Source organism: Roseateles paludis (genome assembly GCF_039872745.1).
GTDB classification, from domain to species: domain Bacteria; phylum Pseudomonadota; class Gammaproteobacteria; order Burkholderiales; family Burkholderiaceae_C; genus Pelomonas; species Pelomonas paludis.
Genome location: NZ_JBDPZD010000001.1, coordinates 992978 through 1047655, shown reverse-complemented (window position 1 = coordinate 1047655; position 54678 = coordinate 992978). Strand labels below are relative to the sequence as shown.

The window sequence follows — 54678 nt, the reverse complement described above, 5'->3', positions numbered from 1 at the left end:
CTATGTGGTCGCCATCAACCGCTACCGCCTGTCGAGCGACATCAACTCGCCCGAGAAGTTCTTCGACGCCCTCTTCAAGGCCATGTCCGACCAGAAGGCCGCCATCCGTTACTTCATCAAGGACGCTGCGGGGCCCAACCGTTTCAAGATCGATGTGGACAACATCTTCATCGGCGGGCACTCGGCCGGGTCCATCACCTCGATGTTCACCGGCTACCTGGATGCCCGCAACACCGTGCCCGCGCCCGGCGTGGCCGCCTTGAAAAGCAATGGTGGCCTGGACGGCAACAGCGGCAACGAGACGCTCAAGTACAAGCTGCGCGGCGTGATCAACCTCTCGGGCCTGGTGCCCAACCTTGACATGCTCGACGCCGGCGAGCCCGCACTGCTCAGCATCCATGGCGACAAGGACGACGTGGTGGCCCTGGGCTCATCGCCCGCCGGACTGCATGGCTCGCAGCCCATCCACGAGCGAGCCAAGTCGGTCGGTCTCAGCAGCCAGCTGCAGATCGTCGTGGGCGGTGACCACATCGACCCCGCCGACCCCAAGCGCTGCCCCGAGTGCCTGCCGCTCATGAAGCGCTTCATGTTCACCACGATGCAGCAGCCGGCCAAGTAAGCTCAGGCCCTCAGCGCGGCGGCAGTCCGCCGTGAAAGGAATCCCGTGAGCAAGTTCGTCCTCTGGCTCAAGGCCCATCGGCTGGCTTGCTTCGGGCTGATGGCGCTCAGCTTCCTGGTCTTTGCGCTGCTCACCTACGACTTCGTGCGCGTGCTCCACGCCAACGCCGGCTATTTGTCGACCTACGGGCTCATGGCCCTGCTGGATGGCGGGCTGGTGCAGCTGCTTGGCCTGCTGCTCACCGGACTTGGGGCCATGCTGGCCTGGCTGGTCTACAAGGTCTGCGAGACGCTGCTGGTGGGCGCCTTTGTGTCCAAGTAGCCGCTGGCAGCTGCTCGCAATTCAACGCCCATAGCGCGCCAGCACCTGCAGCAACGCGGGCAGGGTGATGGGCTTGGTCACGTGGGCGTCGCAGCCGGCGTCCAGGGCGGCGCGCAGGTCGGCATCCAGTGCATTGGCCGTCAGGGCCACGATGGGCGTGCGCTCACGCGCCTCGCGCTGCTCGATCTCGCGCCAGCGGCGTGTGGCGGCCACGCCGTCGAGCTCGGGCATCTGCATGTCCATCAGCACCAGGTCGAACTGCGCTGACGCCAGGCAGGCCAGGCCTTCGATGCCGTTGTGCGCCACCACCTCGTGGCCCAGCGGGCCGAGCATGGCCTCGACGACCAGCACATTGACCTCGTTGTCCTCGCACAGCAGCAGGCGCAGGCAGCGCGTGGGCGACGCCTGGCTCTCGCTCACCAGCGCCACCGCCACGTTGACCGCGTCGGCATCGGCCGCCAGCGCCGGCAGGTCCAGCGTGACGGTGAAGCAGCTGCCGACGCCGGGCTCGCTGCTCACGCTCACGTCGCCGCCCATCAGCCGCGCCAGGTTGCGCGTGATGGACAGGCCCAGCCCCGTGCCCCCAAAGCGCGCCGCCACGCCGGCATGGGCCTGGGCAAAGGGCTCAAAGATGCGCTCCAGCTGCGCGGGGTCGATGCCAACGCCGGTGTCGCGCACCTCGATGCAGACCAGGCCATCGTCCTGCCGCGTCAGCTGCACGCTGACGCCGCCGGTGGCCGTGAACTTGAGCGCATTGCCCACCAGGTTGCTGACGATCTGGGCCACGCGCTGGGCGTCCCCCATCACGTGGCCAGCCACCGCGCGCTGCGCAAACGCGCGCAGCCACAGCTGCTTGTCCTGGGCACGCGGGCGCAGCAGCTCCAGTTGCAGGTCGACCAGGTCCACCAGGTCGAAGGGCGCGGGGTTCAGGCTCATGCGGCCAGACTGGATGCGTGCGTTGTCCAGCAGGTCATTGATCAGCGCAAAGGCCTGCTGCGCGGCGGCACGCAGCACCTCCACGTAGTGGGCCTGGTCGGGCTTGAGGGGAGAGCGGGCCAGGATGTCGGCCATGCCGATGACGGCATTCATCGGCGTGCGCATCTCGTGGCTGACCTGAGACAGCAGCTCGGTCTTGGCACGGCTCTCGGCCTCGGCCACCGCGGCCTCGCGCTCCAGCTCGCGCTCGCGCTGGCGTTGCGACATCCAGCGCGCCGCCGCGCCCAGCAGTAGCCCGAGCAGCAGCACCTCCAGCGCCAGGCCCGGCGCCAGCAGCACACCCACGGCCGTGAGGCCATAGGCCACCACACTCGCTGCCAGGGCCAGGCTCAGCAGGGCCAGCGCCGCCGGCGACACCAACCAGCGCCGCCAGCGTGCCGCCCCGGCGCGCGGGCCCAGCACACCACGCGCCCCCACCGGCAGCAGCGCCAGCCCCAGCAGCAAGGCCTGGCCCAGCCACCACACCCAGCCGTCTTGCGCCAGCAGGGCCTGGGCCTCCAGCGCGTCGAACACGGCGGCATTGAGCTGGGTGCCGGTCATGCGGCCCACCGGCGTCATCACCTCGTCGGCAAAGAAGGCGTTGGAGCCGATGAACACCACCTTGCCCGCGAGGTGCGTGCGCAGGGCTGCGTCGTCGGCCACGCCCAGCGCCGCCTGCATCAGCCGTTGCCAGCGCAACAAGGCCGGCTGGGCATGGTCCGCCGCCGAGGGCGCCGGCAGGCGCAGCACCGCGCGGCCCAGGGCATCCACCGGCCACTGGCGGCCACCGGCCTGCAAGCGCCCGGTGCTGCTGCGCGTGCCAGGCTCCAGCGTCCAGCGGGTTTGGTCGCTGGCCCGCAGCCAGGCCGCCAAGCCCAGTGAGGGCAACTGCTGCCCAGCCACCTGGTGCAGCAGCGGCACGCGGCGCAGCACGCCATCGGCGTCGAGCGGGGTGGAGATCAGCCCGAGGCTGCCGGGGCCCTGCAGCGGCGTCAGCAGGCCGTCGGACGGCGGTGTCCAGGCGGCCCAAGGGGTGCCGCCCTCGGCGGGTAGACCGAGGCGTTGCAGGGCGTCGCGCTCGGCCTCGCTCACCCGCTCGGGCTCCACGCCCGCCGGGCGCGCCGTGAGCCCCGCCGCCGCCAGCACGGCTGGGGGGCCGGCCCGCAGCGCGGCGGCAAAGCCGGCCTCGCCCTCGCGCGCACCGGCAAACACGATGTCGAACACCACCAGGCGCACGCCGCAGTCACGCAAATAGTCCATCAGCAGCGCGTAGACGTGGCGGTCATAGGGCCACTCGCCCAGCGGTTCACGAAGCAGGCGCAGCGAGGCGTCGTCGATGTCCACACGCAGCACGCTGCTGGGCACAGCGGCCGGGGCGGTGGCCTCCAGCGCGGTGTCGCTCAGCAGCTGGTCCAGGCGCTCCTGCCAGCCCAGCGCGCCCAGCAGGGCCCACAGCAGCACGCCGGCCGGCAAGGCCAGCCAGGGCAGGCGCCGCCAGGCGCGCTGCGCGTCAAGGACCGAAGCCAGGTTCAAAGCAGCACGTGCAGGACCACCGGCACCAGGATCAGCCAGGGCCAGCGCAGGGGCTCCTCGGGCTGGTCGATCAGCTGGGTCTGGCCCCAGGGGCTGGCGATGCCGTCGGCATTGCGGCTGCGGGCGCGCAGGTAGTAGCGGCCGGGCGCGGGTTTGGGCAGGCTGAGTTCGGGCTTGTCGGTGCGGTGGCTTTGCGCGCCTTCAAAGGCGGCGTTGTTGGCCCACTCCAGCTCGTAGCTGGTCACGCCAGCCACAGCCGGCCAGCGCAGGTCGAGCTGGTTGCCATTGATGGCGGGAGTCGCCGGGGGCGGGGCGGGCGGGGGCTCGCGCAGCTCAAAGCGCTGGGCGTCGCCAAAGGGCCCAGCGCGTTCACCCGAGCCAGCGGCTGTGACGGATGCAATGCGCCAGTGGTAGGTACCGGGCGGCAGGCTCACGGTCTGGCTGGCGCCGGCGATGGGCGGGGGCTGCTGGACCAGGTCCTTGAAGGCGGCGTCCCGCGCAATCTGCAAGCGCACGCGCGGGGCCTCGGCATTGAGCGTCCAGCCCAGCTCCAGGCCGCTGCCGTAGACCACGGCATCCGGCGCCGGCAGGCGGATGAAGGGCGGCTCGGGCCGCGCCTGCAGGCTGAAGTCCACGTCGGCGGCCGCGCCTTCCAGACCCGAGGCATCGATGGCGCGCAGGCGCAGCGTGTAGTCGCCATCAGGCAGGGCCTGGTCACGCGGCCAGACGACCTCGGCTTGCTTGACGCGCGCATCCAGCAGCAGGCGGTTGAAGTCCTGCCGCGCAAAGATCTGGGCGCGCCAGGCGCTGTGGGTGCCAGGCGCCCAGGTGAGGCGCAGCGGCAGGCGCTCGACGACGCGCGGCACAGCCGCCACGTCGGGCGCGGGCAGCAGGCGGGCGCGTTGCAGCGCGCCCTGGGCTGCCACCAAGCCCTCGCCGGGCGCCAGGTCGACCGCCTCGCCGGCGGCGCGCACGCGGCCGGCGTCTACGGCCACCCACTGGCGGTCACCGTCCACCTGGACGCGGAACTCGGTGCCGCGCACGCCCAGGTTGAGCTTGGGGGTCCGCACCTCGTACTTGGGCGGGCGCTGCGGGTTGGGCACGACCTGGTTCTCGGCCCCGCCCTGCTGCACGCGCAGCACCACGGCCGGCAGGGCCGCGCGGCCCAGCACCAGCAAGGACTCCAGCTGCACCTCGCTCTTGGGGGGCACCAGCAGGCGCGAGCCATCGGCAAAGCGCACGCTGACCGAGGCCTGCTCGCCGGTGCGCAGCACATCGCTGCTGCGCAGTTGCACGCCAACGGCCAGCGGCTGCTCGGGCTCAGCCCCGCGCCGCAGCGTGACGGTGCCCTTGACGAACATCACATCGGCCACCGCCGCCTCGCGCTTGAGCCAGGCCACAGGCATGCGCAGCTTGCCGCCCGGGGGCAGGCGCAGCGGGTCGGCCACGCGGTTGAGACGCTGCAGGTCCTGCCAGGTGCGGGGGGCCTCCAGCCAGGCCAGGGCCAGGTCGTAGAGCGTGTCGCGGCGCTGGATGGTGTAGAGCCAATCCGCGTCTTGCGCGGTAGCCTTTGCGTCGGCGGCCTTGGGCGCCGCACCAGCAGGCATCCCGCCCGCCGCTAGGGCCCATGCCAGCGCAAGTTGCCCAGCCCAACGGGGCACGCCCCCGGCTTTTGTTCCGCACGACAACAACATCCCAACCACCTCGCCTGCTCTAGATCTCAACATCGCTCGGCCGATTCTGGCTCTAACTTCGAGCCCCAGATCCAGGCATCATCCCGACCGGCCCCACCTTTGTTTGACGCCACCTTTGACGGACAGCGCGCATGCCCCAGCTCCTGAGCCAGCTCCAGCCCCAGTCCGCCGCCTTCAAGGCCAACGCCGCCGCCATGCAGCGCCTGCTGGACGACCTGCAAGCACGCCTGGCCACCGTGGCCCTGGGCGGCGGCGAGGCCGCCCGCGCCAAGCACCTGGCGCGCGGCAAGCTGCTGCCGCGCGAGCGCGTGGAGCGCCTGCTGGACCCGGGCACGCCCTTCCTCGAAATCGCCCCCCTGGCTGGCCTCGGCCTTTATGACGATGCCGCCCCCGGCGGCGGCGTGATCGCCGGCATCGGCCGCATTGCGGGCGTGGAGTGCGTGATCGTCTGCAACGACGCCACCGTCAAGGGCGGCACCTACTACCCCATCACCGTCAAGAAGCACCTGCGCGCCCAGGAGATCGCGGCGCAGAACCAGCTGCCCTGCCTCTACCTCGTGGACAGCGGCGGCGCCAACCTGCCCAACCAGGACGAGGTCTTCCCTGACCGCGACCACTTCGGCCGCATCTTCTACAACCAGGCCACCCTGAGCGCGGCCGGCATCCCGCAGATCGCCGTGGTGATGGGCTCCTGTACGGCCGGCGGCGCCTACGTGCCCGCGATGAGCGACGAGACCATCATCGTCAAGAACCAAGGCACCATCTTCCTGGCCGGCCCGCCGCTGGTGAAGGCGGCCACGGGCGAAGTGGTGAGCGCCGAGGACCTGGGCGGCGGCGACGTGCACACCCGGCTCTCGGGCGTGGCCGACCACCTGGCCAACGACGACGCCCACGCGCTGGCCATCGCGCGGCAGAGCGTCTCCAAACTCAACCGCATCAAGCCCCAGCCGCTGGCCCTGCAGCCCGCGCGTGCGCCAGCCTATGACGCGGCCGAGCTGCGCGGCATCGTGCCGCTCGATGAACACGGCGCCACCGCGCGCCAGCCGTTTGACGTGCGCGAGGTCATCGCCCGGCTGGTGGACGGCAGCGAGTTCGACGAGTTCAAGGCCCGCTATGGCGCCACCCTCGTCTGCGGCTTTGCGCACCTGGAGGGCATGCCCGTCGGCTTCGTGGCCAACAACGGCATCCTGTTCGCCGAGAGCGCCGAGAAGGGCGCGCACTTCATCGAGCTCTGCTGCCAGCGCAAGATCCCGCTGGTCTTCCTGCAGAACATCACGGGCTTCATGGTGGGCCAGCGCTACGAGAACGAGGGCATCGCCCGCGCTGGCGCCAAGATGGTCACGGCCGTGGCCTGCGCGGCGGTGCCGAAGCTCACCGTCGTCATCGGCGGCAGCTTTGGCGCCGGCAACTACGGCATGTGCGGCCGCGCCTACTCGCCGCGCTTCTTGTGGATGTGGCCCAACGCCCGCATCAGCGTGATGGGCGGCGAGCAAGCTGCCAGCGTGCTGGCCACCGTCAAGCGCGATGGCATCGAGGCCATGGGCGGCAGCTGGAGCGCTGAAGACGAGGTCGCCTTCAAGGCCCCCATCCGCGCGCAGTACGAGCAGCAAGGCCACGCCTACTACGCCACCGCCCGCCTCTGGGACGACGGCCTCATCGACCCCGCCGACACACGCCGCGTGCTGGCGCTGGGGCTGAGCGCGGCGCTGAATGCGCCCATCCCCGAGACCAAGTTCGGCGTGTTCCGCATGTAGGCCATGCCCCTCGTCCGCCCTCATATCCGCACACTGAACCCCACCGACAGCCTTGAGGCGCTCACGCAGCTGCTGCATGCGGCCTATGCCAGCCTGGCCGCGCAGGGCTGGAACTTCACGGCCGTGGACCAGTCGGTCGAGGTCACGCGCAGCCGGCTGGCGGGCGCCCAGGCCTTTGTCGCCGAGTCTGGTGGCCGCTTGGTCGGCACCGTCGCCGTGCGTGGCCCCAAGCCGGCCGGCGAGACCTACATCGCCGACCCGCCCCCGCCGCTTTACACGACCCCAGGTACCGCCATCCTCTCGCAGCTGGCGGTCCACCCTGATTGCCGCAACCAAGGCGTCGGCGAGCGCTTGCTGGACGCCGCCGAGGCCTGGGCCCGCAGCCAGGGCCATGCCCGCATCGCCCTCGACACCGCCAAGCCCGCCCTGGCACTGCAGCAGCGCTATGCGCGCCGCGGCTATGCGCCCGTGGGCGAGGTGCAATGGCACGGCAAGACCTACGCCAGCGTGTTGATGCTCAAGTCGCTGTCTGCCGAGGCGGCGCCGTGACGCCACGCCGCGTGCGACATCGCTGCCGCTCACTGCTTGCCGCGCTGGCCTGCCTCGTCGCCCTGCCCTGCACCGCCGACCCCGAGTGGCTGCAACTGCCCGCCACCGCACGCCGGCCCGCGCTCTCGCTCTACTGGGTGCCAGCCGACAGCGCCCGGCGGCCCGCCATCGTGGCCTTGCACGGCTGCGGGGGCCTGTTCCGCAAGGACGGCCACAGCTTTGACCCCCGCTTCGGCAACTATGCCGAGCGGCTGAACCAGTTGGGCCTGCACGTGCTGCTGCCCGACAGCTTTGGCTCGCGGGGCCTGGGGTCGCTGTGCGAGGAGCTCAACGCCTCGCGCAGCGTGTATGTCGCCGACCGGCGTCTCGACGTGCTCGAAGCCCTGGCCTGGCTGCGCGCCCGGCCCGACGTGGACCCTGAGCGCATCGGGCTGCTGGGCTGGAGCAATGGCGCCAGCACGGCCTTGATGGTCATCGACTCGCGCTGGCCGCCCGCCCCGCCGCCGCTCGCAGCCGTCGCCCTGTTCTACCCCGGCTGCAGCCCCTCGCGCGGCGGGCAACCCACCCACACCGGCGCCCTGCTGATGCTGCTGGGCGGCGCCGACGACTTGACGCCGCCCGAGCCCTGCGAACAGCTGGCGGCCCGCTGGCAGCGCAAGGGATTGCCGGTGGAGGTCGAGGTCTACCCAGGCGCCATCCACGGCTTTGATGGCAACGGGCCGGTGCCGCGCGGCTCGGGCAAGGCCGGCGACCCTGCCTCGATCTTGCGGCTGGAGGCTTTCCTGAAGGCGCACCTGCTGCCCGCCACCCCAGCGCCCTGACCGCGCGCTGCCCCACCGGCGCGGGCGCGCGCCGACAATGCCGTCCCATGCCCACCTGCCTGACCCTCGACACCCAAGGCCCGGTTGCCCGCATCACCCTGGCACGCCCCGAGGTGCGCAATGCCTTCAACGAGGTGCTGATCGCCGAGCTGACGGCAGCCTTCGCGCAGATCGCCGCCGCGCCGGGCTTGCGCGCCGTGGTGCTGGCTGCCGACGGCCCGGCCTTCTGCGCCGGGGCGGACCTGCGCTGGATGCAAGCCATGGCCGCCTTCTCGTGGGACGAGAACCATGCCGACGCCAGCCGCCTGGCCGAGATGTTCTGGGTCATCGACCGCTGCCCGGTGCCCGTCATCGCGCGCATCCAGGGCGACGCCTATGCGGGCGGCGTGGGCCTGGTGGCCTGCGCGGACATCGCCGTGGCGGCAGACACCGCCGGCTTTTGCCTGAGCGAGGCCAAGCTTGGTCTGCTGCCCGGCACCATCGCGCCCTATGTGGTGCGTGCGATGGGCGAGCGCGCGGCGCGGCGCTACTTCACCACGGCCGAGCGCTTCAGTGCCGCCGAGGCTCACCGGCTGGGCCTGGTGCATGAAGTGGTGACAGCAGACCAGCTCGATGCCCGCGTCGATGAACTCGCTGCGCTGCTCTGCGCCAACGGCCCCGCCGCCGTGCGCGCCTGCAAGCGCCTGGTGCAGGACGTGGCCGGCCAAGAGATCACGCCGCTGCTGCGCGACGACACCGCACGCCGCATCGCCGACATCCGCGCCTCCGACGAAGGCCGCGCCGGTGTGGCGAGCTTCCTGAACAAGACCCCGCCGCCCTGGCGCTGACGCAACCCCGATGACCTCCAACGCAGACCTGGCCGCGCGCAGCCGCGCGGCGATCTGGCACCCCTGTACGCAGATGGCGCGGCTCGACGCCGTGCCGCCCCTGCCCATCGTGCGCGGCGAGGGGCCCTGGCTGATCGACGCCGAGGGCCAGCGCTACTTCGACGCCACCAGCTCCTGGTGGGTCAACCTCTTCGGCCACAGCGACGTCGGCCTGCAACGCGCCATTGCCCAGCAGGCCGCCACGCTGCCGCATGTGATGCTGGCCGGCTGCACCCACCCACCGGCTGTCGAGCTGGCCGAAGGGCTCTCGGCCCTGACCGGCGGCCACCTGGGCCACGCCTTCTTTGGCAGCGACGGCGCCAGCGCCACCGAGATCGCGCTCAAGATGAGCGCCCACCATTGGCGCAACCTCGGCCAGCCCGAGAAGTGCGAATTCATCGCGCTGCGCGGCGGCTACCACGGTGAGACCCTGGGCGCGCTGTCAGTGACCGACGTGCCCGTCTTCCGCGACGCCTATGCGCCCCTGCTGCGCGCCACGCACCTGGCGCCCGCGCTGCACGAGGCCGGCAGCATCGAGGCCATCGAAGCACTGCTGCGTACGCTTGGCGGGCGCTGCGCGGCCGTGATCGTCGAGCCCTTGATCCAAGGCGCCAGCGGCATGCGCATGCACGCGCCCGCCCAGCTCTCGGCGCTGCGGCGGCTGTGCACCGAGTACAAGGCCCACCTCATCGCCGACGAAATCGCGGTCGGCTGTGGCCGCACCGGCCGCTTCTTTGCCTGGGAGCATGTGCAGCCCGCGCTGCCGCTGACCGGGCCGCTCTGGCCCGACTTCATCCTGCTGTCCAAGGGCATCACCGGCGGCACGCTACCGCTCTCGGTCGTGCTCACCACCAACGCCGTTTTCAAGGCCTTCCTGAGTGATGAAGTGGCGCGCGGCTTCCTGCACTCGCACTCCTACACCGGCAACCCGATTGCCTGCGCCGCCGCCTGCGAGGTGCTGCGCCGCTTCCGCGACACCGACCTGCTGCAGGATCTGGCCCGCCAGTCCACCCTGCTGCGCGCCGCCTTCGCCCCGCTGGCCGATGACCCGCGCGTGCAGGCCCTGCGCCAGGTGGGCACGGTGCTGGCCTTTGATGTGCCAAGCGGCGGCGAGCGTTTCAGCGAGCGCTTCCACCTCGCGGCGCGCGAGCGTCAGCTCTTGATCCGCCCCATCGGAACCACCGTCTACCTGATGCCGCCCTATTTGATCGACGAGGTCACCGCCACCTGGCTGGCTGCTGCGGTGCGTGACACGCTGACGGACACCCTGCGTTCTTCCCCCGATGCTTGACCACCTCGCCCGCCAGCTCGCCGCACGCGACGCCGCCCACCTGACCCGCCGCCGCCGCGAGGCTGCCACCCCCACCGCCCCACGCCAGACCGTCGATGGCGTGCCGCGCCTGCTCTTTTGCAGCAACGACTACCTGGGCCTGGCCGACCACCCCGCCGTCATCGCCGCGCTGCAAGAAGGTGCCGCCCGCTACGGCGCCGGCTCCGGTGGCTCGGCTCTGATCAGCGGCCACTCCACGCCCCACCGCGAGCTCGAAGACCGCTTCGCCGCCTGGGCCGCGCCGCACATTCCTGGCGCGCGCTCTTTAAGCTTTGGCACCGGCTACATGGCCAACCTCGCCATGGTGTCTGCCCTCGGCATCGAGGGCGCCGAGATCTTTTCGGAGCGCCTCAACCACGCCAGCCTGATCGACGGCGTGCGCCTCTCGCGCGCCAGCAAGCAGCTCTACGGCAGCCTCGATGAGCTGCGCGCCCAGCTAGCGGCCAGCACCGCGCCGCACAAGCTCATCGTCACCGACGCCGTCTTCAGCATGGACGGCCACCTCGCCCCGCTGCCCGCCCTGCTGCAGCTCGCCGAGCAGCACAAGGCCCTGCTGCTGGTGGACGACGCCCACGGCTTTGGCGTGCTGGGCCCGCGCGGCCATGGCTCGCTGGCGCACTTTGGTTTGCGCAGCGAGCGCCTGGTCTGGATGGCCACGCTCGGCAAGGCCGCCGGCGTGGCAGGCGCCCTGGTAGCCGCGCACCCCACCGTCATCGAATGGCTGATCCAGATGGCCCGGCCCTTCATCTTCACCACGGCCGCGCCCCCCGCGCTGTCGCACGCCCTGCTCACCGCCTTCGACCTCATCGAAGGCCCCGAGGGCGACGCGCGCCGTGCCCAGCTCCAGGCCCTGCAGCAGCAGTTGCGCACTGGCCTCGCGCCGCTCTGCGCCACGCGCGGCTGGACCCTGCCGGCCAGCGACACCCCCATCCAACCCGTCGTCATCGGCGCCAACGACGCTGCGATGCAGGTGGCAGCCGGGTTAGAGGCCGCCGGCCTGCGCGTCCCCGCCATCCGCCCGCCCACCGTGGCCGCCGGCACCGCGCGGCTGCGCATCACGCTGTGCGCGGACCACACGGCCGAAGACGTCGACCAACTCCTGAGCGCCCTGGCTGCATGAGCCGCCACCACTTCTTCCTCACCGGCACGGACACCGAGATCGGCAAGACCACGGTCTCGGCGGCGCTCGTGCACGCTGCCGTTCAGCAAGGCCTCACCGCCGCCGCGCTCAAGCCGATTGCGGCCGGGCAGGAGCTGCGCGAGGGGCGCTGGGTCAACGAAGACGTGGCCCAGCTGCATGCGGTGCAGAACGCTGGGTTGCTGGAGTCCGAGGTCGGGCCGCTGCAATTGCGCACACCCTGCGCGCCGCATCTGGCCGCACGGCTGGAGGGCGTGACGCTTACGCGCGAGGCCGTGCTCGCGCCGCTGCGCGCCGTGCTGCCGCGCCTGCAGTTCGGCCTCGTCGAAGGCGTGGGCGGCTTCCGCGTCCCCATCTGCGACGGCTGGGACACGGCTGACTTAGCCACTGACCTCGCCCTGCCCGTGATCCTCGTCGTCGGCCTGCGCCTGGGCTGCATCAACCATGCGCTGCTCACGGCGGAGGCTGTTGCCGCACGCGGCTTACGCCTTGCTGGCTGGGTGGCCAACACGGTGGATGGCCAGATGCTGCAACACAGCGAAAATCTCGCCACGCTCGACGCGCTGCTGCCCGCCCCCCGGCTGGCGGCCGTGCCCCGGCTTGAGAGCCCTTCCCCCGCTGCGGTGGCCGCCCACCTGGACGCCGCCGCGCTGCAACGATTGATGACTTCGCCATGAACGCTCCCGTCCAGACTGTCCATCTGCACCGCCCGATGAAGACCCACGAGGGCCAGTGGAGCGTCGCCGAGATCGAGGGCCTCTTCGACCTGCCCTTCATGGACCTGCTGCACCGCGCCGCCACCGTGCACCGCGAGCACCACGACGCCAACCGCGTGCAGCTCTCGACCCTGCTGTCCATCAAGACCGGCGGCTGCGAGGAAGACTGCAAGTACTGCTCGCAGTCCAGCCACTACGAGACTGGCCTGCAGGCCGACAAGCTGATGGCCCTGCGCGACGTGATCGACGCCGCCAAGGCCGCCAAGGACAGCGGCGCCACGCGCTTTTGCATGGGTGCCGCCTGGCGCTCGCCCAAGGACCGCCACATGGAGCAGCTGAGCGACATGGTGCGCGAGGTCAAGGCGCTGGGCATGGAGACCTGCGTCACCGCCGGCATGCTGACGGGCGAGCAAGCCGGCCAGCTGCGCGAGGCCGGGCTCGACTACTACAACCACAACCTCGACACCTCGCCCGAGTTCTACGGCGAGATCATCACCACCCGCACCTACCAGGACCGCCTCGACACCCTGGACCGTGTGCGCGACGCCGGCATGAAGGTCTGCAGCGGCGGCATCATCGGCCTGGGCGAGAACCGCACCCAACGCGCCGGCCTGATCGCCCAGCTCGCCAACCTCAACCCCGCGCCCGACTCGGTGCCCATCAACAACCTGATCGCCATCGAGGGCACGCCGCTCGGCCAGGTCGAGAAGCTCGACCCCTTCGAGTTCGTCCGCACCATCGCCGTGGCGCGCATCACCATGCCCAAGTCGCAAGTACGGCTCTCCGCCGGCCGTGAGGCCATGGACGAGGCGCTGCAGGCGATGTGCTTCTATGCCGGTGCCAACAGCATCTTCTATGGCGACCGCTTGCTCACCACCGGCAACCCGCAGGCCGACGCTGACCGGGCGCTGCTTGCACGTCTGGGCATGACCGCAGAAGCGGTTCAAAAGGCCTAAGACGCTCGCCGTTGCCAAAGGCACGGAGTGGGGCGACCCAGCCCGGGCGTTCGGCCCGCTGAAATCCACTTGAAACCGCTGCCAGGGCGTTCCGGGGCACACTCGCGGCCCCGCCCTTGCGCGCCAGCCTTCACGCACTTTGCGCTGCCCAGACCATGAGCACACTGCCCGACGTTGACCGCCCCCACTGGCAAGCCGACCCCGCCCGCTTCACCCGCCAGCGCTACCCGCACAGCGGCCGCAGCGGCCTCAAGCTCGGCAATATCGCCCTGGGCCTGTGGCACAACTTTGGCGGTGGTGACGACGAAGCCATGGCCCGCCGCGTGCTGCGCCGCGCCATCGATCAAGGCATCATCCACCTCGACCTGGCCAACAACTACGGCCCCCCGCCCGGGTCCGCCGAGACCCTGCTCGGCAAGGTCTTGAAGCAGGACCTCGCGGGCCTGCGCGATGAACTCATCATCAGCACCAAGGCCGGCTACCAGATGGGCCCCGAGCCGCACGGCGACGGCGGCAGCCGCAAGTATTTGTTCACCAGCCTCGACCAGAGCCTCAAGCGCCTGCAGCTCGACCGCGTGGACATCTTCTATCACCACCGCCCCGACCCCAGCACCCCGCTCGAAGAGACCATGGGCGCGCTCGACGCCATCGTGCGCAGCGGCCGCGCGCTGTATGTGGGCCTGTCCAACTACCCCGCCCCGCTGCTGCGCCACGCAGCCAGCCTGCTGCGCCAGCTCGGCACGCCCTGCGTCATCCACCAGCCGCGCTACAACCTCTTCGACCGTGGCCCCGAGAACGGTTTGCTCGACGCCCTCGTCGATGAAGGCATCGGCTGCATCCCCTTCTCGCCCCTGGCCCAGGGCATGCTCACCGACCGCTACCTCGACGGCAAGATCCCCGAAGGCTCCCGCGCCTCCAAGGCCGGCACCTTCCTCAAGCCCGAGATGATCACTGACACCGTGCTCCAGCGCGTCCGCGCCCTGCAGCTCATCGCCCAAGAGCGCGGCCAGCCCCTGGCCGGCATGGCGGTGCGCTGGCTGATGCAACGCCCTGCGGTCTGCTCCGTGCTCATCGGCGCCAGCCGGCCTTCGCAAGTTGACGAGGCGATTGCGGCGGCGCGGGCGCCGGCGCTGAGTGAGGCGGAGTTGGGGGCGATTGAGGCTGCGTGCGCGTTGTGAGTTGAGGGCGAGCAACCGTTGGCTGCCTTGAGGCTGGGCAGCAGTGCGTCGCAACGCGATATAGCGCTGGCGACGGCGCCGATGGACCCAAGCTCAGTGGGTGGCGCTCAATGTCGAGTCTGGGCCGAGTGGCGGCCTGCTGGCCCGAGTCGGCTCGATCGACTGATTAGGCATGCTTCCGCCAATGTGCGATCCAGCCTTCGAAGCGTCGAAGCTCCGTCTCTAGATTCATCAGTGCCTGGGTCTCCTTCTCAAGCATCTCCTCAAGAAGTTCTTCTTCATCAATCTCCCGCTCACCTTTCGACGGTCTGAGTCTTGACTTCTCCCGCACCAATCCGAGGTCAACCCCAATGGTTGGAAGGTGTGTGAAATTCGAATGAACAAGTTCATTGCGGCGCTCGGCGGCCTTCTGAAGCGCAACGATGTATTCATCGAATTCCTGTCGCAGCAAGTCCGGAAAGCGCGGGTTTTGCGTGACAAACCAACCCATGAGCGTGCTTGCAGTTTTGAGTCGCTGCGCAAAGCTCAGTTCGTTGAACATGATTCGTGCGGCTTCATCTGGCGCGCATGAAAGTGAGACCAAGATCGCATTCAGCGACGATTCCAGCCGCTGAAACGTGACAACGAACCGGCCGAGAAAATGAAATGGCGTCTGACGCATGGGCGGTATTTCTGAATGCCTCACTTGTTGTCTGTCGATTGTTAACGACCGCCCAAACAAGTCACCGCCTTCATACGCTGCTGTGACTTGCGCCCAGGGCGCTCTGCCTATCAAGGCGTCAACGCGGCAGGCGCCGGCGCAACATCCCCCTCCAACCGATCCGCCTCTCTCTGCTCGCCTTCCGTCAACGGCGTGTAGAAGCGCCCATAGCCCCAGCCATAGGCCCAGCGGAAGGAGGTCGGCCAGTAGGCCGAGCCGCCGATGCGCACGCCCGCATACATGACGCGGGCCAGGCCGGTGTCGCCGGTGGTCTGGGCGACGCAGGCGCGCAGTTCTTCGTCGGCCTTGAGGCGCAGCACCGACGGTCCACCGCGCCAGTAGCGGTGGTCATGCGTGACGCAGCAGGCGCGCCAGTCTTTGCTGCCGTCCGCCGAGCGGTCTGGGAAGAGGCTGCAGCCGTCGGTGGTGAAGGGGCGCAGCTCCGTCGTGCTCTGCCCGGGCGTGGCGCAGGCACCCAGCAGCAGGGGCAGCGCAAGGGTGAGCAGCAGTGACTGGCGTGAAGGGCGCATGGCGGGCGAAGCTTAGGGGAAGCTCAGCGCACCGCCTGCGCCAGATTTCGCCGCGCGGCTGTCTCCAGCCGCTCCCGAAAGTGGGCCGTGCCATAGATCGGGTCACGCGCCAGGAACTGCCGCAGTACCGCACGCCGCTTGCGCCGGAAGATCCAGCCCGGCACCCAGGCGTACTCCTCGCGGATCTGCCGCTCGTACTCGGCAAAGCGCTCTGGCGCCGCACCGAGGATGGCGAGGTCCACGTCCACCAGCAACTGCGCGTCGCCCGAGGGTGGCAACGCCGCATGCCGTGTCGCCATCACCAGCGCCACCACGCGTTCACACACGTCGGGCGCCAGCCCTGCCGCCGCCAACGAACGCGCTGCCCACTGCGCGCTCTGCGCTTCGTTGTCCTGCGCCTTCAGCTCATAGATCGCATCGTGGAACCACAGCGCAATCTCGACCTCGCCCGGGTGCTCTGCCAAGTGCAGTGCGGGCGCCAGATGCGCCAGACATTCGTGCAAATGCTGCTGCGAGTGATAGCGCCGATGCGGCTCGGCATAGCGGGCGAGCAGTTGCTCCATCAGGCCTGCAGGCACTGAAGCACCGAGGGCCTGCCAGGCGTGCGACCAGGCGGACTGAAAGTCAAACGCGTTGCCACCCATGCCGCTACTGCCCCCGCAAGGCCTTGCCCGATGAGGCGGCCGGGTTGCTGCTCAGACGTAACCTGGCTTCGGCGGTGATGACGCGCATGGTGGACTCTTTCAGCGGAGCGTCACTGTAGCCAACCAACGGGCCGGAGATCACACGTTGCGCTTAGACGTCCGGAGGCGGTATGGCGCGAACAGGGCGGCGTCGGGGCACGTCGAGGTCGGCCTGCATCGCCGTCGAGGCATCAGGCACACTGACCCCAAGGAGGCCCAAGTGCTCAGGATGATCGTGCCCATGCTCGTCTGCCAGGACGCGGCGCAAGAAATCGAGTTTTGCAAGACGGTGTTCGGTGCCACCGAGCAAAGCCGCCGCAGCGCGCCGGACGGGCACGTGATCCACGCGACGCTGTTGATCCATCAGTCGCTGTTCATGGTGCATGACGACTCGCCCCATCTCGGCAGCCGCCCGCCACTGCCGGACGGGAGCTCGCCGGTCGTCAACTACCTGTACTGCGACGACGTGGACGCGACCATCGCCCGGGCCCTGGCGAGCGGCGCCACCCTGCTGATGCCCGCCGCCGACCAGTTCTGGGGCGACCGTGTCGGCCGCATCATGGACCCCGCCCACCATGTGTGGAACATCGCTTCGCGCGTTGCAGCGGCGGGCCAGGGCTGACAAGGGCTGAGCGGCCATGCAGTTCACCCAGCGGCTGCGCGAGGGCGTCAAGCGCGGCGACATCACCACCAGCATCCGCATCTGGCAGGCACCGCGCGTCAAGGCCGGAGGCCGCTACTGGATGGGCGAGGGCTGGGTCGTCGTCACCGCCATCCGCGAGATCGGCTGGGACGACATCTCTGACTCTCTCGCCCGGGACTCCGGCTTCCGCAGCCTGGCCGACCTGCTGCAGACGGCGCGACACGGCAGCGGGCGCAAGGTCTACTTCATCCGCTTCAGCTACGAACCCGTTGCTGCGGCGCTTTGACGCCCACCACGGCGCCCCACGTGGACCCGCTCCGACTGCCAGCCTTACCCCGCCATCGCCCGCCCCTTGGGCAACCGCCCAAACGCGACCGCCGCCAAAAAGGCTCCCAGCCCCAGCGCAAACGCGGCCACAAAGAGCCCGACGTAGCTGCTGAAGCTGTCGTAGATCAGGCCGCCGGCCACGGGCCCGAGGGCCATGCCGAGGCTGCTGGCGGTGGCGGTGCCGCCGATGACGGTGCCCATCAGGTGCAGCGGAAAGTTCTCGCGCGCGATGACGGCGAAGAGCGGCATCACGCCCGCGTAGGTGAAGCCGAAGAGCGCGGCCACGGCGTAAAAGCTGCCCAGCTCGCGCGCGGCCGCGTAGCCGAGGGCGACGACGGCCTGGGCCAGCAGCGCGAGCGTGAGGACGCGGGCGGCGCCGAAGCGGTCGCCCAGCAGGCCGAACACGAGGCGACCCACCATGCCTGACACGCCTTCGAGGCTGTAGATGGACACGGCCACCATCAGCGGGATGCCGCAGGTGACGGCATAGCTGACCGTGTGAAAGATCGGGCCCGAGTGCGTGGCGCAGCTCAAGAAGCTCATCAAGGTGAGGATGAGAAAGGGCGGCGAGCGCAGCACCTGGCCCGCCGATGCGGGCGCGGCCGCCGCAGCATCGGCCGAGGCCGTTTGCTGCAGCTGAGGCGGCCGTCGAATAAGCAGCGCGGCCGGCACCATCAGCGCCGCCACGACGGCGGCCACGATCTGCAGCGTGCTACGCCAGTCGTGCCCTTGCACCAACCAGGCCACCAGGGGCGACATGGTCATGGGCGCCATGCCCATGCCGGCCGAGACGAGCGATACCGCCAGGCTGCGGTGGGTGTCGAACCAGCCGGTGACGCAGGCCATCAAGGGCGCAAAGATGGCCGAGGCGCTGAAGCCCACCACCGCCCCAAAGCACAGCTGAAACACCAGCAGCGACGGCGCCACACTGGCGAGCCCCAGGCCGGCGGCCAGCAGCACCGCCCCGATCAAGACCACGGGCCGCGCACCGATGCGGTCCGACAAACTGCCCCAGGCCACGCTGCCCAGCGCCATGGCCAGAAAGGCCAGGGTCATGGCGGTGGAGATGCCCGTGGTGGACCAGCCAGTGTCCTGCGCGATGGGGCGCAGCAGCACGGGCAGCGCAAACAGGCCGCCAATGGCCACGCAGCCGAGCACCCCCCCAGCGGCGACGATGACCCAGCGGTAGTGGGTGGAGAAGAAGGCGTTCACGACGGGTCCCTTTCAGCGCAGCGCGCATCTGCCTGACGACGAAGCAGCCCCCGCCCGATCGACAGCGCGGCTCGCCTGGGGGCGCTCAGGCCAGCTTGTATTGCGAGGGCGAAGCGCCCGTCCAGCGCCGGAAGGCGCGCGTGAAGGCGCTGGGCTCGGAGAAGCCGAGCAGGAAGGCGACGTCGGTGGCGGTGCTGCCGGGGCGCGACAGGTGGCTGAGCGCCAGGCCCTTGCGCACCTCGTCGACGATCTCGCGGTAGGAGGTGCTCTCCTCGCTGAGGCTGCGCTGCACGGAGCGCTCGCTCATGGCCAGCTCGGCGGCGATGCTGGCCAGGCTGGGCACCTCGCCGCGCAGCCGTGCGCCCAGCAGGCTCTGAACCCGGCCGCTGACGGCGCCGCGCGCCTTGAGCAGCTCCAGGCGCCGCCGCGCGTCGCCCTCAAACACTTCCAGCAGTGCCGGGTCGGCCGACAGCATGCCGGCCGCCAGCGCCGTGCGCTGGTAGACCACGCTGTTCTCGGCCTGGTCAAAGCGCAGCGCCGGGCCCAGCAGGCGGCGGTGCTCGGTGGTGTCGGCCGGGGCGGCGTGGCAAAAGCCGACCGACACCGGCTCGGGCGGCTCTGACTGCTGGTTGGCCAGGCGCTTGAGCGTGAGCACGATGCCGGCGGCCAGGGTCTCGATGGCCTGGCGCGGGCTGTGATGCAGAAAGCTCTGTACGCCCTCGGCCGCGCCGAAGCGGCAGGTGGTCAGGTCGCCCGCGTGGTCGACATGCACGTGCAGGCCCTCGTTCAACAGCGGCGCATAGCGGGCCAGGCGGTCCAGCGCATCGCCCGCCGTGCGGCAACTGAGGATCACATAGCCCACGATGCTGAGCGCGCCGGGGTTGTAGGACTCGGCGCTGTGTAGGCCGAGGTCGGGGTCGCCGGTCAGGCGCTCGCCGGCCGCCCAGAGCCGCTCCATGGCCGAGGCCGGCAGGCGCGAATTGGGCTCGTCCAGCCAGCGCGGGTCGATGCCGGCCGCGGCGCAGACAGTGTCGGCACCCAGGCCCCGGCGCCCCAGAAAGGCGACGAAGTCGATGAGCAGCGTGGTCGCGATCGTGGCTTCGGTCACGGTGGCAGGGCTCCGGCAGGGGTGACGAGGTGGGGGGCAAGTCTGGCGTCTGCAGTCAAGCGCCTGGCGCCTGGCGTCATGGCCGCGCGGGCCGGCGCCACGCACAGTGCGGGCACGCCGTCGGCAAGCGATGGCCTCCACACAGTCTAGGGTGAATCGAATGACGACCGACCACACATCCCGCACCGCAACTCGCCTCGGCGGCGCCGCCCTCATCACGGCCACGCTGCTGTTTGCGGCCGTCTTTGTCTACCTGGCCAAGGCCTTTGGCTACCCCGGCGTGCTCGACCAACCGGCCGCCGAGGTGCTGCCGCGCCTGCTGGCGCTGGGCAGCACGGGCCGCGCGGTCTGGGTGGTCTACGGCCTGGTGCCGCTGCTGCTCTTGCCCACGGCCTTCGGCGTGTACGCAGCCGGACGCCAGGCGGCACCGCAGACCGTGCAGGTGGCCGCGCGGGTGGCGGTCGTGCTGGCGGTGCTGAGCGCCGTGAGCATGATGGTCGGCTTGCTGCGCTGGCCCAGCCTGCACTGGGAGCTGGCGCGGGCCTATGCCGAGTCGGCCCCACCCGCCCGCGAGGCCATCACGGCCCTGTTCCGCGCCTCCAACAGCTACCTCGGCAACTTCATTGGCGAGTTCCTGGGCGAACTCTTCCTCAACGCCTTCTTCCTGGTGGCTGCCTGGGTGCTGCGCCGGGCCTCGGGCCCCACGGCCGCGGCGCGCTGGCTGCTGCGGGCCGGCGTGGCGGCCAGCCTGCTGGGCAGCGTGGCCATGCTGCGCAATGCCTGGCCTGGGCTGGACACGGTCGCCATGCTGAACAACAACGTGCTGCCGCTGTGGATGCTGCTGCTGGGCCTGGCCCTGTGGCGGCACCGCCCCCAGGCTGCCGCCTGAACCCCTGCAACCATCCCCACGGAAACCCACCCCATGTTGCACGCTCTGATCTGGGCCCTGGCCACCGGCCTGGGCGGCACCGTCCTCGTCGCCCTGGCCCTGGCGGCCTTTGGCAAGCGCCGCCCGCCGCCGCCGCTGGCGGCCGTCAACCACGCCTTCGAGGGCCTGCACTGGGAGCCTCCGCCGCTGCGCACCCTGCGCGCCCGCGATGGCGCCCCCCTGGCCTGGCGCAGCTACCCGGCTGCCGCAGCACAGCGCACCGCCATCCTGGTGCATGGCTCCACGGGCGACTCCCGCTCCATGCACGCGCTGGCCCAGCACCTGGCCACACAAGGCACGCAGTGCCATGCCATCGATGTGCGCGGCCACGGCAGCAGCGGCCACCTGCGGGGCGACATCGCCTACGAAGGCCAGTTGGAGGACGACCTGGACGACCTCGTTCGCCACCTGCGCGGCCTGGGCGAGGTTAGCGGCCCGCTGCTGCTGCTCGGGCATTCCAGCGGCGGCGGCTTCTCGCTGCGCATGGCGGCAAGCCCACGGGGCGAGTTGTTCGACGGCTATGTGCTGGCAGCGCCCATGATCCACCACGCCCCGCCGCTGGCGCGGCCCCGGGTGGGCGGCTGGGCGGTGCCCTTCCTCCCCCGCCTGGTGGGGCTGACCATCCTGCACAACCTGGGCCTGCGCTTTTGGGAGCACCTGCCCGTGATCGCCTTTGCCACGCCGCCGGGCGACACCACGCGCACCGCGAGCTACTCCTTCCGGCTGCAACGCAACTTCCGCCCGCACCGCGACTGGGCCGCCGACGTGCGCGCCGTGCGGCGCCCCACCACGCTGCTGATCGGCGACCACGACGAGCTGTTCAACGCCGCCCACTACCCCGCCGCCATCGCCCCGCTCAACCCGAAGATCCAGGTGCGCCTGGTGCCCGGCGTCGGCCATTCGGATTGGTACGTCAGCCCCGCCGCGTTCGAGGCGCTGCATGGGGCGCTGTGTCAGCCGGGGGTCTAAGGCAACGCAGCCTCCGCCGCCGCGCGGGCATGGATGGCCGTGGTGTCGAAGAGCGGCACCTCGGCGTCCTGCGGGCCGACGAGCAAGGAGATCTCGGTGCACCCCAGGATGATGGCCTGCGCGCCCTGTGCCACCAGGGCCTGCATGACACGGCGGTAGGCCTCGCGCGACTCGGGCTTCACGATGCCCAGGCACAGCTCCTCGTAAATGATCCGGTGCACGGTGTCGCGGTCGCTTGCCTCGGGCACCAGCACCGTGAGCCCGTGTTTGTGGCGCAGTCGGTCGCGGTAGAAGTCTTGCTCCATCGTGAACCGCGTGCCCAGCAAGCCCACCACCGTGTGCCCGGCGCGCGTGATGTCGGCACCGGTCGGGTCGGCAATGTGCAAGAGCGGGACAGGCACCGCGGCCTCGATGGCGCCCGCCACCTTGTGCATGGTGTTCGTGCACAGCACAAGCAAGTCCGCCCCCGCCGCCACCAGTGCCCGCGCGGCACCGGCGAGCACGGTGCCTGCGGTGTCCCAATCGCCCGCGCGCTGCAAGCGCTCGATCTCCGCAAAGTCCACGCTGTAGAGCACCAACCGAGCCGAATGCAGGCCACCCAGCCGCTGTTTGACCGTCTCGTTGATCTGCCGGTAGTACGGCACCGTCGACTCCCAGCTCATGCCGCCGATCAGGCCGATGGTTTTCATGCGTCGCTCCAGATCAGCCCTGCGCAGCAGCTGCGATCACCTCATAACGCAGCAGCACCGTGCCGCTCTTGTAGGGCTTCACCTCCACCAGGTGCAGCGGGGCCGCGCGATCGAGCCCGGCGAAGAAGGGAATGCCATCGCCCAGCGCCACCGGCAGCACCGAGCACGACACCTCGTCCGCCAGCCCGCGCTGCAGGCACTCTCCTGCCACCTGGCCGCCGCCGGCCACCCAGATGTGCGCAAAGCGCGGCCGCAGGCGGTCGGCCAGGAGTTGCGCCAGGTCACCCGCGTAGAACTCGACCGTCTCGCGCGTGCGCGCCAAGCTGCGCGTGGTCAGCACAAAGACCGGCTTGTCCCCATAGGCCCAGCCATGCCCTGCGCGCTCAAAGCCCAGCGCGGTTTCGTAGGTGCGCGAGCCCATCACATAGCAATCGATGCCCTTCAAGAAGGCCGCGATCTCCTCGGCGCTCAGGCTCGCGCCGGCCGGGTAGTCGTCCTGCACGTCCATCCACCCCACGCCGCCATCGCGCTGCGCGATGTAGCCATCGAGGCTCATGGCCATGTGGACGGTGACGCGGGAGCTGGGGGCGTTCATCGGGAGGCCTCTCCAAGGGACGGTGGGCGAAGGACGCGGAAGATTGGAGCACGCAGCCTGCCAGTAGCATCGCGCGCAGTCTCCCTGCCGAACCACACGCGCTGACGCCGATGTCTTTGACTCCCCTGATTTGGCTCACTGGCCTGGCCTTGCCCCTCGTGGGCCTGGCGCTGTGGGCAGGCCCCACGCTGTGGCGCTCGCTCACCGCCCGCTACGACATCGCAGCGCTCCGCCCCACGCACCCTGACGGCGCAGACGCCGTCTCCGCGAGAACCGCGCTGGATGCCGAGATCCTGGCCTGGAGTCAAGCTGACCTCGGCACCGGCCGCGCGCCCTTCTGGCGCCCCGGGGCGCTGCCCGATGTGGCCCAGCGCATGAGTGTGGCCGTGCTGACGGGCCCGGCGCCCACCGGGCAGATCGAGGCTCTGGCGCGGCAGCTGGACCGGGACGACGAACTCGCCGTGCTGGCAGCGCAATCAAAGCGCCAGGCCATCGCGCTGAAGCTGGCCGTGAAGTGGCACGAGCTCTGGTGGTGGCGCGCACGGCACCCGCGCCAGGCCTGGGACTGCGGGTGGCTGCGCAAGGACGTGGAGGCGCTCGCGAGCTTCAGGCCACGCCGGCCCACGCTGCTGATCGCGCAGGGGCTGCCCGCGCCCACCGTCACCAGCGCCGTGCAGCATCTGCTGGCGGCCCACGCCAGCTATCGCCACGCGGTGCGCTTGCTGGTGCTGGCTGCTGCAATGCCACAAGGGCTGGTACCCAAGCTGGCTGCAGCGGGCGTGCCCCTGGTGTGCATCGATGCACAAGGCGCCCCAACGCCCGCCAGCCAGAATGGGCTGGCCCCCTCGCTACCCCCGCCCCAGTCATGACCACCCCTGAAGCCCGCCTCGCCGCCCTCGGCATCACCCTGCCCGCCTCGGCCCCGCCGGCGGGCAATTACGCGACCTGTGTGGAAGCGGGTGGCCTGCTCTTCGTCTCGGCCCGCGCGCCGCGTGCCGCGCCGGGCGAGGTCTTGAAGGGCCGGCTCGGGGCCGAGTACACGGCCGAGCAGGGCTATGCGATGGCACGCTCTGCGGCCGTAGAGCTGCTGGCCGCCGTGAAGGCCCATGCCGGCGCGCTGGCACGCATCGAGCGCTTTGCGGAGCTGCAGGGCTTCTTGAACACCAGCCCAGAGTTCGAGCAGCACGCGGAGGTGCTGGACGGCGCCTCAGACTTGCTCGCCGCCGTGCTAGGGCCCGACGCCGGCTTGCACGCTCGCTCGGTGGTGGGCGTGGCGACGCTGCGCAAGGGCCTGCCGCTGACGATTCGGGCGGTGCTGCAACTGAGGCCGGAGGCCTGACCCTGTGCAGCCCCCACGCTTGCTGATCGCGCTGGGCCTCACGGTCAGCCTCATGGCCCACGTCGGCGCCCACGCCCAGGTGGACCCCAAGCCGTTGGCCATCGAGTTCGATCAAACCGTGCTCCGTCCGATGCAGCTGGATTCCGGCGACGCGCTCGCGGCCTTCAAGCGCTTGGTGGAGCAAGGCTTTGCCTGTCGGCTGACGGCGCCGGGCACGGCCTACAAGAACTTCCCAGTCCCGCCCGCGCCTGCCGGCCTAGCCTGTGAGCGCAAGCTGGGCCCGGAGTTCAACGGCTACCCGCGCTTGATGGTGAGCGTCTCGACCCCGGGGCAGATGGGCGACGCGGCAACCAGGCTGGCCCAGCTGAACGAGGCCCAGGTGCAGCGCCCCCACGCCTGGCCCTGGGTGCCCTACCGCGCAGTGACCGAGGACGGCGTTGCCGCGCAGGCCGCGCGCGATCTGCAGGCCTGGGCCGCCGGGCAGACCCCACTGGCGGGCACGGCGGCGGCGATTGCGCGCAAGCTGCTGGTCTCGGGCCTGGCCTGTGGCGTGCACGTGGGCGAGCAGGTGGGTGTGCCGCTGCAAGTGGCCTGCGTGCTGCCCTGGCCCACCCCGAGTTGCCGCGCCGCCGAGTTGCAGATTGCGATGAAGCCCGGCCCCGACGCCCAGCTCGCGCGGCCGGCCGACCTGCTCTGGAGCGAAGCGCACGAGGCGACCACCACGCAGTGGCAGTGCCTGGACCCCACCACCCCCAACCGCAAGGGCGACGACGCCCGCTCGGCGCTGCTGGGCTGGCGCCACTGAGGCGCCGCCCGCGTCCTCAGGCGATGAGGGCCGCTGGCACGGCCTCAGCGAGAAAGTCGTACACGCGCCGCACCACGCGGTTGCTGCGGATCTCGCGGTGCACGGCCAGCCAACAGGGCAGCGGCGGGATGGGCAGGCTCGGCAGCACGACCTCGACGCCGGGCCAATGCCGCATCGCGTAGCGCGCCACGAAGCCGATGCCGGCGCCTTGAGCCACCAACTGCCCATAGGCCACCTGGTCGTCGGTACGCAGCGCAAAGTGTTCGCGCGTGACGGCCAAGCCCATCTGCGCAAAGCCACGCAGGATGGCGTCGTCCTGGTCCTGCCCGATCAGCCGGTGCTGGGCCAGGTCGCCCGGCGTCTTGGGCGTGCCATGCTGGGCGAGGTAGCTGCGGTGCGCGGCGGCGACGATGGGCACATCACCCAGCTTGCGTGCGATCAGCGAGGTCTGCGCCGGCCGCACCATGCGCACGGCGATGTCGGCCTCGCGCCGGAGCAGGTTGCTGAGCGCATTGGAGGCCACCAGCTCGATGGCGATGCCAGGCTCCTGCGCCTGGAACTCGGCCAGCACTTTGGGCAGCAACCAGGTGGCCGCGACCATGCTGGTCGAGAGGCGCACCGTGCCTTGCGTAGCCTGCTGCTGGCGCGCCAGTGCCCGGGTCAGCAAGCCGGCGCCGTCATCCATGGCGCGCGCGGCCTCGGCAATGCCCAGCGCGGCGGCCGTGGGGGTGACGCCTCGGCCGGTGCGCTCGAACAAGGGCACGCCCAGCTGCGCTTCCAGCTCGGCCACATGGCGCGACAGCGTCGGCTGGTGCATGCCCAGCCGCTTGGCGGCGCCCAGCAAGCTGCCGGCCTCCAGAACGGCCAGGAAGCTGGGCACCAAGGCCCAATCAAAGGCTGGCTTTGGCATACGGAAGTGCATAGCTGGAGTTCAGGTATCGGCAATTGTCGGATAGCTCGTGGGCCTGCAGACTGCAGGGCATGACAAACCTTGATAGGAGTTCGCCGTGCCCGGTACGGTCTTGATCCTGGGGGCGCGCGGCCGCCTCGGCGCCGCAGCGGTTGCGGCCTTTGCGGCGGCTGGCTGGCAGGTGCTGGCACAGGCGCGGCGTGCGCCCACCGCGGCGCCCCACCCTCGCGTGCGCTGGATCGACGCGCCGCTGCACGACACTGAGGCACTGTCCCGGCAGGCCAGCGGCGCCAGCCTGGTGGTGCATGCGGTGAACCCGCCCTACACCCAGTGGCAGGCGCAGGCACTGCCGCTGCTCTGCCAGGGGCTGGACGTGGCGGAGCGGCTCGGCGCTCGCTTCATGCTGCCGGGCAATGTCTACAACTACGGGGCCGGCATGCCGCCTCGGCTGCTGCCGCAAACGCCCGAGCAACCCAGCACGCGTAAGGGCCGCATCCGGGTCGACATGGAGGCCGAGATGGCGGCGCGCGGCCGGCGCGGGCTGCGCAGCCTGGTGCTGCGTGCCGGAGACTTCTTCGGCGGTGAGGGCCGGGGCGTCTGGTTCGACTTGGTCGTGGCGCGCGATGTGGCCAAGGGCAAGGTCTGCTACCCAGGCCCGCTCGACCAGCCGCACGCCTGGGCCTACCTGCCGGATCTGGCGCAGGCCTTCGTCGCGGTGGCGGCGCGCGACTGGCCACAAGGGCTGACGCGATTGAACTTCGAGGGGCACACCCTGACCGGCGCGGGCCTGCACGCAGCGCTGGAACGCGTGGCCGGCCGCACCTTGAAACACAAGGGACTGCCCTGGGGGCTGATGCGTCTGGGCGGCCTGCTGATCCCGTCCTGGCGCGAGATCGTCGAGATGGAGTACCTGTGGCGCGTGCCGCACCAACTGGATGGGGCGGACCTGCAAGCCTTTGCCGGGCCCGTGCCCGCCACACCGCTGGACACGGCCCTGCGGCACAGCCTGGCGGCGTTGGGGCAGCTGAGCGCCGGCCGCAAGAACGCCGTCAGCGGCGCAGCCTGAGCTCAGATCTCGACACAGAACAGCGGGTCGAAGCCCTCGGTCTCGCCCTTGTGGCTGTGCCCCCGCGCGTTGCTGACCACGCGGCAGCCGTGAAGCCGGTAGTCGTGCCGGCAATGCACGTGGCCGTGGACCCAGAGCTGCACGCCCGGCATCAGAGCTTCGTCGGCATTGCAAAAGGCGGCCGTGGTGGGCTGGGCGCCGTAGCGCGGGTCGGCGCTGCGCAGGCTGGGCGCAAAGTGCGTGATCACCACGGTCGTGTTCCAGCCGGGCTCGCCCTCAGGCACGACCCGGCCCAGTTCCTCCGCCAGCCAGGCCTGCTGCGCAAGCCCCAGCTGACGAACGGCCAGGGCATCGAAATTGGCGCCCCGCCAGGTTGAGCGCATCACGCGCTGGAAGTAACTGCCGGCCCGCAGCGCCTTGGGGCGTGCGTCGGGGCCAAAGACGTCAAAGTCGCTCCAGCGCGTGCTGCCCACAAAGCGCAGCCGCCGCCCGTCGGCGCCGCTGAGCACCAGGCTGGCGTCGTCGAGCAGGTGCAGGCCCAGCGCGTCGGCGTGCTTGCGCAGGGCGGCACGCGCGGTGTCCAGCTCGCGGCGCTCAAATTCGTGGTTGCCGGGCACCAGGATCACCGGCACCGGCCAGCCCTCAAACCTGCGCAGGCCTGCCCAAGTGCTGTCGATATCGCCGGCCAGCACCAGCAGCTCGGCGCCCGGAGCGGGCTGAGGCTCGAAAGTTTCGGTTTCCAGGTGCAGGTCAGACAGCAGTTGCAGGCGCATGGCGGCGGAGGGTCTAGGGTGAACCCCCTAAGAAGTCGGGTAGCAATACCGGACGAAGGCGATCACATTTATGAGCAGACAAGTACAAACCCGAGAGCATTTCTAAGCGGGGGTCTGCGGCGCGAGGCGAGGAAGCCGCAGTCTCATCGCAGTGCACCGACTTTGGCACCAAGAACGCCTGGCATTCAGGCAGCAATCCCGAAGCCCTCTCCTCCTCCCTCCCTCCCTCGTTTGCTTCGGGGCGTCTTGGCGCCACTTTTATACCCAGGGCCCGCGCTTCATCACGCGGGCCCTTTTGCTTTAGGGCGTGGCGCTGCCCGGACCCGGCAAAAGAAAAGCGACCCGGAGGTCGCTTCTCGTGGAACAGCCGTGTCAGGCGAGGCCGAGACCTCAGGCGGCACTGAGCCACATGCTGGTGTCGAAGGCACTGCACATCATCGGCATGTTCATCCCGAAGTTCGGGTTGCCGATGGTCTTGGCGCTGGCCTTGGACTTGCTGACCGGCTTCTCGATTTCGTTAGCGGGGGCCACTTCAGTAGCCCGCTCCCATGACCCGTTTTCTTGGGAGCGGGCTACTGAAAAGAATAGAAGCATCTGAACTGGACCTTTCGGTCGGCCCAGTAATCGGCCGTGTCTCGGAAGACATCGAGCAACTGCTCACGCGCCTCGCGGTCGAACTTGATGTTGTCCGGCAACTGCTCGAGCACCACCACGAAGCCAGGCTGGGGGCCGGACTTGTGGACGAGATCGGTCATGCAGTCGTGCAAGGCATCGAGGTTCTTGCCGAAATGCGCCGGGAACAGGAAGGCCTGGGCAATGCCCTCAAGCACATCCTGTTTGGACTGGGCCTGCGACAGGTTGGCGTACAGGAAATGCTGCCCGGCTTCTTGAGAAGCCTGCATCAAGTCCTCGATCCTGAAGGCCCGTATGGCCTGCACGATATTGGGACGGACGTTGTGCAAGAACATGGTCACGTTCCTCCTTTCAAAACACTGAACCTTGTCTCCATCGCCTGATCACTCAGCCTGCGGCACGACGATGCGCCGAAAGCTGTTGTAGTGGTCAGCCGTGTAGTAACAGACGGCTGGCGCGGTGGGTGGTGTGCCGCCACAGACGATGCGGCGGGCACCCCGATCGCGCGAGCCAGGGGTCTTGACCGTGTATTCGCGGTAGTACCCCCTGGGATGGGCAGGCAACAAGCGCTCGCGATTGCCGAACACCACGCCATCCTTGGCATACGGAAAGGGCCCGCCAGACCGAACCAGCCGGTGCGTGGTCTGGGCCTGCGGGGGCAGGTCGGACAGCGCGACGGTGGCTACGGGGGGTGGAGAGGCCGTGTCAGTGGAACGCTCCTTCGCGGCAACACCGCCGCTCATGCTCAGGAGCAAGGCGCCGGCAGATGCTGCCGAAATGATGCGCAGGAGGCTGCGGGAGACGCTGGGATGCGCCAGCCACTTCACCAAAGACACGGGTTTACCCTAGACCGGAAACCTCAATCGTAGCGAATCGGCCCGAAAATCTCAAGTCGCATCCCCGCCGTGCTGCCAGGATTTGCAGCACGTTAGCGAGCGCACACAATTGCCTAAGTCATTGAAAGTCAATGACTGGCCCGGTGCTGACTTTGGGCACCCCCCAGATATCGGTGCGAACTATCAGGGTAGTCCTGAGCTGCCGGGGGCGCGCTAGGCGCCCCGGCTTGGTGCGCCCGTTCAGGCCCGCGCGGCGTTGGCGTCGGCCACGGTCAGGGCGGTCATGTTGACGATGCGGCGCACCGTCGCCGATGGGGTCAGCACATGCACGGGCTTGGCGGCGCCGAGCAGCACGGGGCCGATCGCGATGCCCCCGCCGGCGGCCGTCTTGAGCAGGTTGTAGCTGATGTTGGCGGCATCGATGTTGGGCAGCACGAGCAGGTTGGCTTCCCCGGCGAGCGGGCTGCTGGGCATCAACTCCTTGCGGTAGGCAGCGTCCAGCGCGGTGTCGCCGTGCATCTCACCGTCCACTTCGAGCCAGGGGGCCCGCTGCTGGATCAGGCCCAGCGCCTCACGCATCTTCAGCGCCGACGGGCAGCAGCTGGAGCCGAAGTTGCTGTGTGAGAGCAGCGCCGCCTTGGGCGCGATACCAAAGCGCCGCATCTCCTCGGCGGCCAGGATGGTGATCTCGGCCAGCTCAGCGGCGCTGGGGTCGTAGTTGACGTGGGTGTCCACGAGGAAGACCTGGCGGCCGGGCAGGATCAGGCTGTTCATGCAGGCAAAGGTCTGCACGCCGGGGCGCTTGCCGATGACCTGGTCGATGTACTGCAGGTGCATGGCCGTGGTGGACCAGGTGCCGCAGAGCATGCCGTCCACCTCGCCCTTGTGCAGCAGCATGGCGCCGATCAGGGTCAGCCGGCGGCGCATTTCGATCTTGGCGAGCTGCTGGGTGACGCCCTTGCGGTCGGTCAGGCGCCAGTAGGTCTGCCAGTAGTCGCGGTAACGGTGGTCGTTCTCGACATCGACGACGTCGTAGTCCCGGCCCTGCTGCAGGCGCAGGCCAAAGCGCTCGACGCGCTGGGCGATGACGCTCGGCCGGCCGATCAGGGTCGGGCGGGCCACGCCCTCGTCCACCACCACCTGGGCGGCGCGCAGCACGCGCTCTTCCTCGCCCTCGGCATAGGCGATGCGCTTGCTCTTGGCGCGCTTGGCGGCCGTGAAGATGGGCTTCATCGTCGTGCCCGAGGCATAGACGAAGCTCTGCAGCTTTTCGAGGTAGGCGTCCCAGTCACGGATGGGGCGGCTGGCGACCCCGGACTCCTGCGCCGCGCGGGCCACGGCGGGCGCGATGCGCATCATCAAGCGGGGGTCGAAGGGCTTGGGGATCAGGTATTCGGGGCCGAAGTCGAGATTGGCGCCGACATAGGCCGCTGCAACCACTTCGCTCTGCTCAGCCTGGGCCAGCTGGGCGATGGCGTGGACGGCGGCAACCTCCATCGCGTCATTGATGGTGGTGGCGCCACAGTCCAGCGCGCCCCGGAAGATGTAGGGGAAGCACAGGACGTTGTTGACCTGGTTGGGGTAGTCGGTACGCCCCGTGGCCATGATGGCGTCCTGGCGCACCGCCTGCACTTCCTCGGGCAGGATCTCAGGCGTGGGGTTGGCCAGCGCAAAGATCAAGGGCTGCGCGGCCATGCTGGCCACCATGTCGGGCTTGAGCACGCCGCCGGCCGAGAGGCCGAGGAAGACGTCGGCACCCACCAGCACCTCGCGCAACGTGCGGTGCTCGGTCTTCTGGGCGAACACGGCCTTGTCGGGGTCCATCAGCTCGGTACGGCCCTCGTAGACCACGCCGGCCAAGTCGGTCACCCAGATGTTCTCGCGCGGCAGACCAAGCTTGACCATCATGCCGATGCAGGCCAACGCCGCCGCCCCTGCGCCAGACGTGACGAGCTTGATCTTCTTGATGTCCTTGCCGACCACCTTGAGGCCGTTCATCAACGCGGCGCCGACGACGATGGCTGTGCCGTGCTGGTCGTCGTGGAAGACGGGGATCTTCATCCGCTCGCGCAATTTGCGCTCGACGTAGAAGCAATCCGGGGCCTTGATGTCTTCGAGGTTGATACCGCCGAAGGTGGGCTCCAGCGCGGCGATCACGTCAACGAGCTTGTCGAGGTTCTTCTCGTTGAGTTCGAGGTCGAAGACGTCGATGCCGGCGAACTTCTTGAAGAGCACACCCTTGCCCTCCATCACCGGCTTGGCAGCCAGCGGGCCGATGTCCCCGAGGCCCAGCACGGCCGTGCCATTGGTGACCACGGCCACCAGGTTGCCGCGCGAGGTGTAGCGGAAGGCGTTGGCCGGGTCGGCCACGATTTCTTCGCAGGCGGCGGCCACGCCGGGCGAGTAGGCCAGCGCCAGGTCGCGCTGGTTGACGAGTTGCTTGGTGGGAGCGATGGCCACCTTGCCGGGGGTCGGGAACTCGTGATATTCGAGCGCGGCCTGGCGGAGCTGGGCGCGCTTTTCTTCGGGTGAGGGCATGCTGATCAGAGGTGGAAGCGAATGGGGTGGCGTCCGGTGAAACCGGGTGTACCTAACCCCCAACGCTACACCCTGGCAGCGCTTACCAGCCAGCGGCGCTTGGCGAAGTGTGCTTGCGGGATGGAGAACCCAGGCCGTCAGGCGGGGCTCAGGCTGCCATGCTCAGCCGGTCACGCCCGGCGTGCTTGGCCATGTAGAGCGCCTCGTCGGCGGCCTGCAGGAAGGCCTGTGCGCTCAGGTAGGGGCGGCTCGGGCTCATGGCCGCCAGGCCGACGCTGACGGTCAGCTCGGCCCCAGCGGTCTCGTCGGCGCCACTGCCGTCGGCCAGGCGCAGGCTGCGCACATCGCTGCGCACCGACTCCAGCACGCCCTGGGCGGCCGACACCGAACAGCCCGGCAGCAGCACGACGAACTCCTCGCCGCTGAGGCGGGCGACGATGTCGGTGTCGCGCTTGAAGCGCTCGGCCAGCAGCAGCGCGACGCGCTTGAGCGCCGCGTCGCCGGTCTGGGCGCCATGGGCCTGGTTGAAGCGCTTGAAGTCATCCAGGTCCAGCACCGCCAGCGACAGCAGGCCGCGCTGGCGCTGGGCGCGCTTGAACTCGCGGCGCAAGGCTTCTTCGAAGGCGGTGCGGTTGAGCAGCCCCGTCAGGTTGTCATTGCGCGACAGGCTGGCCAGCTCGCGGTTCTGGGCCGCCAGCTGGGCGTTGGCGCTGTCCAGGGCCTCGCGCTGGTGGTCCAGCTCGCGCTGCAGGCGGCGGACGTCCTGGTCCTGGGTGTAGATGGAGTCCTGCGCGCGCTGCATGGCGTGGCGGATGCGGTCCATCTCGGTGGTGAGGCTGTGGGCCAGCGGGTCGGTCGGGGCGCCAAGCTGCACGAGTGGCACGGGCCCGGTCTCCAGTGCCTCGATGCCGCGCGCCAGTTGGCGCAGCGGGCGCAGCAGCAGGTGTTCCAGCAGGGCCAGCAGGGCGGCGCTGAGCACGCCGGTCAGGCCCACCACGAGGCCAAAATGCTCGCCCAGCGCACTGCTCAGCGACCCGAGCTGAAGCGCCTCAAATGCCAGCACCACCGCAAAAACGACGGCAGGCACAGCCAATGAAATGCGCAGCCTCAGCGAGGACAGACGCCGGGCGTTGCCGTTGTCTTCGTCTTCCAGCGCGGAAAGGGTGGTCGTGCTCTGCGACATCCCAAAATTGTGCCCAGCCCCCCGAGAACTTGGGGGGCGGAAAAGTCGGGGTTTTCCACTCCGGGCACACCCGGGGGTGGCCGGGCGGTCAGGAGTTGGTGACGACCGGCGCGGACTTCACCGCCGCCATCACGCTGCAGTTGCGGCCCTGGCGCTTGGCCTCGTAGAGCGCGGCATCGGCGGCGTTGATCAGGCTGGCCAGGTCACTGGCCCCGCCCGCCGGCAGCACGGCCAGGCCAATGGAGACGCTGGAGCGCAGCGGCGTCGGGCTGTCGGAGAAATCGCGCCCGGCCACGGCCAGGCGGATGCGCTCGGCCACCTCCAGCGCGCCCTCCTCCGCCGTGCGCGGCAGCAGCAGCACGAACTCCTCGCCCCCGTAGCGCGCGGCCAGGTCGCCGCTGCGCAGCATTTGCTGGATCAGGCGGCCCACCTGGCGCAAGACCTGGTCCCCGGCCGAGTGGCCGTGGGTGTCGTTGACCTGCTTGAAGTGGTCCACATCGATGAACAGGCAGGCCAGCGGGGCGCGGTGGCGCAGCGCCTGACTGAGCTCGATCTGGCTGCGGTGGTCGAAGTAGCGGCGGTTGTGCAGGCCAGTGAGCGCGTCCGTCATGCCGGCGATGCGCAGCCGCTCGCGGTTCAGGGTGGACTCGATGCTGATGGCGGCAATCGCGCCGAGCCGGTCCAGGAACTTGGTGCCCGAGCTGGAGTCGTAGCGGGTGGGGTCGGTGCTGCCCAGGTGCAGGCTGCCGATCAGCACGTTCTCGCGGATCAGTGGCAGCAGCGCCGCCGAGCGGATGCCCGCCTGAGCCGCAAAGGCGCTGGCCAGGGCCGGATGCTGCTCGCCCAGCAGTTGGCTGGTGCGGCCGTTGCCGTAGAGGCCCGCCAGCGGCGCATAGCCATCGAGCCAGCGCGGCTGGGCCAGGGCATCGGGCGGCACGGTGCGGCGCAGCTCACATTCGGGGTCCAGCAGCCAGAGCTCGACGGCATCGAGCTGGAACTCATCGCGGCAGCCCATCAAGAGGCGCTCGATCAGCTCGGCCATGGATACCGCTGCAATCAGCTTGCGCTCGACGGCATCGAAGCGGTCCAGCTTGCGCTCGTTGTCCTGCGCCGCCTCCAGCAGCGTTTGCAGCCGTTGGCGTAGGGCCAGGAGTTGAGCGCGGTCGTCGGTCATGGCGTGAGGGCGGGCGAGGTTTCGGGCGGAGGGGCCAGAGTGCGCGTGCTGCACCAGTGTCGCAGCTTGCCGGAGAGCGGATCACGAAATTCCAGCTCGCGCGCCAGCAGGCCCAGCGGCGCGTCCTGGCCGGGCTCGGCCTCCGGCGGCAACAGCACCGGGTAGACCCGGTCGCCGGCCAGCGGCAGGCCCAGCGCGTTCATCTGCGCGCGCAGCTGGTGCTTGCGGCCGGTGCGCGGCCGCAGCTCGTAGCGCGCCCAGCCGCCGCCGAGGCTGGCCAGGCGCCGCACGAGCGTCTCGGCATTGGGCGCGCCGGGCACCACCTGCATCTGCATGAAGCCGGCGCCTTCGGGCTCGACCAGCCGGTGCCGCAGCAGCCGCGGCTGGTCATAGCCCTCGGCGTCGGGGGCGATGGCCTCGTAGGTCTTGGCGATGGCGTGGTCACGAAAAAGCGCTTGGTAGGCCCCGCGCTCACCGGCGCGCACGCTGAAGAGCACCAGCCCGGCCGTCTCGCGGTCCAGGCGGTGCAGCGGGCTCAACTCGGCCAGGCCGGTGGCGCGGCGCAGGCGGGTGAGCAGGGTCTGCTGCACGTAGCGGCCGCCGGGCGTGACGGGCAGGAAGTGCGGCTTGTCGGCCACCAGCAGGTGCTCGTCCTGGAAGACGATCTCCGCCTCGAAGGGCAGCTCGGGTTCTGCGGCCAGCTGCCGCCAGTAGAAGACGCGGCGCTGCGCGACATAGGGGCTGCCCGGCGGCAGCGCGCAGCCGGCCTCGTCAACCACATCGCCCTGCGCCATGCGGGCGGGCCAGTCGTCCACCAGGGGCAGGCGTTCGGCCAGGAAGTCCGCCAACCGCGGCCAGGCACCGGGCGGGCAGTGCACGGCGCTGGCGCTGACGCCGTCGCGCAGCGGCAGGGCCGGCTTGGGCGGGCGGGCCATCAGTCGATGCGGGGGCCGCCCTTGGCGCGCTCGTCGAGGTAGGCCTGCAGACGCCGCAGCGCGGCAGCATCAGCGCCGCCCTCGCGCCAGGCGCTGACCCAAGGGGCACGCAGGCCCTCGCGGGCGATCTCGCGCACGGCGGCATCAATGGCTTCGATGGCGGCGCGGCCCCCGGCATTGCGGGTACAGGCCACCATCACGTCCAGGTTGGCCTGGTGCTCGGCCAAGGCCAAGCTGGTCAGGCCATCGCCTGCATCACGCCCGCCCAGAAAGCGCCGCACGATGCTGGCGTACTCGATGGTCATGTCGATGCGGCCGCTGCGCACCAGCTCCATCAGGCGCCGGCTCTGCCGGCTGTCGAGCTGCACACGCGGCACGGCATGGGTGGCCAACAAGGCATCGAGCGCCGGGTTGAAGCTGCGCCCCACGGCCACCTGCATGCGCAAGCTGCCCCGCTGCAACAGCTCGGCCAGGCTTGGGCGCTGGCCGTCGGGGCTGATGCGCGCAGCCATGTCGGTGCGCACCACCAGCCGGAACTCCTCGCCAGCCAGCACCGGAAAGAGTGGCGTGAAGTACAGCCACTGCAGCCGCGGCGGCGTGCGCTTGATCTGCGAGGCGCAGAAGGTCTCGCCCTGGCGCGCCAGTTGCTCGACACGGCTGGCATTGGCCTCGACAAACTCGACCCGGTAGCCCGGCAGGCGGCCCAGCAACTGGCGCAGGTAGCGGCCGACGGACCCCACGTCCAGCTCGTCCAGCGTGGCTGGCGGGTGGCCGTTGACGAAGTTGAAGTGCGGCGGTGACTCCTGCACCATCCAGCGCAGAGGTTCGGCCGGCTCGGCGCCCGCCAGGGGGCACAGCAGCAAGGCTGACAGCAGCAGCAGCAACAACCAGCGCTGCTGACGCCTCACCTCAGTCGCCCTCCACCCACTCGATGCGCGCGCCCAGCTCGCAGATGTGCTCGACGAAGTTCGGGTGCGCGCGGCGGATGGGCGTGGCGTTCTTGATCACGCTCTTGCCGGGGATGCTGGCCGCCACCATCAAGAGCGCGATGGCCACGCGGATGATGTACGGGCTCTCGACCTCGGCCGGCGACAGCGGCTTGCCGCCGAAGGTGATCATGCGATGCGGGTCGGACAGGAAGGCGTGGCCGCCGAACTTGGCTAGCTCGCTGGTCCAGCCCATCGCGCCGTCGTAGATCTTGTTCCAGAACATCACACTGCCCTCGGCCTTGATGCCGAGCGCGACGAAGATGGGCAGCAGATCCACCGGCACATAGGGCCAGGGCGCTGCTTCCACCTTCTGCAGGATGTTGCGGGTGAAGGGCTCCTTGACCTTGAGCTTGCCGCCGTCGGTGATGCAGCGGCTCCAGCCGTCTTCGTGGCGAATCTCGACGCCGAACTTGGCAAAGGTGCGGTCCAGCAGCGGGAACATCTCCGGCGCGCCGTTCTTGACGCGCACATCACCGCCGGTGATGGCCCCAAGCGCCAGGAAGGTGACGATCTCGTGGAAGTCTTCGGTGAAGGTGTAGTCCGCGCCGCCGAGTTCGCCCACGCCGGTGATCTTGAGCTTGGACGTGCCATGCCCTTCGATCTTGGCGCCCAGCAGCGACATGAAGGTGCAGAACTCCTGCACGTGCGGCTCGCTGGCGGCATTGGTCAGCGTCGAGACGCCCTCAGCAAGGGCCGCGCAGAGCACGAAGTTCTCGGTCGTGGTGACGCTGGCGTAGTCGGTCCAGTGGTCATTGGCCTTGAGCGGGCGGTCGACTTTGAGCACCAGCCCATCGGGCAGGCGCTCGACGTCGGCGCCAAAGCGCTGGAAGACCTCGACGTGCGGGTCGATCTCGCGCGCCCCGAGCGTGCAGCCCTTGACGTCGTCCTCGATGCGCGCGTCGCCGAAGCGGGCCATCAGGCCCGGCACCAGCATGATGGACGAGCGCATCTCCTCGGGCAGGCGGTCCACCGCCGCGTCGAAGTGGGTGTGCTGGTGGTGGACGTCGAGGATGCCGGTCTTGAAATCGATGCTGACCTCGGACCCAAGCTTGCGGAAGACCTCGACGATCTTCTTCACGTCGGTGATCTCGGGCACCCCGCGCAGCCGCACCGGCTCACGCGTGAGCAAGGTGGCGCAGAGGATGGGCAGGACGGCGTTCTTGTTGGCCGAAGGGATGACGCGGCCCGAGAGAGGCGTGCCGCCGTGAACGATCAGGTGGGACATGGTGCGGGGCTGGGGGAGAGGTGCGGATTGTCAGCGGTGATTGGCGCCCCAGCAGCAATCAGGGCTTCCCCCGACCAACGGCCCCCAGGGCAGCCCGGCACACCCCCTGGCTGGGTGTGTGCTGAAACCGACCCGCGCGATAGGCTGCGCTCATCAAATTCAAAGTCCGGAAGGCTAACCATGACCCGCTCACTCATCGCTGCGTTGCTGTGCAGCGCCTCCCTGTCGGCCCTGGCCGCGCCCGTCGTTCTTTCGGGCACCGTGCGTGACTTCCACGCCGATGGCGCCAACTTCGAAGGCGGCATCAGCGGTCTGGTCGGTGGCGCGGTCTCGTCCACGCTGTCGGGCCAATCCCCCACGCTGACGGCCACGGGCGCCAGCTTCATCTCGAACAGCGGCGCCGGCGCCTTCGACAACTGGTACACCCGCCCCACGGACTCGGTCACCTACAACATCACGCTGGACGAGAGTTCGCCGGGCAGTGGTGTCTACACCTACAACAACAACAACTTCTTCCCCATCAACGGCCAGCTGTATGGGGACGAAGGCTACGGGCAGAACTTCCACTTCACCTACGCCATCCACGCGAGCTTTGGCTACACCAAAGGCTCGGGCCAAACCTTCACCTTTGGCGGCGATGACGACGTCTGGGTCTACTTCGACAAGCTGCTGGGCATTGACCTGGGCGGTGTGCACGGCTTCGCGTCGAGCACGGTCAATCTGGACGATCTCTTCAATGCGGCAGGTGGCCGGGACTCGGGCAACTACAGCTTCGACTTCTTCTTTGCCGAGCGCCACACCTCGGGCTCCAACCTGACCATCAGCACCTCGCTGCTGCTGCGCGACAACCCTGGGCAAGCTGTGCCCGAGCCGGGCTCGCTGGCCCTGGCTGGCCTGGCCCTGGTGGCCGGCCTGCGCACACGCCGCCGCCGCGCCTGAACGACGTCGTGATCGCGCTGCGGCGCGTCACTTCACGCTGAAGCGCACCGTCGCCGTGATGGCCGGTGCGGGCAGCCCCGTCACCGTGGCCACCACCTTGGCCTTGGGGGCGAGGCTGAGCCCCACTGCTTCCAGGTGCTGGGCCCCTGCCGGCTTGAGCGGGGCCTCCGAGGTCTGCGTGCCCTGCAACACCGTCAGCTTGCCGCCCAGCTTGCTGGCGTCCACGGGTTTGCCGTGGTCTGAGATGTAGAGCGCGGTCGCGCCGCCTGGAGCGGCAGGCAGCACCAGCTCGAACTGCAAGTCGTTCACCACCTGCACGATGCCGCCGTGCTGGGGCTTGGCGCCGCCGTGGGCGTGGGCGCCGCTGCTGAGCAAAGCGAGGCTCAGGGCCAGGGTGTGGAGCAGGGTCTTCATGGCGGGTCCTTTCAGAAAACGTCGTCGGTGTCGCCCAGCAGCCGCTCCGTCGCGCGGCGGCCAAAGCGCAGGTAGAGCGCGGGCGTGAGCAGGGTGTCGAGCAGGGTCGAGCTGATGAGGCCGCCGAAGATCACCACCGCCACCGGGTGCAGGATCTCCTTGCCCGGCGCGTCGGCGGCCAACAGCAGCGGCGTGAGCGCGAGCCCGGCCACCAAGGCCGTCATCAGCACGGGCGTCAGCCGCTCCAGCGAGCCGCGCACCACCATCGCCGGGCCGAAGCTCTCGCCCTCGAAGCGGCACAGGTTGAGGTAGTGGCTGATCTTGAGGATGCCGTTGCGCGTGGCGATGCCAGCCAGGGTGATGAAGCCCACCATGGACGCGACCGACAGCGTCACCCCCGCCAGCCACATGGCCGCCACGCTGCCCACCAGGGCGAGCGGGATGTTGGCCATCACCAGCAGCACCAAGAGGCCCGAGCGGTAGCGCGTGTAGAGCACCGCAAACACACCCACCAGCGAGACCAGCGACAGCCCGGCAATCAGGCGCGTGGCCGACTGCTGGGCCTGGAACTGCCCCTCCAGGCTGACGAAGTAACCGGACGGCAATGCCAGGCGCGCGACCTCGGCCTGCACGTCCTCCACCAAGTGGGCCATGTCGGTGCCATCGGTGTTGGCGTAGACGACGATGCGCCGCCGCCCGCTCTCGCGGCCGATCTGGTTGGGGCCATCGGCCGGCTCAATGCTGGCGATGGCCGACAGCGGCAGGCGCCCGGCCGGGGTGTCGATCAAGGTGCCGGCCAGGGCCTCGGGGCTGCGCGCGGCATCGGGCAGGCGCAGCACCAGGTCGTAGCGGCGCGGGCCGTCCACCAACTGGGCAGCGTGCTCGCCGTCGGTCAACAGCTGCAGCAAGCGCACCGCCTCGCCCGGCGCCAGACCGGCCTGCGCAGCACGGGCATGGTCAATGCGCACCAGCAGCTGCGGGATCAGCACCTGCTTCTCGACGTTCAGGTCCACCAGGCCTGGCACGGTGGCCAGGCGCGCGCGCAGTTGCTCGGCCAGGCCGCGCAGCGCGTCGGTGTCGTCGCCAAAGATCTTGATGGCGATCTGGGCGCGCACGCCGGAGAGCAGATGGTCGAGCCGGTGCGCGATGGGCTGGCCCACCGAGACCTGGACCGGCAGACCCGCGAGGTGCGCGCGCAGGTCGGCCAGCACCACTTCGCGCGGGCGCTCGCTGCGGCGCAACTGCACCTCGATCTCGCTGGAGTGCACGCCCTCGGCATGCTCGTCCAGCTCGGCGCGGCCGGTGCGGCGGCCCACGTGGATGGCCTCGGGCACTTCAGCCAGCAGGCGCTCGGCCTGGGCGCCGATGCGGCTCGACGTCGCCAGCGACGTGCCCGGCTGCATCAACAGGCCCACCACCACCGAGCCCTCATTGAAGGCCGGCAGGAAGGCGCGCGGCAGCGCCGCCACCGAGCCTGCCGCCACCAGCACCGCTGCCAGCGCCGTGCCGGCCAGCATCGAGGTGTGCTTGAAGGACCAGTGCAGCAAGCGCTCGTCCCACTGCTTGAGGCGTTTGACCAAGGCGCTGTCGCCCCGGTCCAGCCGCCGCATCCGGGGCAGCAGCCACGCGGCGAGCGCTGGCGTCACCGTCATCGAGACGAACATGGACGCCAGGATGGACACGATGTAGGCCACTCCGAGCGGCGTGAAGAGCCGCCCCTCGATGCCCGGCAGCGCGAACAGCGGCACGAAGACCAGCACCACCACTGTGGTGGCCACCACGATGCCCGAGCGCACCTCGACGCTGGCGCGGCGCACCACCTCCAGCGTAGGCAGCGGCTGCGCACTTTCGCGGTTGAGCCGCAGGCGGCGCAGGATGTTCTCCACGTCCACCACCGCGTCGTCCACCAGCTCGCCCACGGCGATGGCCAGGCCCCCGAGCGTCATCACATTGATCGACTGGCCCAGCAGATGAAACACCAGCGCCGTGACCGCCAGCGATAGCGGAATGGCGACGAGCGAGATCGCCGTGGTGCGCAGCGAGAGCAGGAAGGCGAACAGCACCAGGGCCACCATCACCGCGCCGTCGCGCAGGGCCTCGGCCACATTGCCCACCGCCGCCTGGATGAAGTCGGCCTGGCGGAACAGCACCTGGGGCTCGGCGATGCCGGCCGGGCGGCTGCGCGCCAGCTCGGTCAGCGCAGCCTCGATGGCGCGGGTCAGCTGCACGGTGTCGGCCCCCGGTTGCTTCTGCACGCTCACCACCACGGCCGGCGCCCCGGCAAAGCCAGCATCGCCACGCTTGGGAGCGGCCGCGTAGGCCACCTGGGCCACCTGCTCCAGGCGCACGGCGCGGCCGTCCTTCCAGGCCACGGCCAGGGCCTGCAGGTCGGCCAGACGCGTGCTGCGCCCCAGGTGCCGCACCAGGATCTCGCGCTCGTGCTGGTCCACAAAACCGCCGCCGGCATTGCTGGCAAAGCCGCGCAGAGCCGCCTCCAGCTGGCTCAGGCTGATACCCGCCTGCGCCAGCCGCTGCGGGTCGGGCTCGACGCGCAACTGCCGCACCTCGCCGCCGATGGGGATGACCTGAGCGACACCCGCAATCGATAGCAAGCGCGGGCGCAGCACGAAGTCCGCATAGCTGCGCACGTCCATCGGTGTCCCGACGGATTTCGCATCCAGCGGCACCGCCAGCAGCATCACCTCGCCCATCAGCGACGAGACCGGCCCCATCGCGGGCGTGACGCCGGGCGGCAGCTGCTCGCGCGCCAGCTGCAGGCGCTCGGCCACCAGCTGGCGGTTGCGGAAGAGGTCGGTGCCCCAGTCGAACTCGGCGGTGAGCACCGAGAGGCCCACGCCCGAGGTCGAGCGCACGCGCGTGACGCCGGGCATGCCGCCCAGCAGGGATTCGAGCGGCACGCTGATCAGCTGCTCCACCTCCTCCGGCGCCATGCCGCCGGCCTCGGTCAGCACGGTGACGATGGGTTTGTTCAGGTCGGGCAGCACATCCACCGGCGTGCGGCTGGCGGTGTAGGCGCCCAGGCCCAGCAAGAGCGCCGCGCCCAGCAGCACAAAGAGCCGGTTCTGCAGCGCAAGGCGAACGATGGCGTTGAACATCGCGGCCTACCTGAACTGCGACAGCAAGGCAGCGCCCTGCACCACCACGCGCTGACTCTCAGCGAGTCCGTGGGTGACGAGCACCATGCTGGCATCGAGCGGCTGGGCTTGCACCGGCTGCGGCACAAAGCGCTCGGCCCCGGTCTTGAGCCAGATCACGGGCTCATTGGCCGGGCTGCGTGTGAGCGCGGCGGCGGGCAGCACCACACCGGCTTGCCGCTGCGGCAGCGCCACCAGCACCTGCACCGGCTGGCCCAGGGCCAGCGGCAACGAGGCCGTGCCCTTGATGGGCTGCGCCCGGAAGGACAGCGTCACCAGCCCATCGCGCAGCGCTCGCGCCGCCCCCAGCAATTGCAGCTGCGCGGCGGGCACGCCCACCAGGCGGGCCGGGCTGCGCGGCGCCAGGCTGGTGGCCAGCGCGGTGTCGGCAGTGCTGGCCTCGACCATCAGCCGCGCGGGGTCCACCAGCTCGAACAGCAGCTCGCGTGGCTCGACCACCTGGCCGGCCACGGCATGGTTGCTGGCCACCACGCCGCTGATCGGCGCGCGCAGCGCCTCGCGCGCGCCCACGCTGGGCGCCACGGCCTGCTCGCGTGCCGTGAGGCTGGCCAGCTCGGCACGCGCGGCCTCGATGTCCTTGCGCGGCACCGTGCCCTCCAGCAGCTCCAGCCGCGCCACGCGCTGGGCGGCCAGGCTGCCCTGGCTGCGCAACTCGGCCAGCTGGGCCTGTTGGTTGGCGGCCTCGACCGGGTTGGCGCCATAGGCCACATAGGCCAGCACCTGGCCCGCTTGCACGGTCTGCCCCGGCACCGGCAGGCCCTGCGGCCCCGGCACCACGCGGCCGCCGGCCAGGGCCTGCACGCGGCCACCGGCGTTGGGGTCCATCACCACGCGGCCGGGCAGCGTCAACGTGCGCGCCGCCTCGCCCGGCTGCGTGAGCTGGGTGCGGATGTCGAGCCGGCGCTGCGCCTCGATGGGCAGCTGCAGGCTGCCGTCGGGCAGGCGCTGCACGGGCTCGGCAGCCTGGGCTGGAAGCGTGGACAGCATCCAGGCGGCAAGCATCAAAACCAATGCCTTCATGCGTCCAGCTCCTTCAGTTCAGTGCGAAAGGCGCGGTGGAACCACCACCACGCCGCCACGCTCACCAACAGCGCCACGCCCGCGATCAGCGCGCGCCAGCGCAGCGCGGTGCCGCTGCCGTGCTCATGGTCATGGTCACCCTCGGCTTCTTCGGCGGGCAGCGTAAGCGAGGCGGGGATGAGGTCGGCCTCGTCGCCAGCCTGCAGGCTCAGCACCAGGGCATGCGGGCCGGGGCGAGCCTGCAGCGCTTGAACCAGCGCCGCGTCCTTGACGGCATAGAGCCCACGCGCCGCGTCGAACACCGCCGGCAATTTGCGGTTGCCGGCCTCGACCTGCAGCGTGGCCGCGAGCACGGGCGCATTGGTCTCAAAACGCTGCACCCAGATCAGCAGCGCGCCTTCATCCACGCGGCCCACCAGCTCAAAGGATTCCGTCGCAGCCTCGAAGCCGGGCAGGCGCGGCGCGGTGCCCACGGGGTGGGGGGCATCGCCATGCGGCTCGTCGCCGTGCGCGAGTGCGGCGCCCGGGGCGGCAAGGCCGATGAGTAGGGCCAAAGTGCCGATGAAGTTCATGGCAAGACTCCCTGCGCCTGCAGCAGGCGCGCGGTGGCGGCCGCCAGCGCGGCACGTTGACGGGTGGCGGCGGCCTCGGCCTGGGCGGCGCTGCTTTGCGCGCGCAGCCGCTCGGGCAGCGGGGTCTCACCGGCCTTGAACGAGGTGTCGATGAGCAGCGCACGCTCGCGCAGCAGCCGGGCGCGTTCCTGCTCGGCGGCCAGCTGCTCGCGGGCGCGGGCCTGCTCGCTGCGGGCGGTGGCCAGCTCGGTGTCCAGGCGCACGCGGGTCTCGCGCAGCAGGGCCTCGGCCAGCTCCAGCTCGGCCAGGGCAGCGGCCTGCTGGGGCTCGCGGCGGTCTGCCGTGCCCAGGGGCACGCGCAGCGTGAGGCCCACGCCGCGCACGCTGGGCTCGCCGGGGGCTGTCTCGCGGCGCGTGCGCAGCGCCAGCTCGGGCGGGTCGCTGCGCGAGGCGCGCATCACGGCCTGGCGCTCGTGGGCCAGTTGCAGGCGTGCGCTGGCAGCGGCCAGCAGGGGGTGCTCGGCGGGGGTGGGGGTGTCGGTGGGGTTGAAGTCGCCGGCGTCTGGCGCTTCGGCCAAGCCGGTCAGCGCCAGCCAGCGCTGGCGGGCCGACGCCAGGCGCTGCTGCACCTGCGCGTGCTGGCTGCGGGCTCCCAGGTGCTCGGCTTGGGCGGCCAGGGCATCGGCGCGGGCCAGATCGCCGGCGGCCACGCGGCGCTGCACGTCGGCAGCGAGTTGGCCCAGCTCCTGCGCCTGGGCCTCGGTCAGCGCCAGCTCGGCCTGCAGCTGGGCCAGCTCGGCGGCCAGCTCGCGCACGCTGCCGGCCAGCGCCCAGCGCGCGGCGGCGGTGTTGGCGGCCGCTGCCTGGCGCTCGGCCTCGGCCTGCGCCTGGCGGGCGGCGCGCTGCCCGGGCAGCCAGAGCGGCACGGCCACGCCCAGCTCGGTCTCGCGGGTGGCGGTATTGCTGCCGGGCAGGCCTTGGCGGTTCTGCACCTGGTCCACCGTCAGGGCCGGCGGCGCGGCCCACAGGGCGCCGGCAGCCGTGCGTTCAGCCTCGGCACGGCGCTGCTGGCCGCTGGCCTCGGCCGACACGCTGCTGCGCTGCCAGGCCGCCTCGAAGGCCTCCGCCATCGACGGCGCAGCCTGGCTGGGCAGCACGACGGCCACCCACGCCGCAAACAGCAGCCGCTTCACTTGACGATCACCTTGCCCACCATGCCGGCCTCGAAGTGGCCGGGCAGCAGGCAGCCGTACTGGAACTCGCCCGGCTGCGTGAACTGCCAGACCACCTCGCCCTTCTTGCCAGGCTTGACGTGGACCATGCTGGGGTCGTCGCCGTGATCCATGTCGGGGTGCTGGCGCATCACCTCGGCGTGCTTGCGCAACTGCTCGGGCGTGCCCAGCACCAGCTCGTGCAGGACCTTGCCCTTGTTGCTGATGACGAGGCGCACGGTCTCTCCCTGCTTCACGGTGAACTCGGCGGGCGTGTAGCGCATGTCATCGCTCATGCCGATGGCGATGGTGCGCCGCGCCTTGGCGGGGTCGCCCTGGCGGCCAAAGGGCGTCAGGGCGACCTGGGCGGCGTCGTACTTCTTGGGGGCGGCGTGGCTGTGTTTGTCATGCGCCTGGGCGGGCGCAGCAGCGAGCAGCAGCAGCGCTGCGCATGCGGCAGCGGCGATGAGTCGATAGACCATGAGGAACCTCGAAAGCGGGAGCGTGGGTCTGCACGCCCGGGCGGCGCGCAGGACGAAGCGCGCTGTCTCAGCGCGCGAGGCTCAGGCGTTTCGAGGCGGACGCTCCAGCCCTTCGGCCCGGTGGCAGGGCGCTGGGGCGAGCAAGGGTGGGTAGCGCAGCGGCGCGGCCTCGGTCGGCACCAGCAGCGCCGGCGGCGGGCCGAACAGCGGGGTGGCCAGGGTGCAGGCGCTGCAGTGGTCGCAGTGCGTGGCGGCGTGGCCAGCCGCTTGATGGCAGGGCTTGGCGTGGTCACCGTCGTCCGCCATCTGCTGCATCGCGCCCGCCAGGTGGCAAGGCACGTCAGACCCCGGCAGGCCCAGGGCGAAGCTGCTGCGCAGGGGCAGCAGCACAGCCAAGAGAACCAACAGCAGGAGGCGGGCGGTCAGCTTCACGGCGGCAAGCCTATCAGGGATCCAATCGCCGTGCGCGCGCCAGGCGCCAGTGGTCGGCCGGGTCCGTGAAGACGTCCTCGGCCGTGGTGCCGGTGGGCTGCTGGCGCGTGGGGTCGATGGCGATGCGCTTGTCGAAGACATAGCACTCGCCTTCCCAATCGGCCGCCGCGTCGGGCATGAGCTCGAAGAAGTTGAGGATGCCGCCATCGAGCTGGGCGACCTTGAGGCCTTGGGCCTGCATCCAGGCGGCCGTCTTCTCGCAGCGGATGCCGCCGGTGCAGTACATGGCCACGGTCTTGCCGGCCCAGGCCTCGCGATGCGCCTCGACATAGGCCGGGAAGTCGCGGAAGTGCGCGACGCCGGGGTCGATGGCGCCGCGAAAGCGCCCGAGCTTCCACTCGAAGCTGTTGCGGTTGTCGATGACCACGGTGTCAGGGTCGTCGAGCAAGGCGCGCCATTGCTGGGGCGAGACGTGGGTGCTGGCGCCATCCTGCAGGCCGCTGACGCCCTCGACCCCAAAGGCCACGATCTCGGGTTTGACATGGACCTTGAGCAGGGTGAAGGGCAGGCGCTCGCAGTCGTTGCGCTTGAAGTGCAGGCCGGCAAAGGCGAGGTCGAACCCAGAGACCAGCGCCGCCTCGAAAGCCGCGAGCACGTCCGTCGGCGCCGCCACCGCCGCGCTCAGGCCCTCGGCCGCGACGGTGATGTTGCCCGTCAGGCCCCTCAAGCCCCAGGCGCGCAGTTGCTCGGCAACGGCCTCGGGGTCTGGCAGGGGGACGAAACGGTAGAAGGAAGCGTGACGGAAGGGCGCAGCCATGGCCCGGATTGTCGCGGGCGCCGTCTCAGGTCGGCGACAGCGAGGCGTCCAGCGGCAGCATCGACACGCGGTTGCGGCCGCCGGCCTTGGCCAGGTACATGGCCTGGTCGGCCTGTTGCTGGATGGCCGACATGCTGGACCGGCCGGCCTGCGCGCCCGCCACGCCCACACTGGCCGTCACGCGCAGCGCGCGCCCGTCGAAGCTGAGTGAAAGCTGCTCGATGGCCTGGCGCAGCTTCTCGGCCACCTCGGCGCCCTGCTGGGGCTCGGTGTCGGGCAGGAAGATGCTGAACTCCTCACCACCGATGCGGCCCAGCACGTCGCTGCGGCGCAGCGCCTCGCTCAGCGTGGTGGCCACGGCCTTGAGCACCTCGTCGCCAGCGGCGTGGCCGCGCTCGTCGTTGATGCGCTTGAAGTGGTCGAGATCCACGAACAGTACGGTGCAACTGGCGCCGCTGCGCGCGGCGCCCAGCAGCCAGTGGTCGCACCACTGGTAGTAGGCGCGGGCATTGAGCAGCTGGGTCAGCGGGTCCCGCGAGGCGAGCGTGGCGAGCCGCTCGTTGGAGTGCCGCATGCGCTTGAAGTAGGACACCGAGCGCGAGCTGTAGGCGTGGAAGAAGAGCCCCAGATAGACCAGCACCACCATGGCCGTCATCATGGCGTTGGGCGAGTAGGGGCGCGCCAGGTGCGCATTGCCCAGGCCCAGGCCGACGACGGTGAGCGCCGTGACCGTGAGGCCCACGCGGCTGCCCAGCAGCAGGTAGGCGCCGGGGATGTTGAGGAAGAACCAGAGCACGCGCAGCTCGTCGGCCGAGACATGCACCAGGGCCGAGCTGAACTCGACCATGCACAGGGCCAGGTACAGCCAGGCCGCTGCCTTGAAGCGGTGCTTGTGGCCGCGCAGCCAGGCCCACAGGGCCAGCACCAGCACCGAGAACACCGACATCATGCGCAGATGCGTCGGGTCCATCGGGTTGTCGCCCGTTGCCGCAGCGAGCACAAAGACCAGGGTCGCCACCGCGCCGGCCGACATCAGCACGCACAGGAAGCGGAACTGGAAGGCGAGGTATTCCTCGTTGTCCTCGAAGTGCGTGGCCCCATACAGCAGGCGCCCGAGCCAGGACTGTGTGTTCATCTGCAAACGGCTTGCGCCGGTGTAGTGGCACTCAGGCTGATTGTTCGCCCAGTCCCGGCGTTCGCACCAGTGCCGCAGGCCGGTCTGGCCAGGGCGGTGCCGCGATGCGTGCATCTGTCTCACCCGGGATGCGGTCAAAGCCACCCGGCGCCCAGCCCAGTGCCCAGCGCTTGGCGGCGGCTTCCAGCCGCTCGGGCTGGCTGGACGCAAAGTTCCACCACAGGCGCACGGGCTGCTGCAGCGGGGCACCGCCGATGACGGCGAGCCGGGCGCCGCTGGCCGGGGCTTCGAGCACCAACGCCTGGCCGGGGGCGAGAACGGCCAGTTGCTGGGCGGGTAGGGGTTGGCCATCCAGCATCAGGCCCTCGCTGACCGCATAGAGCGCCAGTTCGGTCGCCAGCGGCGGCAGCGCCCAACGGATGCCGGGGTCCAGGCGCAGGTCGAGGTAGAGGGTTTCGGTGGCTGTGCGCACGGGGCTTTGCAGGCCAAACCCCTGCCCGACCAGCAAGCGCAGATGCACGCCGGGCGCGGGCTGCAGCTGCGGCAGGGTGTGCGCCGGCGCGTGCTGAAAGCTCGGGGCGGACGTCTCCAGCTCGGGCGGCAACGCGGCCCAGAGCTGCAGGCCGTGCAGGCGCCGTGCCTGGCCGCGCCAGGCTGCGGGCGTGCGCTCGCTGTGCACGATGCCGCTGCCAGCGCTCATCCAGTTGATGGCGCCGGGGGCGATGGCCTGCTCGGTACCGAGGCTGTCGCGGTGCAGCAGCTCGCCCTCGAACAGGTAGGTGACGGTGGCCAGGCCAATGTGCGGGTGGGGGCCGATGTCGCTGTCCAGCGAGGCTGGCAGCTCGACCGGACCGAAGTGGTCAAAGAAGATGAAGGGCCCGACGCTGCGGCAGGCAGCGGCCGGCAGCAGGCGGGCGACCCGCAGGCCACCGGGCAGGTCGGTGACGTGGGGCTTGAGCAGGCGCGGCTCGCCCATCAAGCGCCCTTGTGGCACAGGGCCTGGAACAGCCACTCGGCCGGCAGCGCCCAGTCGGCGTCGGCCTCGATGGCCTCGCGCAGAAAGGCGGCCTGCGTGGGCGTCCAAGCCGGCGACTCGTGCAAGGCGCAGCCCAGGCTGCCGGGGCGGTGGGCGCTGATGAAGGCGTCGATCTCGGCCGGGGCAGCCGGCAGGCCCAACTGGGCGAAGAGATCGGCAACGGTGTGGGTGCTGGGTTCCATGGCGGGCGGCGGTGCCGGGGTCTGCACCGACAATGTCCGGCCCACGACGGGCCTGGTCGCACGATAGCGGCTCGGGAAGTCCGTGCCGACCGTGGGTGCTTCCAACGCACCGATCCGCCATGTCCGACCGCCTCAAAGTCCTGCCCCAGTACCTGATCCCCAAGCACGCCTTGACGCGCTACGCCGGCTGGCGGGCCAACAAGGTGGAGGGCGCCAAGACGACGACGCTGATCCGCAACTTCGTCACCAAGTACCGCGTCAACATGGACGAGGCCGCCGAGCCCGACATCGCGGCCTACAAGAGCTTCAACGACTTCTTCACCCGCGCGCTCAAGCCTGGCGTGCGGCCGCTGGCCCAGGCGCCGCTGATCTGCCCGGTGGACGGCGCGATCAGCCAGTTCGGCGCCATCGCGGGCGACCAGATCTTCCAGGCCAAGGGCCACCGCTATTCAACGACCGCGCTGCTGGGCGGCGATGCGCGCCTGGCTGCGCAGTTCCAGGACGGGCTCTTTGCCACGCTCTACCTGAGCCCGCGCGACTATCACCGCATCCACATGCCCTGCGCGGGCCGCCTGACACGCATGATCCATGTGCCCGGCGACCTGTTCTCGGTCAACCCGACCACGGCGCGCGGCGTGCCGGGCCTGTTTGCGCGCAATGAGCGCGTGGTCTGCGTGTTCGAGCACGAGACGCTCGGCCCCTGGGCGCTGGTGCTGGTGGGCGCCACCATCGTGGGCAGCATGTCCACGGTCTGGCATGGCCTGATCAAGCGCGAGGGCCCGGTGCACGAGTGGCGCTATGACACCTCGGGCATCCGCCTCACGCAGGGCGCCGAGATGGGCCGCTTCCTGCTGGGCTCGACGGTGGTGATGTGCTTCCCCAAGGGCGGGCTGCGCTTCAACCCGAGCTGGGAGCCGGGCGGCGCGATCAAGATGGGTGAGGTGATGGCGCTCTGAGGCGCTCTAGCCTGCGGCTGGCAGCAGCGCCTGCGCCGCGCTCGCACTGAGCGGCCGGCTGAGCAAGAAGCCTTGCAGGTGGGTGCAGCCCAGGCGCTCGGACTCGGCGGCCTGGACCTCGGTCTCGACGCCTTCGGCCACGATCTGCAGCGCCAGCGATTGCCCCAGCACGCAGGCCGCGCGCACCACGGCGCCGGCCTTGGGCTCGGGCAGCGGGTCGATCATGCTGCGGTCGAGCTTGAGCGTGGAGATGGGCAGGCGCCGCAGCAGGGTGAGCGAGCTCTGGCCGGTGCCGAAGTCATCGAAGCTGACCCCAACCTGGGCCGCGCGCAGCTGGGCCAGCTGGGGCAGCACCTGGTCGAGATGCCCGATGGCGGCGGTCTCGGTGACCTCGACATCCAGGAAGCGAGGCTCGATGCCATGGGCCGCCGCCTCGCGCAGGATGACGTCGGCAAGCTGCGGGTCGCGGAACTGCAGCGGTGAGACATTGATGGCCACCGGCAGCAGCTGCGCGCCCTCGCGCTGCCAGGCGGCCATGTCACGCAGCGCGCGGCGCAGCACCAGCTCGCCCAGCGCGCCGATCTGGCCGGTCAGCTCGGCCGCGGGGATGAAGTCGGCCGGGCTGACGCGCCCGACCCCCGGCCGCTGCCAGCGCACCAGGGCCTCGAAGCCGGCCAGCTGGCGGCTGTGGGCCGCGAACTTGGGCTGGTACTCCAGGAAGAACTCCTCGGCCGCGATGGCAGCGCCCAGCGCCTGCTCGATGTCGAGCCGCGCCCGCGCGCGCTGGATCATCTCTGGCGCATAGGCCAGCACCGTGGTGCCGGCCTGCTGCTTGGCGCGGTGCATGGCCACGTCGGCGGCACTGAGCAGAGCGGCGCCGTCAGGCCCATGCTCGGGGTAGCAGGCCAGGCCGCACGAGACGTGCACAAACACCGGCCGCTCGGCCACGACGAAGGGCGCATCAAAGTAGCCCTGCCATTGCTGCCGGGCCTGCTCCACCTGCGCCGCGCTGGCCACGCCCGGCAGCACGGCCATGAACTGGTCCTCGCCCAGCCGGGCCAGCAGGGCCTCGGGCGGCAGCGCGCTGCGCAGGCGCTCGGCCACGGCGCGCAGCAGGGCGTCGCCGAACTCGTGGCCCAGGCTTTCGTTGACGAGCTGGAAGCGGTCCAGGTCGGCGGACACGACGGCGAAGGGTTCGCCCAGCGCCGTCAGCGCGTCTAGCCGGGCCATCGCGGCGTGGCGGTTGGGCAGGTTGGTGAGTTCGTCGTGCAGGGCCTGGCGCTCCAGCGCGATGCGGGCCTGCTGGCGCTCGGTGTCGTCCAGCATCAACTCCAGCACGGCGCGGCCGTCGGGCCAGTCGATGGCGCTGGACAGGCCGCGCAGATGGACGACGCTGCCGTCGCGGCGACGGATGTCGGCCTCCCACTCGACGCTGTCGCGCTCGCCGGCCAGCAGTTGGCGGTGGCGCTCGGCGGCCGCCGCGGCCGCGTCGCCCGACAGGTAGCGGCTGCGGTCAACCTCCTCGGGCACGGCATCGCGCGCGGGGTCGATGCCAAAGATGCGCCGCACCGCCGGGTTGGCAAACAGGATGCGCTGCTCACGCACCACCAGCATGCCCTGCACCGACTGCTCGTAGAGGTGGTGCAGCCGGCCCTGCATGGTGGTCGTGGCCTGGTGGGCGCGGCGTACCGACAGCAGGATCAGCGACATCGCCAGCACGCTGTGCAGGTAGGTGCCGAGCACATGGGTGATGGCCGAGCGGGCCAGTGGGTCGAGCAAGGGGCCGCTGAGGTGCACCAGGCCCGAGCCGATGAAGAGCAGCGCCACGAAGCGCTCTGGCCCATCGCCCGCGCGCCACAGCCAGGCTGCGGCCGTCCAGGCCCCGAGGGTCAGGATGGTGGCAGCCACGCGCACACCGTAGCGCGGGTCCACCAGGGCCGGCGCCAGGATCAGCACCAGGGCCAGCGCGAAGAGCGGCGCCGTGCGGCGCCAGCGCCAGACGCGCCCGACATAGCGCGCCGCGCCCGACAGCTCGAAGGCGATGGAAGCGAGCGTCAGCACCACGGCCACCGTAGCCTGCACACGGTAGTGCAGCGAGTGCACATCCGGCGGCACCAGGGCCACGCCCAACGCCAGGCCGGCGGCCAGGCAGACATGGCTCCAGCCCCAGTCGCCAATGTGCCGATGCCCCGGCTCGATGCGCGCCAGCATCAACAGCGTCATCCCCAGCAGGGCGATCAGGCTGGAGCTGATGAGCAGCAATCCGGTCATCAAGGGGGTGGGTTGGGAGGGGTGGCGCGATGGTATCGATTGGGGCCTGGCCGCAAAGGGGAAAATGCCCGCCTTCTCGTCCGAAACCGCCTTCATGTCGCACCGCGTCCTCACCGGCATCACCACCACCGGCACTCTGCACCTCGGCAACTACGTCGGGGCCATCCGGCCGGCCATCGAGGCGAGCCGCGCGGCCGGGGTGGAGAGCTTCTTCTTCATGGCCGACTTCCACGCGCTCATCAAGTGCGACGAGCCGGCCCGCATCGCCCACTCCAGCCGCTCCATCGCCGCCACCTGGCTGGCCGCCGGGCTCGACCCCGAGCGCGTGACCTTCTACCGCCAGAGCGACATCCCCGAGATCCCCGAGCTGACCTGGCTGCTGACCTGCGTCACGGCCAAGGGCCAGATGAACCGGGCCCACGCCTACAAGGCCGCCGTGGATGCCGCCACCGCCGCCGGCGAGGACCCGGACGCGCGCGTCACCATGGGCCTCTACAGCTACCCCATCCTGATGGCGGCCGACATCCTGATGTTCAACGCCCACCGCGTGCCCGTGGGCAAGGATCAGGCCCAGCACATCGAGATGGCGCGCGACGTGGCCCAGCGCTTCAACCACCTCTACGGCCAGGGGCGCGAGTTTTTCACCCTGCCCGAGGCGGTGATCGAAGCCAGCATGGAGCTGCTGCCCGGCCTCGATGGCCGCAAGATGAGCAAGAGCTACGACAACGTGATCCCGCTCTTCGAGGGCGGGGCGGCGGCGCTCAAGGACGCGGTGGCGCGCATCGTGACCGACTCCAAGTTGCCCGGCGAGCCCAAGGACCCCGAGGGCCAGGCCCTGGTCACCATCTACGACGCCTTTGCCACCCCCGATCAGCGCGCTTCCTTCCGCGCCGCCCTGCGCGGCGGCCTGGCCTGGGGCGAGGCCAAGGCCCAGCTGGTGGCCTTGATCGAAGGCCAAATCGGCCCGATGCGCGCGCGCTATGCCGCGCTGATGGCCAACCCGGCAGAGCTGGAAGCCGTCCTGCAGCGCGGGGCCGCCAAGGCCCGCGCGATGGCCGCACCGCTGCTGGCCGAACTGCGCCGTGCGGTGGGTATCGGCGCCTTTACGGCCGAGGCGCCCAAGGCGGATGCCAAGACCGAGAAGGCCGCGCTGCCCGTCTTCAAGCAGTACCGTGAGGCCGACGGGCGCTTCTACTTCAAGCTCGTGTCCGCCACCGGCGAGCTGCTGCTGCAAAGCCAGGCCTTTGAGCAAGGCCGCGACGCCGGCCAGTGGGTGGCTCGCCTCAAGCGCGAGGGCTGGCTGGCCGAGGCGCCCGCCACCCTGGTAGCCGACGAGGCGGCCGTGCGCGCCGCACTGGCGGCCTTTGCCGAGGCCTGAATGCCGGCCACGCCCGCCATCACCGAACTGCTGGCCGGCATGGCGCGCGGCGATGCAGCGTCGCTGCAGCAGCTCTACGCCCAGCTCTACCCCGAGATCAAGCGCGTGGCGCGCATGCGCCTGGCGCAGAGCGGGCACGCGGCCGGGCTCAACACCACGGCCCTGGTGCACGAGGGTTTCTTGCGCATTGCCGAGCAGCAGGGGCTGCAGGGCGAGTCGCGCGGTCAGTTCTTCGTCTATGTGGGCCGGGTGCTGCGCTCAGTGGTGATCGACCAGCTGCGTGCCGAGGGGCGCGACAAACGCGGCGGTGATGCCGTGGTGGTCACGCTCTCGGCCGCCGGTGAAGTGGCGGCTGCGCAGAGCGAGGCGGTGGACCTGATCGGCCTGGACCAGGCATTGAGCCGCATGCGCGAGCTGGACGCGGGGCTGTACGAGCTGATCGAGATGGTCAGCTTTGCCGGGCTGACGATTGCCGAGATTGCCGTGCTGCGCGGCGTGGCCACCCGCACCGTGAACCGCGACCTGCTCAAGGCGCGCGGCCTGCTGCGCGAGCTGCTGGGCGAATGAACCTCACCGCCGATCAGTGGCAACAGCTGTCGGCCTGGTTTGACGAGGCCGCCGCGCTGCCAGCGGCCGAGCGCGGCGCGGTGCTGGCGCGTGCCCAGGCCGCCTCGCCCGAGCTGGCGGAGCGCCTGCAACGCATGCTGGCCGAGCTGCCGCGTGATGACGCGACCCTGATCGCCCCGGTCGATGCCGCGCCCGCCTTCCAGGCCCAGCTGGCCCAGGCCCTGGCGCAGGACGCCGAGGCCCCGCCCGTGGCTGCGGGCGACCGCTTCGGGGCCTGGCGCCTGGTGCGCCTGCTGGGCGAGGGCGGCATGGGCGAGGTCTGGCTGGCCGAGCGGGCCGACGGGCTCTACGAGGGCCAGGCCGCCGTCAAGCTGCTGCGTGGTGATCTGGCCGGCCCCGGTCTTGCCGCCCGCTTTGCGCGCGAGCGGGCCTTGCTGGGGCGGCTCAGCCACCCGGGCATTGCGCGGCTGCTGGACGCGGGCGAGCAGCAGGGCCGCGCCTTCCTGGTGCTGGAGCATGTGGTGGGCACCACGCTGTCCGAGCATGTGCGCGCGCAGGCCTTGGGGCTCAATGCCCGCGTGCGTCTGCTGCTGGCCGTGGCGCGGGCGGTGGAGCACGCGCATGCGCAGCTCATCGTCCACCGCGACCTCAAGCCCAGCAATGTGATGGTGCATGAGTCCGGCACCACCAAGCTGCTGGACTTCGGCATTGCCGGCCTGCTGGACGACAGCGGCGCGCAGACCGACCACCAGCTCACCCAGCTGGCCGGCCGGCGCCTGACGCCCGCCTATGCAGCGCCCGAGCAGATCCGCGGCGGCGCCATCGGCATCGCGGCGGACGTGTACTCGCT

The 54678-nt window shown here is 70.3% G+C and carries 56 protein-coding genes (2 of these 56 only partly in view); 24 read left to right on the top strand and 32 right to left on the bottom strand.

What is annotated here, in order from left to right; genetic code table 11:
• A protein-coding gene (locus tag ABDJ85_RS04980; protein WP_347703632.1) for an alpha/beta hydrolase crosses the window boundary here: on the top strand, positions 1 to 619 show its 3' portion. Its footprint begins 332 nt before the window's first position; 619 of the gene's 951 nt are visible here — the last part of the coding sequence; the start codon falls outside the window, past its left edge; it ends in the stop codon at positions 617 to 619.
• 45 nt (positions 620 to 664) lie between these two features.
• Positions 665 to 940 carry a hypothetical protein gene (locus ABDJ85_RS04975; protein ID WP_347703631.1) on the top strand — a complete coding sequence of 92 codons (276 nt, stop codon included), beginning with the start codon at positions 665 to 667 and terminating at the stop codon, positions 938 to 940.
• A 21-nt stretch (positions 941 to 961) separates the two neighbouring features.
• Here ABDJ85_RS04975 and ABDJ85_RS04970 read toward each other — a convergent pair whose 3' ends face one another.
• Positions 962 to 3448, bottom strand: a complete 2487-nt coding sequence (locus tag ABDJ85_RS04970) for a CHASE2 domain-containing protein (RefSeq protein WP_347703630.1) — start codon at positions 3446 to 3448, stop codon at positions 962 to 964.
• Positions 3445 to 5055 (bottom strand): FecR domain-containing protein, encoded by a 1611-nt coding sequence (locus ABDJ85_RS04965; RefSeq protein ID WP_347703629.1) that lies wholly within the window; start codon positions 5053 to 5055, stop codon positions 3445 to 3447. Before ABDJ85_RS04965 ends, ABDJ85_RS04970 begins: the two co-directional genes overlap by 4 nt.
• Before the next feature lie 218 nt (positions 5056 to 5273).
• On the opposite strand from ABDJ85_RS04965, the gene ABDJ85_RS04960 reads away from it, so the two are divergent.
• From ABDJ85_RS04960 to ABDJ85_RS04920, 9 genes are all read left to right on the top strand, one after another.
• The gene (locus ABDJ85_RS04960; RefSeq protein WP_347703628.1) at positions 5274 to 6896 is read left to right on the top strand and encodes a carboxyl transferase domain-containing protein; all 1623 of its coding nucleotides are present in this window, start codon (positions 5274 to 5276) and stop codon (positions 6894 to 6896) included.
• 3 nt (positions 6897 to 6899) lie between these two features.
• Entirely contained in the window at positions 6900 to 7445 is a 546-nt protein-coding gene (locus ABDJ85_RS04955) for a GNAT family N-acetyltransferase (RefSeq protein ID WP_347703627.1), read from the top strand.
• Complete coding sequence (locus ABDJ85_RS04950; protein ID WP_347703626.1) at positions 7442 to 8266, top strand: dienelactone hydrolase family protein; 825 nt, start codon at positions 7442 to 7444, stop codon at positions 8264 to 8266. Before ABDJ85_RS04955 ends, ABDJ85_RS04950 begins: the two co-directional genes overlap by 4 nt.
• A gap of 47 nt (positions 8267 to 8313) precedes the next feature.
• Positions 8314 to 9093 carry an enoyl-CoA hydratase/isomerase family protein gene (locus tag ABDJ85_RS04945; protein ID WP_347703625.1) on the top strand — a complete coding sequence of 260 codons (780 nt, stop codon included), beginning with the start codon at positions 8314 to 8316 and terminating at the stop codon, positions 9091 to 9093.
• Between the two features lie 10 nt (positions 9094 to 9103).
• Positions 9104 to 10423, top strand: a complete 1320-nt coding sequence (gene bioA / locus ABDJ85_RS04940; RefSeq protein ID WP_347703624.1) for an adenosylmethionine--8-amino-7-oxononanoate transaminase — start codon at positions 9104 to 9106, stop codon at positions 10421 to 10423.
• Positions 10416 to 11582 (top strand): 8-amino-7-oxononanoate synthase, encoded by a 1167-nt coding sequence (locus ABDJ85_RS04935; protein WP_347703623.1) that lies wholly within the window; start codon positions 10416 to 10418, stop codon positions 11580 to 11582. Before bioA ends, ABDJ85_RS04935 begins: the two co-directional genes overlap by 8 nt.
• Positions 11579 to 12277, top strand: a complete 699-nt coding sequence (bioD, locus tag ABDJ85_RS04930; RefSeq protein ID WP_347703622.1) for a dethiobiotin synthase — start codon at positions 11579 to 11581, stop codon at positions 12275 to 12277. Before ABDJ85_RS04935 ends, bioD begins: the two co-directional genes overlap by 4 nt.
• A gap of 35 nt (positions 12278 to 12312) precedes the next feature.
• A complete protein-coding gene (gene bioB, locus ABDJ85_RS04925; protein ID WP_430765517.1) occupies positions 12313 to 13272 on the top strand; it encodes a biotin synthase BioB in 960 nt (319 codons plus the stop codon).
• 155 nt (positions 13273 to 13427) lie between these two features.
• The gene (locus ABDJ85_RS04920) at positions 13428 to 14450 is read left to right on the top strand and encodes an aldo/keto reductase (protein ID WP_347703620.1); all 1023 of its coding nucleotides are present in this window, start codon (positions 13428 to 13430) and stop codon (positions 14448 to 14450) included.
• A gap of 166 nt (positions 14451 to 14616) precedes the next feature.
• Here the strand turns inward: ABDJ85_RS04920 and ABDJ85_RS04915 are convergent, their stop codons facing one another.
• The 3 genes from ABDJ85_RS04915 to ABDJ85_RS04905 all read right to left on the bottom strand — a co-directional run bounded on the left by ABDJ85_RS04915 (position 14617) and on the right by ABDJ85_RS04905 (position 16324).
• The gene (locus ABDJ85_RS04915; protein ID WP_347703619.1) at positions 14617 to 15111 is read right to left on the bottom strand and encodes a hypothetical protein; all 495 of its coding nucleotides are present in this window, start codon (positions 15109 to 15111) and stop codon (positions 14617 to 14619) included.
• 110 nt (positions 15112 to 15221) lie between these two features.
• A complete protein-coding gene (locus ABDJ85_RS04910; protein WP_347703618.1) occupies positions 15222 to 15680 on the bottom strand; it encodes a hypothetical protein in 459 nt (152 codons plus the stop codon).
• Between the two features lie 23 nt (positions 15681 to 15703).
• A complete protein-coding gene (locus ABDJ85_RS04905; protein WP_347703617.1) occupies positions 15704 to 16324 on the bottom strand; it encodes an HD domain-containing protein in 621 nt (206 codons plus the stop codon).
• A gap of 268 nt (positions 16325 to 16592) precedes the next feature.
• Here ABDJ85_RS04905 and ABDJ85_RS04900 point away from each other — a divergent pair, with 268 nt between their 5' ends.
• A complete protein-coding gene (locus ABDJ85_RS04900) occupies positions 16593 to 16985 on the top strand; it encodes a VOC family protein (RefSeq protein ID WP_347703829.1) in 393 nt (130 codons plus the stop codon).
• A 16-nt stretch (positions 16986 to 17001) separates the two neighbouring features.
• Positions 17002 to 17292: an ASCH domain-containing protein gene (locus ABDJ85_RS04895; RefSeq protein ID WP_347703616.1), complete on the top strand. Its 291-nt coding sequence runs from the start codon at positions 17002 to 17004 to the stop codon at positions 17290 to 17292.
• A 44-nt stretch (positions 17293 to 17336) separates the two neighbouring features.
• Here ABDJ85_RS04895 and ABDJ85_RS04890 read toward each other — a convergent pair whose 3' ends face one another.
• Both ABDJ85_RS04890 and ABDJ85_RS04885 read right to left on the bottom strand, forming a co-directional pair.
• A complete protein-coding gene (locus ABDJ85_RS04890) occupies positions 17337 to 18545 on the bottom strand; it encodes an MFS transporter (protein WP_347703615.1) in 1209 nt (402 codons plus the stop codon).
• Between the two features lie 85 nt (positions 18546 to 18630).
• The gene (locus ABDJ85_RS04885; RefSeq protein ID WP_347703614.1) at positions 18631 to 19653 is read right to left on the bottom strand and encodes an AraC family transcriptional regulator; all 1023 of its coding nucleotides are present in this window, start codon (positions 19651 to 19653) and stop codon (positions 18631 to 18633) included.
• Positions 19654 to 19813: 160 nt separating this feature from the next.
• Here ABDJ85_RS04885 and ABDJ85_RS04880 point away from each other — a divergent pair, with 160 nt between their 5' ends.
• On the top strand, positions 19814 to 20542 hold the full coding sequence (locus ABDJ85_RS04880; protein ID WP_347703613.1) for a DUF4386 family protein: 729 nt from the start codon (positions 19814 to 19816) through the stop codon (positions 20540 to 20542).
• A gap of 33 nt (positions 20543 to 20575) precedes the next feature.
• The gene (locus ABDJ85_RS04875; protein ID WP_347703612.1) at positions 20576 to 21550 is read left to right on the top strand and encodes an alpha/beta hydrolase; all 975 of its coding nucleotides are present in this window, start codon (positions 20576 to 20578) and stop codon (positions 21548 to 21550) included.
• On the opposite strand, the gene ABDJ85_RS04870 is transcribed toward ABDJ85_RS04875, so the two are convergent.
• A complete protein-coding gene (locus ABDJ85_RS04870; protein WP_347703611.1) occupies positions 21547 to 22239 on the bottom strand; it encodes an aspartate/glutamate racemase family protein in 693 nt (230 codons plus the stop codon). The genes ABDJ85_RS04875 and ABDJ85_RS04870 overlap by 4 nt on opposite strands.
• Before the next feature lie 13 nt (positions 22240 to 22252).
• A complete protein-coding gene (locus ABDJ85_RS04865) occupies positions 22253 to 22834 on the bottom strand; it encodes a dihydrofolate reductase family protein (protein WP_347703610.1) in 582 nt (193 codons plus the stop codon).
• Between the two features lie 110 nt (positions 22835 to 22944).
• Here ABDJ85_RS04865 and ABDJ85_RS04860 point away from each other — a divergent pair, with 110 nt between their 5' ends.
• The 3 genes from ABDJ85_RS04860 to ABDJ85_RS04850 are packed head-to-tail and all read left to right on the top strand — an operon-like array spanning position 22945 to position 24978.
• Complete coding sequence (locus ABDJ85_RS04860; protein ID WP_347703609.1) at positions 22945 to 23703, top strand: hypothetical protein; 759 nt, start codon at positions 22945 to 22947, stop codon at positions 23701 to 23703.
• Positions 23700 to 24173 (top strand): RidA family protein, encoded by a 474-nt coding sequence (locus ABDJ85_RS04855; protein ID WP_347703608.1) that lies wholly within the window; start codon positions 23700 to 23702, stop codon positions 24171 to 24173. The genes ABDJ85_RS04860 and ABDJ85_RS04855 overlap by 4 nt, the downstream gene beginning before the upstream one ends.
• Positions 24174 to 24177: 4 nt before the next feature.
• Positions 24178 to 24978 (top strand): hypothetical protein, encoded by an 801-nt coding sequence (locus ABDJ85_RS04850; protein ID WP_347703607.1) that lies wholly within the window; start codon positions 24178 to 24180, stop codon positions 24976 to 24978.
• A 16-nt stretch (positions 24979 to 24994) separates the two neighbouring features.
• On the opposite strand, the gene ABDJ85_RS04845 is transcribed toward ABDJ85_RS04850, so the two are convergent.
• Positions 24995 to 25888 (bottom strand): LysR family transcriptional regulator, encoded by an 894-nt coding sequence (locus tag ABDJ85_RS04845; RefSeq protein WP_347703606.1) that lies wholly within the window; start codon positions 25886 to 25888, stop codon positions 24995 to 24997.
• A gap of 97 nt (positions 25889 to 25985) precedes the next feature.
• Here ABDJ85_RS04845 and ABDJ85_RS04840 point away from each other — a divergent pair, with 97 nt between their 5' ends.
• A complete protein-coding gene (locus ABDJ85_RS04840; RefSeq protein ID WP_347703605.1) occupies positions 25986 to 26954 on the top strand; it encodes an NAD-dependent epimerase/dehydratase family protein in 969 nt (322 codons plus the stop codon).
• 2 nt (positions 26955 to 26956) lie between these two features.
• Here the strand turns inward: ABDJ85_RS04840 and ABDJ85_RS04835 are convergent, their stop codons facing one another.
• From ABDJ85_RS04835 to ABDJ85_RS04790, 10 genes are all read right to left on the bottom strand, one after another.
• Positions 26957 to 27727 (bottom strand): metallophosphoesterase, encoded by a 771-nt coding sequence (locus ABDJ85_RS04835; protein WP_347703604.1) that lies wholly within the window; start codon positions 27725 to 27727, stop codon positions 26957 to 26959.
• A gap of 390 nt (positions 27728 to 28117) precedes the next feature.
• Complete coding sequence (locus tag ABDJ85_RS04830) at positions 28118 to 28258, bottom strand: hypothetical protein (RefSeq protein WP_347703603.1); 141 nt, start codon at positions 28256 to 28258, stop codon at positions 28118 to 28120.
• A 41-nt stretch (positions 28259 to 28299) separates the two neighbouring features.
• Positions 28300 to 28695, bottom strand: coding sequence for a barstar family protein (locus tag ABDJ85_RS04825; RefSeq protein WP_347703602.1), 396 nt, complete (start codon positions 28693 to 28695; stop codon positions 28300 to 28302).
• Between the two features lie 48 nt (positions 28696 to 28743).
• On the bottom strand, positions 28744 to 29103 hold the full coding sequence (locus ABDJ85_RS04820; protein WP_347703828.1) for a guanyl-specific ribonuclease: 360 nt from the start codon (positions 29101 to 29103) through the stop codon (positions 28744 to 28746).
• A gap of 333 nt (positions 29104 to 29436) precedes the next feature.
• Positions 29437 to 31734 carry an NADP-dependent malic enzyme gene (locus ABDJ85_RS04815; protein ID WP_347703601.1) on the bottom strand — a complete coding sequence of 766 codons (2298 nt, stop codon included), beginning with the start codon at positions 31732 to 31734 and terminating at the stop codon, positions 29437 to 29439.
• Positions 31735 to 31882: 148 nt separating this feature from the next.
• Positions 31883 to 32917 (bottom strand): diguanylate cyclase, encoded by a 1035-nt coding sequence (locus ABDJ85_RS04810; protein ID WP_347703600.1) that lies wholly within the window; start codon positions 32915 to 32917, stop codon positions 31883 to 31885.
• A gap of 88 nt (positions 32918 to 33005) precedes the next feature.
• Entirely contained in the window at positions 33006 to 34091 is a 1086-nt protein-coding gene (locus ABDJ85_RS04805) for a GGDEF domain-containing protein (protein WP_347703599.1), read from the bottom strand.
• Positions 34088 to 35026: a pseudouridine synthase gene (locus ABDJ85_RS04800; RefSeq protein WP_347703598.1), complete on the bottom strand. Its 939-nt coding sequence runs from the start codon at positions 35024 to 35026 to the stop codon at positions 34088 to 34090. Before ABDJ85_RS04800 ends, ABDJ85_RS04805 begins: the two co-directional genes overlap by 4 nt.
• Positions 35026 to 35934: a hypothetical protein gene (locus ABDJ85_RS04795; RefSeq protein ID WP_347703597.1), complete on the bottom strand. Its 909-nt coding sequence runs from the start codon at positions 35932 to 35934 to the stop codon at positions 35026 to 35028. Before ABDJ85_RS04795 ends, ABDJ85_RS04800 begins: the two co-directional genes overlap by 1 nt.
• 1 nt (position 35935) lies before the next feature.
• A complete protein-coding gene (locus ABDJ85_RS04790; RefSeq protein WP_347703596.1) occupies positions 35936 to 37240 on the bottom strand; it encodes a UDP-N-acetylglucosamine 1-carboxyvinyltransferase in 1305 nt (434 codons plus the stop codon).
• Between the two features lie 180 nt (positions 37241 to 37420).
• On the opposite strand from ABDJ85_RS04790, the gene ABDJ85_RS04785 reads away from it, so the two are divergent.
• The gene (locus tag ABDJ85_RS04785; RefSeq protein ID WP_347703595.1) at positions 37421 to 38179 is read left to right on the top strand and encodes a fibro-slime domain-containing protein; all 759 of its coding nucleotides are present in this window, start codon (positions 37421 to 37423) and stop codon (positions 38177 to 38179) included.
• 27 nt (positions 38180 to 38206) lie between these two features.
• Here ABDJ85_RS04785 and ABDJ85_RS04780 read toward each other — a convergent pair whose 3' ends face one another.
• The 11 genes from ABDJ85_RS04780 to ABDJ85_RS04730 all read right to left on the bottom strand — a co-directional run bounded on the left by ABDJ85_RS04780 (position 38207) and on the right by ABDJ85_RS04730 (position 48656).
• On the bottom strand, positions 38207 to 38593 hold the full coding sequence (locus ABDJ85_RS04780; protein ID WP_347703594.1) for a hypothetical protein: 387 nt from the start codon (positions 38591 to 38593) through the stop codon (positions 38207 to 38209).
• 11 nt (positions 38594 to 38604) lie between these two features.
• Entirely contained in the window at positions 38605 to 41709 is a 3105-nt protein-coding gene (locus ABDJ85_RS04775; RefSeq protein ID WP_347703593.1) for an efflux RND transporter permease subunit, read from the bottom strand.
• 6 nt (positions 41710 to 41715) lie between these two features.
• Positions 41716 to 42789: an efflux RND transporter periplasmic adaptor subunit gene (locus tag ABDJ85_RS04770; RefSeq protein WP_347703592.1), complete on the bottom strand. Its 1074-nt coding sequence runs from the start codon at positions 42787 to 42789 to the stop codon at positions 41716 to 41718.
• Positions 42786 to 43361 carry a hypothetical protein gene (locus ABDJ85_RS04765; protein WP_347703591.1) on the bottom strand — a complete coding sequence of 192 codons (576 nt, stop codon included), beginning with the start codon at positions 43359 to 43361 and terminating at the stop codon, positions 42786 to 42788. The genes ABDJ85_RS04770 and ABDJ85_RS04765 overlap by 4 nt, the downstream gene beginning before the upstream one ends.
• A complete protein-coding gene (locus ABDJ85_RS04760; protein ID WP_347703590.1) occupies positions 43358 to 44554 on the bottom strand; it encodes a TolC family protein in 1197 nt (398 codons plus the stop codon). Before ABDJ85_RS04760 ends, ABDJ85_RS04765 begins: the two co-directional genes overlap by 4 nt.
• Complete coding sequence (locus tag ABDJ85_RS04755; protein ID WP_347703589.1) at positions 44551 to 45054, bottom strand: cupredoxin domain-containing protein; 504 nt, start codon at positions 45052 to 45054, stop codon at positions 44551 to 44553. The genes ABDJ85_RS04760 and ABDJ85_RS04755 overlap by 4 nt, the downstream gene beginning before the upstream one ends.
• 81 nt (positions 45055 to 45135) lie before the next feature.
• A complete protein-coding gene (locus ABDJ85_RS04750; RefSeq protein WP_347703588.1) occupies positions 45136 to 45486 on the bottom strand; it encodes a DUF2946 family protein in 351 nt (116 codons plus the stop codon).
• A gap of 13 nt (positions 45487 to 45499) precedes the next feature.
• Positions 45500 to 46303, bottom strand: coding sequence for an oxygen-dependent tRNA uridine(34) hydroxylase TrhO (trhO, locus tag ABDJ85_RS04745; protein WP_347703587.1), 804 nt, complete (start codon positions 46301 to 46303; stop codon positions 45500 to 45502).
• A 25-nt stretch (positions 46304 to 46328) separates the two neighbouring features.
• Positions 46329 to 47438: a GGDEF domain-containing protein gene (locus ABDJ85_RS04740; RefSeq protein WP_347703586.1), complete on the bottom strand. Its 1110-nt coding sequence runs from the start codon at positions 47436 to 47438 to the stop codon at positions 46329 to 46331.
• 31 nt (positions 47439 to 47469) lie between these two features.
• Entirely contained in the window at positions 47470 to 48414 is a 945-nt protein-coding gene (locus ABDJ85_RS04735) for a pirin family protein (protein WP_347703585.1), read from the bottom strand.
• The gene (locus ABDJ85_RS04730; RefSeq protein ID WP_347703584.1) at positions 48414 to 48656 is read right to left on the bottom strand and encodes a DUF2789 family protein; all 243 of its coding nucleotides are present in this window, start codon (positions 48654 to 48656) and stop codon (positions 48414 to 48416) included. The genes ABDJ85_RS04735 and ABDJ85_RS04730 overlap by 1 nt, the downstream gene beginning before the upstream one ends.
• Positions 48657 to 48775: 119 nt before the next feature.
• Here ABDJ85_RS04730 and asd point away from each other — a divergent pair, with 119 nt between their 5' ends.
• On the top strand, positions 48776 to 49612 hold the full coding sequence (gene asd, locus ABDJ85_RS04725) for an archaetidylserine decarboxylase (protein WP_347703583.1): 837 nt from the start codon (positions 48776 to 48778) through the stop codon (positions 49610 to 49612).
• Positions 49613 to 49618: 6 nt separating this feature from the next.
• On the opposite strand, the gene ABDJ85_RS04720 is transcribed toward asd, so the two are convergent.
• Positions 49619 to 51883 carry a putative bifunctional diguanylate cyclase/phosphodiesterase gene (locus ABDJ85_RS04720; RefSeq protein ID WP_347703582.1) on the bottom strand — a complete coding sequence of 755 codons (2265 nt, stop codon included), beginning with the start codon at positions 51881 to 51883 and terminating at the stop codon, positions 49619 to 49621.
• Positions 51884 to 51977: 94 nt separating this feature from the next.
• On the opposite strand from ABDJ85_RS04720, the gene ABDJ85_RS04715 reads away from it, so the two are divergent.
• The 3 genes in view from ABDJ85_RS04715 to ABDJ85_RS04705 are tightly spaced (each overlapping or abutting the next) and all read left to right on the top strand, a layout consistent with a single transcriptional unit that may run on beyond the window.
• Positions 51978 to 53261, top strand: a complete 1284-nt coding sequence (locus ABDJ85_RS04715) for a tryptophan--tRNA ligase (RefSeq protein ID WP_347703581.1) — start codon at positions 51978 to 51980, stop codon at positions 53259 to 53261.
• A complete protein-coding gene (locus ABDJ85_RS04710; RefSeq protein ID WP_347703580.1) occupies positions 53262 to 53828 on the top strand; it encodes an ECF-type sigma factor in 567 nt (188 codons plus the stop codon).
• On the top strand, positions 53825 to 54678 hold the 5' portion of the coding sequence (locus tag ABDJ85_RS04705; protein ID WP_347703579.1) for a serine/threonine-protein kinase. 1939 nt of this gene lie beyond the right edge of the window; only the first 854 of its 2793 coding nucleotides appear in the window; its start codon is at positions 53825 to 53827; its stop codon lies beyond the right edge, outside the window. Before ABDJ85_RS04710 ends, ABDJ85_RS04705 begins: the two co-directional genes overlap by 4 nt.

Coding starts and splice junctions, on each gene's coding strand:
- ABDJ85_RS04870 (WP_347703611.1), bottom strand. CDS start 22,239: ATGAAAACCATCGGCCTGATCGGCGGCATGAGCTGGGAGTCGACGGTG.
- bioA (WP_347703624.1), top strand. CDS start 9,104: ATGACCTCCAACGCAGACCTGGCCGCGCGCAGCCGCGCGGCGATCTGG.
- ABDJ85_RS04755 (WP_347703589.1), bottom strand. CDS start 45,054: ATGGTCTATCGACTCATCGCCGCTGCCGCATGCGCAGCGCTGCTGCTG.
- ABDJ85_RS04900 (WP_347703829.1), top strand. CDS start 16,593: ATGATCGTGCCCATGCTCGTCTGCCAGGACGCGGCGCAAGAAATCGAG.
- ABDJ85_RS04790 (WP_347703596.1), bottom strand. CDS start 37,240: ATGTCCCACCTGATCGTTCACGGCGGCACGCCTCTCTCGGGCCGCGTC.
- bioB (WP_430765517.1), top strand. CDS start 12,313: ATGAAGACCCACGAGGGCCAGTGGAGCGTCGCCGAGATCGAGGGCCTC.
- ABDJ85_RS04715 (WP_347703581.1), top strand. CDS start 51,978: ATGTCGCACCGCGTCCTCACCGGCATCACCACCACCGGCACTCTGCAC.
- asd (WP_347703583.1), top strand. CDS start 48,776: ATGTCCGACCGCCTCAAAGTCCTGCCCCAGTACCTGATCCCCAAGCAC.
- ABDJ85_RS04765 (WP_347703591.1), bottom strand. CDS start 43,361: ATGAACTTCATCGGCACTTTGGCCCTACTCATCGGCCTTGCCGCCCCG.
- ABDJ85_RS04825 (WP_347703602.1), bottom strand. CDS start 28,695: ATGTTCTTGCACAACGTCCGTCCCAATATCGTGCAGGCCATACGGGCC.
- ABDJ85_RS04820 (WP_347703828.1), bottom strand. CDS start 29,103: ATGAGCGGCGGTGTTGCCGCGAAGGAGCGTTCCACTGACACGGCCTCT.
- ABDJ85_RS04910 (WP_347703618.1), bottom strand. CDS start 15,680: ATGCGCCCTTCACGCCAGTCACTGCTGCTCACCCTTGCGCTGCCCCTG.
- ABDJ85_RS04810 (WP_347703600.1), bottom strand. CDS start 32,917: ATGTCGCAGAGCACGACCACCCTTTCCGCGCTGGAAGACGAAGACAAC.
- bioD (WP_347703622.1), top strand. CDS start 11,579: ATGAGCCGCCACCACTTCTTCCTCACCGGCACGGACACCGAGATCGGC.
- ABDJ85_RS04775 (WP_347703593.1), bottom strand. CDS start 41,709: ATGTTCAACGCCATCGTTCGCCTTGCGCTGCAGAACCGGCTCTTTGTG.
- ABDJ85_RS04865 (WP_347703610.1), bottom strand. CDS start 22,834: ATGAACGCCCCCAGCTCCCGCGTCACCGTCCACATGGCCATGAGCCTC.
- ABDJ85_RS04960 (WP_347703628.1), top strand. CDS start 5,274: ATGCCCCAGCTCCTGAGCCAGCTCCAGCCCCAGTCCGCCGCCTTCAAG.
- ABDJ85_RS04735 (WP_347703585.1), bottom strand. CDS start 48,414: ATGGGCGAGCCGCGCCTGCTCAAGCCCCACGTCACCGACCTGCCCGGT.
- ABDJ85_RS04720 (WP_347703582.1), bottom strand. CDS start 51,883: ATGACCGGATTGCTGCTCATCAGCTCCAGCCTGATCGCCCTGCTGGGG.
- ABDJ85_RS04920 (WP_347703620.1), top strand. CDS start 13,428: ATGAGCACACTGCCCGACGTTGACCGCCCCCACTGGCAAGCCGACCCC.
- ABDJ85_RS04805 (WP_347703599.1), bottom strand. CDS start 34,091: ATGACCGACGACCGCGCTCAACTCCTGGCCCTACGCCAACGGCTGCAA.
- ABDJ85_RS04815 (WP_347703601.1), bottom strand. CDS start 31,734: ATGCCCTCACCCGAAGAAAAGCGCGCCCAGCTCCGCCAGGCCGCGCTC.
- ABDJ85_RS04845 (WP_347703606.1), bottom strand. CDS start 25,888: ATGCCAAAGCCAGCCTTTGATTGGGCCTTGGTGCCCAGCTTCCTGGCC.
- ABDJ85_RS04955 (WP_347703627.1), top strand. CDS start 6,900: ATGCCCCTCGTCCGCCCTCATATCCGCACACTGAACCCCACCGACAGC.
- ABDJ85_RS04935 (WP_347703623.1), top strand. CDS start 10,416: ATGCTTGACCACCTCGCCCGCCAGCTCGCCGCACGCGACGCCGCCCAC.
- ABDJ85_RS04740 (WP_347703586.1), bottom strand. CDS start 47,438: ATGAACACACAGTCCTGGCTCGGGCGCCTGCTGTATGGGGCCACGCAC.
- ABDJ85_RS04780 (WP_347703594.1), bottom strand. CDS start 38,593: ATGAAGACCCTGCTCCACACCCTGGCCCTGAGCCTCGCTTTGCTCAGC.
- ABDJ85_RS04800 (WP_347703598.1), bottom strand. CDS start 35,026: ATGGCCCGCCCGCCCAAGCCGGCCCTGCCGCTGCGCGACGGCGTCAGC.
- ABDJ85_RS04880 (WP_347703613.1), top strand. CDS start 19,814: ATGACGACCGACCACACATCCCGCACCGCAACTCGCCTCGGCGGCGCC.
- ABDJ85_RS04855 (WP_347703608.1), top strand. CDS start 23,700: ATGACCACCCCTGAAGCCCGCCTCGCCGCCCTCGGCATCACCCTGCCC.
- ABDJ85_RS04915 (WP_347703619.1), bottom strand. CDS start 15,111: ATGCGTCAGACGCCATTTCATTTTCTCGGCCGGTTCGTTGTCACGTTT.
- ABDJ85_RS04730 (WP_347703584.1), bottom strand. CDS start 48,656: ATGGAACCCAGCACCCACACCGTTGCCGATCTCTTCGCCCAGTTGGGC.
- trhO (WP_347703587.1), bottom strand. CDS start 46,303: ATGGCTGCGCCCTTCCGTCACGCTTCCTTCTACCGTTTCGTCCCCCTG.
- ABDJ85_RS04905 (WP_347703617.1), bottom strand. CDS start 16,324: ATGGGTGGCAACGCGTTTGACTTTCAGTCCGCCTGGTCGCACGCCTGG.
- ABDJ85_RS04965 (WP_347703629.1), bottom strand. CDS start 5,055: ATGCCTGCTGGTGCGGCGCCCAAGGCCGCCGACGCAAAGGCTACCGCG.
- ABDJ85_RS04860 (WP_347703609.1), top strand. CDS start 22,945: ATGTCTTTGACTCCCCTGATTTGGCTCACTGGCCTGGCCTTGCCCCTC.
- ABDJ85_RS04945 (WP_347703625.1), top strand. CDS start 8,314: ATGCCCACCTGCCTGACCCTCGACACCCAAGGCCCGGTTGCCCGCATC.
- ABDJ85_RS04710 (WP_347703580.1), top strand. CDS start 53,262: ATGCCGGCCACGCCCGCCATCACCGAACTGCTGGCCGGCATGGCGCGC.
- ABDJ85_RS04785 (WP_347703595.1), top strand. CDS start 37,421: ATGACCCGCTCACTCATCGCTGCGTTGCTGTGCAGCGCCTCCCTGTCG.
- ABDJ85_RS04875 (WP_347703612.1), top strand. CDS start 20,576: ATGTTGCACGCTCTGATCTGGGCCCTGGCCACCGGCCTGGGCGGCACC.
- ABDJ85_RS04835 (WP_347703604.1), bottom strand. CDS start 27,727: ATGCGCCTGCAACTGCTGTCTGACCTGCACCTGGAAACCGAAACTTTC.
- ABDJ85_RS04770 (WP_347703592.1), bottom strand. CDS start 42,789: ATGAAGGCATTGGTTTTGATGCTTGCCGCCTGGATGCTGTCCACGCTT.
- ABDJ85_RS04895 (WP_347703616.1), top strand. CDS start 17,002: ATGCAGTTCACCCAGCGGCTGCGCGAGGGCGTCAAGCGCGGCGACATC.